39 protein-coding genes, 3 other RNA genes and 1 pseudogene are annotated in these 57,671 nt (G+C 65.5%); 21 read left to right on the forward strand and 22 right to left on the reverse strand.

Annotated features, from left to right (window positions below; genetic code table 11):
* The first annotated feature begins 496 nt into the window (after nucleotides 1-496).
* Entirely contained in the window at nucleotides 497-1,504 is a 1,008-nt protein-coding gene (locus tag XdyCFBP7245_RS13405) for a sensor histidine kinase (protein WP_104616097.1), read from the forward strand.
* Nucleotides 1,501-1,851, forward strand: a complete 351-nt coding sequence (locus XdyCFBP7245_RS13410) for a response regulator (RefSeq protein ID WP_104616098.1) — start codon at nucleotides 1,501-1,503, stop codon at nucleotides 1,849-1,851. The genes XdyCFBP7245_RS13405 and XdyCFBP7245_RS13410 overlap by 4 nt, the downstream gene beginning before the upstream one ends.
* Here XdyCFBP7245_RS13410 and XdyCFBP7245_RS13415 read toward each other — a convergent pair.
* The 3 genes from XdyCFBP7245_RS13415 to XdyCFBP7245_RS13425 form a co-directional block, all read right to left on the reverse strand.
* Nucleotides 1,803-2,288, reverse strand: coding sequence for a hypothetical protein (locus tag XdyCFBP7245_RS13415; RefSeq protein WP_146091674.1), 486 nt, complete (start codon nucleotides 2,286-2,288; stop codon nucleotides 1,803-1,805). The genes XdyCFBP7245_RS13410 and XdyCFBP7245_RS13415 overlap by 49 nt on opposite strands.
* 350 nt (nucleotides 2,289-2,638) lie before the next feature.
* The gene (locus XdyCFBP7245_RS13420; RefSeq protein WP_104616100.1) at nucleotides 2,639-4,807 is read right to left on the reverse strand and encodes a methyl-accepting chemotaxis protein; all 2,169 of its coding nucleotides are present in this window, start codon (nucleotides 4,805-4,807) and stop codon (nucleotides 2,639-2,641) included.
* A gap of 623 nt (nucleotides 4,808-5,430) precedes the next feature.
* A complete protein-coding gene (locus XdyCFBP7245_RS13425; protein WP_170068645.1) occupies nucleotides 5,431-5,637 on the reverse strand; it encodes a hypothetical protein in 207 nt (68 codons plus the stop codon).
* Nucleotides 5,638-5,860: 223 nt separating this feature from the next.
* Between XdyCFBP7245_RS13425 and XdyCFBP7245_RS13430 the strand changes: the two genes are divergently transcribed.
* Nucleotides 5,861-6,571, forward strand: coding sequence for an rRNA pseudouridine synthase (locus XdyCFBP7245_RS13430; protein WP_104616102.1), 711 nt, complete (start codon nucleotides 5,861-5,863; stop codon nucleotides 6,569-6,571).
* A gap of 1,190 nt (nucleotides 6,572-7,761) precedes the next feature.
* Here the strand turns inward: XdyCFBP7245_RS13430 and XdyCFBP7245_RS13440 are convergent.
* The 5 genes from XdyCFBP7245_RS13440 to XdyCFBP7245_RS13460 all read right to left on the reverse strand — a co-directional run bounded on the left by XdyCFBP7245_RS13440 (nucleotide 7,762) and on the right by XdyCFBP7245_RS13460 (nucleotide 12,559).
* On the reverse strand, nucleotides 7,762-8,355 hold the full coding sequence (locus tag XdyCFBP7245_RS13440; protein ID WP_104616149.1) for a hypothetical protein: 594 nt from the start codon (nucleotides 8,353-8,355) through the stop codon (nucleotides 7,762-7,764).
* 322 nt (nucleotides 8,356-8,677) lie between these two features.
* Nucleotides 8,678-9,082: a response regulator gene (locus tag XdyCFBP7245_RS13445; protein ID WP_104616104.1), complete on the reverse strand. Its 405-nt coding sequence runs from the start codon at nucleotides 9,080-9,082 to the stop codon at nucleotides 8,678-8,680.
* A 78-nt stretch (nucleotides 9,083-9,160) separates the two neighbouring features.
* Nucleotides 9,161-9,643, reverse strand: coding sequence for a hypothetical protein (locus XdyCFBP7245_RS13450; protein WP_104616105.1), 483 nt, complete (start codon nucleotides 9,641-9,643; stop codon nucleotides 9,161-9,163).
* A 136-nt stretch (nucleotides 9,644-9,779) separates the two neighbouring features.
* A complete protein-coding gene (recQ, locus tag XdyCFBP7245_RS13455; protein ID WP_104616106.1) occupies nucleotides 9,780-11,576 on the reverse strand; it encodes a DNA helicase RecQ in 1,797 nt (598 codons plus the stop codon).
* 434 nt (nucleotides 11,577-12,010) lie between these two features.
* Nucleotides 12,011-12,559: a Dps family protein gene (locus XdyCFBP7245_RS13460; protein ID WP_104616107.1), complete on the reverse strand. Its 549-nt coding sequence runs from the start codon at nucleotides 12,557-12,559 to the stop codon at nucleotides 12,011-12,013.
* Between the two features lie 105 nt (nucleotides 12,560-12,664).
* On the opposite strand from XdyCFBP7245_RS13460, the gene hrpA reads away from it, so the two are divergent.
* Nucleotides 12,665-16,780, forward strand: a complete 4,116-nt coding sequence (gene hrpA, locus XdyCFBP7245_RS13465; protein ID WP_104616108.1) for an ATP-dependent RNA helicase HrpA — start codon at nucleotides 12,665-12,667, stop codon at nucleotides 16,778-16,780.
* 277 nt (nucleotides 16,781-17,057) lie between these two features.
* Here the strand turns inward: hrpA and XdyCFBP7245_RS13470 are convergent.
* Nucleotides 17,058-19,695 (reverse strand): annotated as a pseudogene (locus tag XdyCFBP7245_RS13470) (TonB-dependent receptor).
* A 127-nt stretch (nucleotides 19,696-19,822) separates the two neighbouring features.
* Between XdyCFBP7245_RS13470 and XdyCFBP7245_RS13475 the strand changes: the two are divergent.
* Nucleotides 19,823-19,899: non-coding RNA, sX9 sRNA (locus XdyCFBP7245_RS13475), on the forward strand.
* A gap of 43 nt (nucleotides 19,900-19,942) precedes the next feature.
* On the opposite strand, the gene XdyCFBP7245_RS13480 is transcribed toward XdyCFBP7245_RS13475, so the two are convergent.
* From XdyCFBP7245_RS13480 to pqqA, 9 genes are all read right to left on the reverse strand, one after another.
* A complete protein-coding gene (locus XdyCFBP7245_RS13480; protein WP_104616109.1) occupies nucleotides 19,943-20,962 on the reverse strand; it encodes a glucokinase family protein in 1,020 nt (339 codons plus the stop codon).
* A gap of 499 nt (nucleotides 20,963-21,461) precedes the next feature.
* A complete protein-coding gene (locus XdyCFBP7245_RS13485; protein WP_104616150.1) occupies nucleotides 21,462-22,952 on the reverse strand; it encodes a PhoPQ-activated pathogenicity-related family protein in 1,491 nt (496 codons plus the stop codon).
* A 316-nt stretch (nucleotides 22,953-23,268) separates the two neighbouring features.
* A non-coding RNA gene (locus tag XdyCFBP7245_RS13490) (sX9 sRNA) lies at nucleotides 23,269-23,344 on the reverse strand.
* Nucleotides 23,345-23,405: 61 nt separating this feature from the next.
* A complete protein-coding gene (locus XdyCFBP7245_RS13495; RefSeq protein WP_104616110.1) occupies nucleotides 23,406-23,918 on the reverse strand; it encodes a hypothetical protein in 513 nt (170 codons plus the stop codon).
* 68 nt (nucleotides 23,919-23,986) lie between these two features.
* Complete coding sequence (gene pqqE, locus XdyCFBP7245_RS13500; RefSeq protein ID WP_211287700.1) at nucleotides 23,987-25,114, reverse strand: pyrroloquinoline quinone biosynthesis protein PqqE; 1,128 nt, start codon at nucleotides 25,112-25,114, stop codon at nucleotides 23,987-23,989.
* The gene (gene pqqD, locus XdyCFBP7245_RS24270; protein WP_115562643.1) at nucleotides 25,111-25,389 is read right to left on the reverse strand and encodes a pyrroloquinoline quinone biosynthesis peptide chaperone PqqD; all 279 of its coding nucleotides are present in this window, start codon (nucleotides 25,387-25,389) and stop codon (nucleotides 25,111-25,113) included. Before pqqD ends, pqqE begins: the two co-directional genes overlap by 4 nt.
* Nucleotides 25,386-26,138 carry a pyrroloquinoline-quinone synthase PqqC gene (gene pqqC, locus XdyCFBP7245_RS13505; RefSeq protein WP_104616112.1) on the reverse strand — a complete coding sequence of 251 codons (753 nt, stop codon included), beginning with the start codon at nucleotides 26,136-26,138 and terminating at the stop codon, nucleotides 25,386-25,388. The genes pqqD and pqqC overlap by 4 nt, the downstream gene beginning before the upstream one ends.
* Entirely contained in the window at nucleotides 26,135-27,034 is a 900-nt protein-coding gene (gene pqqB / locus XdyCFBP7245_RS13510) for a pyrroloquinoline quinone biosynthesis protein PqqB (RefSeq protein ID WP_104616113.1), read from the reverse strand. The genes pqqC and pqqB overlap by 4 nt, the downstream gene beginning before the upstream one ends.
* Nucleotides 27,035-27,115: 81 nt before the next feature.
* Entirely contained in the window at nucleotides 27,116-27,196 is an 81-nt protein-coding gene (gene pqqA, locus XdyCFBP7245_RS13515; protein ID WP_002812057.1) for a pyrroloquinoline quinone precursor peptide PqqA, read from the reverse strand.
* Between the two features lie 304 nt (nucleotides 27,197-27,500).
* Here pqqA and XdyCFBP7245_RS13520 point away from each other — a divergent pair, with 304 nt between their 5' ends.
* Nucleotides 27,501-29,672 carry a RelA/SpoT family protein gene (locus tag XdyCFBP7245_RS13520; RefSeq protein ID WP_342352092.1) on the forward strand — a complete coding sequence of 724 codons (2,172 nt, stop codon included), beginning with the start codon at nucleotides 27,501-27,503 and terminating at the stop codon, nucleotides 29,670-29,672.
* Nucleotides 29,673-30,046: 374 nt separating this feature from the next.
* On the forward strand, nucleotides 30,047-31,561 hold the full coding sequence (locus XdyCFBP7245_RS24175) for a hypothetical protein (RefSeq protein ID WP_170068646.1): 1,515 nt from the start codon (nucleotides 30,047-30,049) through the stop codon (nucleotides 31,559-31,561).
* 403 nt (nucleotides 31,562-31,964) lie between these two features.
* Here the strand turns inward: XdyCFBP7245_RS24175 and XdyCFBP7245_RS13535 are convergent, their stop codons facing one another.
* Nucleotides 31,965-34,070 carry a glycosyltransferase gene (locus tag XdyCFBP7245_RS13535; RefSeq protein WP_104616116.1) on the reverse strand — a complete coding sequence of 702 codons (2,106 nt, stop codon included), beginning with the start codon at nucleotides 34,068-34,070 and terminating at the stop codon, nucleotides 31,965-31,967.
* A gap of 237 nt (nucleotides 34,071-34,307) precedes the next feature.
* On the opposite strand from XdyCFBP7245_RS13535, the gene mrcB reads away from it, so the two are divergent.
* From mrcB to XdyCFBP7245_RS13560, 5 genes are all read left to right on the forward strand, one after another.
* Entirely contained in the window at nucleotides 34,308-36,752 is a 2,445-nt protein-coding gene (gene mrcB / locus XdyCFBP7245_RS13540) for a penicillin-binding protein 1B (protein WP_104616117.1), read from the forward strand.
* 13 nt (nucleotides 36,753-36,765) lie between these two features.
* Nucleotides 36,766-37,290: a tetratricopeptide repeat protein gene (locus tag XdyCFBP7245_RS13545; protein WP_104616118.1), complete on the forward strand. Its 525-nt coding sequence runs from the start codon at nucleotides 36,766-36,768 to the stop codon at nucleotides 37,288-37,290.
* A 609-nt stretch (nucleotides 37,291-37,899) separates the two neighbouring features.
* The gene (gene yoaA, locus XdyCFBP7245_RS13550; protein WP_104616119.1) at nucleotides 37,900-39,909 is read left to right on the forward strand and encodes a DNA repair helicase YoaA; all 2,010 of its coding nucleotides are present in this window, start codon (nucleotides 37,900-37,902) and stop codon (nucleotides 39,907-39,909) included.
* Between the two features lie 32 nt (nucleotides 39,910-39,941).
* The gene (gene tsaB, locus XdyCFBP7245_RS13555; protein ID WP_104616120.1) at nucleotides 39,942-40,661 is read left to right on the forward strand and encodes a tRNA (adenosine(37)-N6)-threonylcarbamoyltransferase complex dimerization subunit type 1 TsaB; all 720 of its coding nucleotides are present in this window, start codon (nucleotides 39,942-39,944) and stop codon (nucleotides 40,659-40,661) included.
* Complete coding sequence (locus XdyCFBP7245_RS13560; protein WP_104616121.1) at nucleotides 40,658-41,575, forward strand: ADP-ribosylglycohydrolase family protein; 918 nt, start codon at nucleotides 40,658-40,660, stop codon at nucleotides 41,573-41,575. The genes tsaB and XdyCFBP7245_RS13560 overlap by 4 nt, the downstream gene beginning before the upstream one ends.
* 205 nt (nucleotides 41,576-41,780) lie before the next feature.
* Here the strand turns inward: XdyCFBP7245_RS13560 and XdyCFBP7245_RS13565 are convergent, their stop codons facing one another.
* Complete coding sequence (locus XdyCFBP7245_RS13565; protein WP_104616122.1) at nucleotides 41,781-42,656, reverse strand: energy transducer TonB family protein; 876 nt, start codon at nucleotides 42,654-42,656, stop codon at nucleotides 41,781-41,783.
* Nucleotides 42,653-43,603, reverse strand: coding sequence for a glutathione synthase (gshB, locus tag XdyCFBP7245_RS13570; protein WP_104616123.1), 951 nt, complete (start codon nucleotides 43,601-43,603; stop codon nucleotides 42,653-42,655). The genes XdyCFBP7245_RS13565 and gshB overlap by 4 nt, the downstream gene beginning before the upstream one ends.
* A gap of 236 nt (nucleotides 43,604-43,839) precedes the next feature.
* Between gshB and pilG the strand changes: the two genes are divergently transcribed.
* From pilG to XdyCFBP7245_RS13615, 9 genes are all read left to right on the forward strand, one after another.
* Nucleotides 43,840-44,241 (forward strand): twitching motility response regulator PilG, encoded by a 402-nt coding sequence (gene pilG / locus XdyCFBP7245_RS13575; RefSeq protein WP_005913706.1) that lies wholly within the window; start codon nucleotides 43,840-43,842, stop codon nucleotides 44,239-44,241.
* 17 nt (nucleotides 44,242-44,258) lie between these two features.
* Nucleotides 44,259-44,621 (forward strand): response regulator, encoded by a 363-nt coding sequence (locus tag XdyCFBP7245_RS13580; RefSeq protein WP_006450735.1) that lies wholly within the window; start codon nucleotides 44,259-44,261, stop codon nucleotides 44,619-44,621.
* Nucleotides 44,621-45,151, forward strand: coding sequence for a chemotaxis protein CheW (locus XdyCFBP7245_RS13585; RefSeq protein WP_046962985.1), 531 nt, complete (start codon nucleotides 44,621-44,623; stop codon nucleotides 45,149-45,151). Before XdyCFBP7245_RS13580 ends, XdyCFBP7245_RS13585 begins: the two co-directional genes overlap by 1 nt.
* A 39-nt stretch (nucleotides 45,152-45,190) precedes the next feature.
* Nucleotides 45,191-47,227: a methyl-accepting chemotaxis protein gene (locus XdyCFBP7245_RS13590; protein WP_104616124.1), complete on the forward strand. Its 2,037-nt coding sequence runs from the start codon at nucleotides 45,191-45,193 to the stop codon at nucleotides 47,225-47,227.
* A gap of 113 nt (nucleotides 47,228-47,340) precedes the next feature.
* Complete coding sequence (locus tag XdyCFBP7245_RS13595) at nucleotides 47,341-54,225, forward strand: Hpt domain-containing protein (RefSeq protein WP_104616125.1); 6,885 nt, start codon at nucleotides 47,341-47,343, stop codon at nucleotides 54,223-54,225.
* Between the two features lie 7 nt (nucleotides 54,226-54,232).
* Nucleotides 54,233-55,420 carry a chemotaxis protein CheB gene (locus XdyCFBP7245_RS13600; protein ID WP_104616126.1) on the forward strand — a complete coding sequence of 396 codons (1,188 nt, stop codon included), beginning with the start codon at nucleotides 54,233-54,235 and terminating at the stop codon, nucleotides 55,418-55,420.
* A gap of 34 nt (nucleotides 55,421-55,454) precedes the next feature.
* Entirely contained in the window at nucleotides 55,455-55,934 is a 480-nt protein-coding gene (locus tag XdyCFBP7245_RS13605) for a chemotaxis protein CheW (protein ID WP_104616127.1), read from the forward strand.
* Nucleotides 55,935-56,231: 297 nt separating this feature from the next.
* Nucleotides 56,232-56,804, forward strand: coding sequence for a GNAT family N-acetyltransferase (locus XdyCFBP7245_RS13610; RefSeq protein WP_104616128.1), 573 nt, complete (start codon nucleotides 56,232-56,234; stop codon nucleotides 56,802-56,804).
* An 80-nt stretch (nucleotides 56,805-56,884) separates the two neighbouring features.
* Nucleotides 56,885-56,960, forward strand: a non-coding RNA gene (locus XdyCFBP7245_RS13615) — sX9 sRNA.
* A gap of 4 nt (nucleotides 56,961-56,964) precedes the next feature.
* On the opposite strand, the gene XdyCFBP7245_RS13620 is transcribed toward XdyCFBP7245_RS13615, so the two are convergent.
* On the reverse strand, nucleotides 56,965-57,597 hold the full coding sequence (locus XdyCFBP7245_RS13620; protein WP_104616129.1) for a hypothetical protein: 633 nt from the start codon (nucleotides 57,595-57,597) through the stop codon (nucleotides 56,965-56,967).
* Nucleotides 57,598-57,671: the final 74 nt, after the last annotated feature.

Raw genomic sequence — 57,671 nt, forward strand, 5'->3', positions numbered from 1 at the left:
GTCTCACGCTGGCTAGAACGCTTGCGCACCCTGCCCGACGCAGTGCGCGAGCAGATGAGCCTGGTACCTTAAAAACGTGGGGATACCTAAGGTGTTGGTCACTTTCGGCGGGAGGCTACGGTGCGCATAAGACGCCGAGGTGACCGTGGGCTTGCGAATCGAATGGGTTATTCCGGCGTTCATCGCCGGGTGGCGATCGCAGCGAAGCGCGTGTCCAAGCGCTGATCCGTCAGGCCTTTCGCGGACCTGGATCGCGGGTGAAGGTAATGCGGCGGTCTTGCGTCACCATCAGTGCATGCAACACCTGTCGCAGCAGCGCCGGTGCACGCGTTATGGCGAGACCGCTTCGCGATGACCGACGTATCTGCCTGATTTGCCAGGTATGAGGCAAGAGGGGGGTATTCCGGTTTGGGTGGCCCGGATCCGGATGTCGGCATGATCGCGCGTTCACGGCAATCGCTTTATTGTGCGGTCCAACCTCAGGACCATGACGGGAATGGCCGAGTATCAGGAGGACGCCGCAAAGTCGCGGATTTACGAGGCTTTGTTACAGGCCACGCCGGACCTTTTATACGTGTTCGATACCCAGCATCGCTTCGTCTACGCCAACCAGGCGCTATTGACGATGTGGGGCATGCGCTGGGAAGACGCGTGCGGCAAGACGTGCCTGGAGCTGGGCTACGAGCCGTGGCATGCCGCGATGCATGACGAGGAGATCGAGCGCGTCATTGCCACGCGTCAGCCGATTCGGGGCGAGGTGCCGTTTCCGCATACGGTCAAGGGATTGCGGGTCTACGATTACATCTTTACGCCGGTGTTCGGGCCGGATGGCAACGTCGAGGCAATCGTCGGCGCCACGCGCGACATCACCGAGCACAAACAGCACGAGCAGCATCTGCAGTTGTTGATCAACGAGCTCAACCATCGGGTCAAGAATTCGTTGGTGATGGTGCAGTCGTTGGCGCGTCAGTCGTTCAACAATGCCGATAGCCTTGCCGATGCGCAGGAAAAAATCGACGCGCGCCTGCTCGCGCTGTCGCGTGCGCACGACACGTTGACCCGCGAGAACTGGGTCAGTGCAGATATTCTGGAGCTGACCCGCGATGCGGCGGCGCTGCACGCACTGCGCGACAGTCAGCGCTTTACGCTGCTGGGCGATTCCTGCCGTCTCGATCCGCGACGCGCGTTGGCGCTCTCGATGGCGCTGCATGAGCTGTGCACCAATGCCCTCAAATATGGCGCGCTGTCGTCGTCCGAGGGCTCCGTGCAAATTGCATGGGAACGCCAGATGCGAGACGACCAACAGATACTCGAGCTGACATGGCAGGAGTCCGGTGGCCCGGCCGTGGAGCCGCCCACGCGCAAGGGCTTCGGGTCGCGCATGCTGGAGCGTGGGTTGAAGCACGATCTCAAGGGCGACGTGGAGCTTGCGTTCGAGCCTACCGGCGTGCGGTTTCGGGTATCCATTCCGTTGCCGGTCGAGCTTGCCGAGGTGCGGCTGTGACCGTGCGCGTGTTGTTGGTCGAGGACGAATCGCTGGTCGCGATGCTGCTGGAAGATTGTCTGGCCGAGCTGGGCTATGAAGTTGCGGCGACGGTGGGCGATGTCGATGCCGCGCTTGAGGTGGTACGGCAGGGCAAGCTGGATCTGGCGGTATTGGACGTCAATCTGGGTGGAACGCTGTCGTTTCCGATTGCGGAAGAACTGGATGCGCGTGGCGTGCCTTACATCTTCGTGACTGGCTATGCGCAAGGCGGAATTCCGGAGAAGTTCCGGCATCGGCACGGGCTGCAGAAGCCCTTTCAGTTTCGCGACCTGAAGGCTGCGCTGGCGCAGCTGCTGCCGGAGTAAGCAATCAAGACCGACATCCCGCGGCTGCCTGCGGGGTGGTGACATGGCGCAGACGCGCGTATTGGCAACGGTCGGCAGCTACGGTCCAGCAGCTGCTGACGCACTGCCACGACGCAGCTTTCCTCGACTGCCAGATGCACGAAGGCGCTGGCGTATTCCCGCTTGCCGGTGCCCAGATCGAGCGTTGTCAGCTGGGTGCTGCCATTGCGCTTGAACGTGTCGATCGCCCTGGTGACGTTCTTGAACGGCACGCTCGCATCGTTGGATGAGCGGCACAGCGAGATGCGGTTGCGCGGGCGCCAAGCGAGCAGTTCGTTGCGTTGCAGGTCTAGTTGCAATGGGTCGAACGGATTGTTTGCGACGTCCTGAAGAAAGGCCGCGGTGAAGTAGTCCTTGATCTTGCCGACCGGCGGCAACGTGGTGACGAGATCGCTCACGCTGCGCGTTCCGGGGAATAACGCTTCCAACTGTGCGGCCCACGGGGCTTGATACGTTTGCGCGGGCGCCAGGTAGATGTTGTGGTGAGTGCGCTGCATGGAGGTGATCGCGTAGCTCAAAAGACCAAGGCAAAGCTGCTTTCTGCCACGGTGTTACGCCCGGTCAGATCGTCAATGCCGATTCGCTCGGCGCATGCTGCGCCATTCTCGCTCGCGCATCCGCGTTACACGCAAGCGCTTGCCGATGGCGTAATGGGTGAATACCCAAAGCAAGAGAGCGCCGGTTGGCGCTCTCTTGCTGACATGCCGCAGTCTTGTGGTGTAACGGCAACCTTGCAGCCGTAGATGGATCAGGCGTTGGCGACTTTGTGGAGTAGCCGTGCGACCGGAGCGGCTGAGCGCATGTTGGTTTCTTGCACTTGGCGCGCATCGATTCTGAAGATGGCCACCGCGTCGGTTAGCTGCACTGCCTGCTCTTCCATCGAGCGTGCGGCGGCAGTGGCTTCTTCCACCAGCGCGGCATTTTGTTGAGTGGTTTCGTCCATGTGGGTGATGGTCTGGTTGACCTGTTCGATGCCGGCCGATTGCTCCTGCGATGCCGCAGAGATCTCGCCCATGATGTCGGTGACGCGTTGCACGCTGGCAACCACCTCGTCCATGGTCTTGCCGGCGCTACGCACCAACGCCGAGCCATCGGCCACACGCTGCACCGAGTCGTCGATGAGGTCCTTGATCTGCTTGGCCGCACCGGACGAGCGCTGCGCGAGCGTGCGGACTTCGGAGGCGACCACTGCGAAGCCACGGCCCTGTTCGCCGGCACGTGCCGCTTCCACCGCCGCGTTCAGCGCCAGGATGTTGGTCTGGAACGCAATGCCGTCGATGACGCTGATGATGTCGGCGATCTTCTTCGAGGAGGCTTCGATACCGCTCATGGTCTCGACAACCTTGCTCACAACGTCGCCGCCTTGCGAAGCAACACGCGCGGCACCGATCGCCAGTTGATTGGCCTGGCGTGCACCCTCGGCATTCTGTTTGACGGTGGATGTCAGTTCTTCCATCGACGCTGCGGTCTCTTCGAGATTGGCCGCCTGTTGTTCGGTACGTTGCGACAGATCCTGGTTGCCGGCCGCGATCTCGCTGGCAGCCGCGTTGATCGAGACGGCCGATTGCTGGATGTTGCCGACGATCTGCGCCAGCTGGCTGGCGGTGGCATTGGCATCGTCGCGCATCTGCGCAAATACGCCGCGGAAGTCGCCACTCATGCGTGCAGTCAGATCCCCGGCGGCGATGGACTGCAGCAGCGACGACAACGACTGCAGGTTGCCGTCGGCGGTGGACATCAAATGATTGAGGCTTTCGACCATGATGCGGAAGTCGAACTGAAAACGCTCGACATCGCCGCGCGCGCTGAAGTCGCCGTTGGCGGCCGACTGCGCCAGATGCTTGATCTGGTGATTCATCGCCGACAGGTTGAGCTTGACCTGCGACATGGTGTTGCTGAACACCGCTTTTTCACCGGGCAACGGCTGCATGTCCTCGGACAGTTCGCCAACGGCATAGCGGCCCATGATGCGTGCCAGATCGGTCTGCACGACCACGTGCGAGGCCACCAGCAGATTGGTGTCGTTGGCCATGCGGCCGTAGTCGCCCGGGAATGCCGAAGCATCGATACGGAAGCTGATCGTGCCGGCGTCGTGATGCCTGGCCATGTCGGTCTGTGCAGCGATCAGGTTGCGTAACTGCAGCTGCATCTTGTCCATGGCCTGCAGCAGACGACCGGTTTCATCGTTGGCGGTGGTGTGGACATCGTTATGCAGATTGCCGGCGGCGATGGCTTCGGCGGTGCGCGTGGCCTGGCTCAGTGGCTTGGTCAGGCTGCGCGTGATCAACCACGCCAGCAAGGTGCTGATGACCAGCGCCGCAATGCCGCCACTTGCCAGGATGGCCTTGCCGCGATGCATGGAGGCCACTGCTGCGGCATAGGCCTCCTTGCTGAGGCGCCGCTCCAACGCGGCGTTGTCGCGAATGGCGGCCTGCTGCTCATTCATTGCAGTGGCTGCGGCACCTTGCAACAAGGCCTGCGCCTCCTGATTCTGGTCGTGAATACCGTAGTCGAGAATCTGGTTGTTGAATTTGACCGAGATGTCGCGCTTTTCCTGCACCAGCTTGAGCGCAGCCTTTTCGACGTCGCTGCTGGGCATGGCCGCCAGTGCAGCCTGAGATTCCTTGTAACGCGCGCGGTTGTTTTTGACCATCTCCATTGCGCGGCGGTTTGCTGCATCGCCCGATACCATCACGATGTCGCGCAGGCCGATCGCCACGTTGGTATTGGCGTCGAGCATGTCGTTCGACAGCCGGATGCGCTCCATGTTGTTGTTGACGATGGTATCCAGCTCATAGCGGGCGTTGGACATGGTGATCAGGCCGGTCGCTACAAGCAGACCCGACAAGAGAATCAAAATGCCGAAAGCCGTGCCCAAGCGACGACCGACATTGAAGCGTTGCAAATAATCGTTCATAACCGCATCCAGTTAGCGCAGCTGAAGGGCCCAGTGGATGCGGGGTGCATCCACTCAAGCGTCTTGCCCAGCTAGCGGCTGGAGACGGGCGTGCTAAAGCCTTCCGTTCTGTAACAGTTACAGCGGATTCATTGCGCGGAAGAGATTCCCCGACAGCTGTCCATCGGCGCCTGACATCTTGATCGCGTCAGAGGCATGGAGCGCAGCTAACGTCGCTTTTGTGTGCACGTTAAATAGATGTTGCCGATGCTGAAAATAATCGCGCAATAAGCATGTTGTCGCTTCGTGTGTGCAGAAATCCGCATCGATGCCTGATGGCGTGCGCCATTTGTCAGTCGCGCTTGTAACACTTGGCTGGATCGATGCGTGTCGCCTGCAGAACGCTCGTTCTGCCGCGCGTGAGGCGCTGGTACGCGCGCCAGATCGCGTCTTGCTTGGACTTGCGCGGATTCGCTGGAGCGACAGCGAGAGATGCGATCACGCGGCGTAGGTCGACGTTGCGCCCGTGCCCCGCAGTGCAGGGCGATGCGGGCCAGCGTGAAGCAGTCTCGGCCGCGCGCATTGCATCTGGTGATGAGGAGAACTTCAGCAGCAGGGTACGCGCGCGGCGCTGCGCACGGGCATCAGCCTTCCAGCGCAGCCAGCATGTCGGCGTGCAGCTGTTGTGCATCGGACTCGCTGTTGAACCGCGCAAAGACTTCTTCGCCGGAGAGCAGGCCGACCCGCACGGAGTGGCAGTACGAGCCGAAGCTTTCGCCGGCGTTGAACGGATCGCTGATAACCGAGATATGGGCGAGGCGGACCCGGGTGGTGCCGAACTTGATGAACATCTGCGAGCTCCTGTGTGAGTGCTGAGTTTCCCACTTTGTGGTGCAGGGCAGAAGCATGCATGGATGAAAGCGCGTCGGTGAGGTGACGCCAGGCAGTGCCGCAGGGTTCTTGCGGTTTTCGTGGCGTGACCCGCCCGTGGAGCGCGCGACTGGAGAGGCGTGCGCCTCGCGCATTCGGCAAGCCAGCACGTACACTGCCGTGCCCTGATGCTGAGCTTGCCCGATGTCCGATCCCATTCGTCTCGACAAATGCGTTGCCGCGCAGTTCGGCTGCTCGCGTGGCGAGGCGCAGCAGTACATCGAGGGCGGCTGGGTCAGCGTGGACGGGGTGGTTGTCGAAGAGCCGCAGGCCCTGGCAACCGCTGCGCAGGTGACGCTCGCACCGGATGCCGTGCTTGAACCCGCCGAGCCGGCGACCTTGCTGTTGCACAAGCCGGCAGGAATGACCGCCGACGCCGCAGTGGCACTGGCCAACCCGGCAAGCCGGAGCGAGCTGGATAACGCCGAGTTGCGCGTGCTCAAGCGGCATTTTCTGCGTCTCAATGCGCCGTTGCCACTGGAAGACGACGCCAGCGGCCTGCTGGTGTTGAGCCAGGACGGCCGGGTATTACGCAGGCTGACAGCCGATGCCAGCTCGATCGAGCAGGAATTTCTGGTGGAAGTGCGTGGCGAACTGCGTCCGTACGGCATGGCGCGTCTGGCGCACGGTCTGGTGTATCAGCAGCGCAGCCTGCCGCCGTGCAAGGTGAGCTGGCAAAACGAAGAGCGGCTGCGCTTTGCGATCAAGCATGTGCAGCCAGGCCAACTGCGCTACATGTGCGGCGAGGTGGGGCTGGACGTGGTGAGCATCCGTCGGCTGCGCGTGGGTCGCGTGTCGCTGGGCAAGCTGGCCATCGGCCAGTGGCGGTATCTGCCGACAGGCGAGCGCTTTTAAGCCGCACCTTGATGCGTGTGCGTGCAGCTTCTGCAAGCAGCGCGCTTGACTGTAGCTGCCATATCGGCCAAATCGTGCGCTTGGAAAAACGAGAGTTGCTTCAAGCGGCTGGTTGCTCTTTCCGAAGCTCTGCGCCGTCGCAACTCGAAAGCATGAATCCTGTTTCAAGATTCTTGTATCAAGCAAGGCCGACGCAAGTCGACCGACGCCTGAGCGGCTGCATCGCACGCAGTCGCGTGCAACGCGTGCTTCGTTGCGGGCGATCGCCCGGCCGCTTACTTCTTGTTGCGCCTTTTCTTGGCGCGGGTCACCAGCCAGAACACCACGGCGATGATCCCGATGACCAAGATGGCGAAGGCCGGTGTCAGAAACGCGTTGTCGCCCATGGAAATCTCCTGAAAGTCATCTGCAGCCAAGCGCTGCGCTGACGTTAGCCTAGCGAGCGGCTTGCTTGATCGCGTGAAATGCGCTGCGTTGTTGCGCCAACGTGCGTTTGCTTCGCCTGAAGGCCAGCAGCGCTGTCGTGCAGCTCGGGGGGCATTGATGAAGTACACGCCAGATGTTGAGTGTGGATACGACGGGTGCGATGCATGCAGTCAGCGCGGTGACGTCATGAGCTTGGGTTCGATGTGTGGCAACTGCTGCGGTGTTACGACCAGCGACGATCAAACAGCGCGACGCATGCGAACAGGACACGTACTGAGCCACAGCGTGGATCGATGAGATCGGCGGGCAGAAGAGATCGATTGGATCGGCAAGCAGATCAGCGATGGTCGCCACATGCACAGATTGCCACAGGGATACGGCTCCCATCGTCAGGCGAACTTCGCTACATCCGGTCGAAGTGCACCTCTCGATCAGCAGGTGCAACTGATTTCGCACGGAAAAAACACGTGCAGGCAATCGGATCAAACCTAATCGAGCGCAGTCATCGCGTTGCAGTGGTCTGACGAATCCAACGCCTTGCGCAAATAGCACGGCGCCGTGCAGGTCTGCATCGGCAGTGTTCCGGCAGGGGCGTGCTCAGCGCCCCGCGAGTTGAGCGACCCAACAGGCCTCGCGTCCGGTGGCTGCAGTTTAAATGACCCATGCACCAGGTAAATCGGGGGCGCGCCGACAGGCTGTGGGGGCGGTTCCGACAGTCGCGCCGCCCAGGACTGCGCCCGGTCTTCGAGCGCAGTCGAGGCAGATCACTGAAAGCTGGACGTGCAGCGGAAGCCGGCACAGTCGATCTGCACCGTGCTGCCGCTCTGGCAGGTGGCAGTGAAGCGGGTGGGGCCAGTCGCCTGCACCGGGCCGCAATTCAAACCGCTGCTGATGCTTTGGGCGCGTGCCATCGACGATTCGCTCGACATCGCCGGGCCTGCAGGCTTGGTCGGCGCCATCGCGGCGGCGGACGATGTCGCAACGTTGCCAGGCGCGGCGGTGGGAGCATCGGCCGCCAGCGGCGTTGTGACCGCTTCGTTGTGCGTGCGGCCGCTTGCCGCCACGCCACCGCCTTGCGCGGTTTCGCCCTGCAGTGGCTGCCCGCGTTCCTCACGATGGCGGTCGAAGCTCAGCGTCTGCCCGAACACCAGCTGGATCCAGCTCGGGTAGGTGTACCCGGTGCCCTTGTTGTGGTCGACGATGGCGCCGATGGCGCCGCCGATCAGGATGTTGCCCCAGATGCCCATGTTGGCGCGCGAGATGGAGCGGCCCGCCGCATCGCGCTGACCGGGCAGCACACAGCTGACCTGCAGATCGTGCGCGGACCGGCGCACCTGTGCGGTCTGGCCGGACTTCAGGGTGACGCGCCCCTTGTCGTTGCTGATGGCGCAATCTGCGCCGGTGATGGTTTGGCCGTCGGCGGTCTTGGTATCGACGCGAATCGGCTGGGTCGCGTCGTTCATCACCGTTGCGCACCCACTCAACGCAGCCATGGCAATGGCTGCGGTCACTAGCTGTTTCATGTTGTCCCCTGGCGTAAAGCACAGCGGCACCAGGCGGGCATTGCGCCGCGGCCTGGGGACAGCTGTGTCGTGATCAATCCCCGTTGCCGCCGCATCGCGCGACGGCTGGCATTTCATACCGGGATTGTGGGCCGCCGTCCAGTTGCGGCCGTGCGCGTCAGACGCCCGGGGTGGCGAGCACGCGGCGTTTGGCCATCACGCTGCGGATGGCAGTGAGCAGTTGTTCGGGGGTGTAGGGCTTTTCCAGGAAGGCCACGCCATCGGGCAGGATCTCTTCCACGTATTCCACCGCCAGGCCGGAGGTCAGCAGCACGGGCAGGTTGTATGGCGCATGCGCGGTTTTCAGCGCAAGGTCCACGCCGGTCAGGCCGCCGGGGAAATGGATATCGGAAAACAGCACATCCACGCGCGGGTCGCTGTCGATCAGGGCGAGCGCTTCTTCGACCGATCCGGCGCTGCGGCAGGTAAAGCCGTAACTTTCCAGGACAAGGCAGCTGAGTTGTCGGGTGCCGTCTCCGTCTTCGACGACGAATACAACTGGCCGTTCCTTGTTCTGTGACATGAGCACGTCTCGTAAGGCAAGCCACATTCTCGGCGATGCGGCAGTGAACCCCCCGTCAACGCAGACGCAGCCGTATGGTTACCAGCCGAACGGGCCCGGACCATAGCCGCCAGGTGCGTAGCGGGGGCCAAAGACCGGGCCTTCGCCGCGGCCGACGCTGATGCTGACGCCGATCTGATGCGCCTTGCCGTCGTCGTCGTAATAGGTCTTGCAGGAGTTCAAATTGACTGCCTGCCAGTTGCTGTTTCCGCCACGGTTGGAATAGCCCATGCCGGTCTCGACCGCACCATGCAGCTTGCCCTGGCATTGCTCGGCACGTTCGGCGGCGATCGAGGCAGCGCTGGGGCGTGTGAGGGCCGGACGGGGGCCGCTCTTGTCGCCGTAAAACGTGCCCGGCGGGTCGGTGCTGTATTCCGGGTCGGAGCGGTACTGCAGTGGCGCCTGCGGGACGCTCAGGTCCAGCGAACGCGCGCTGGCTGGCTCGGCGCTGACATCGCCGGTCTGGGCGAGCGCGCCACCGGCGGCAAATAGAGTGGCCAGGAGAAGCAGGCTGCGTTTCATCGGTTCAACTCTAAGAGGGACTGGCAGCGCGTGCCAGCTCGCCTTGTGAAACTAGCAATGGCTGATTGAATGCGCGCTGTCGATTCCCGCCGATTGTTGTGTCGAAGCAGGCATGGCGCTGGCACACGCTGTTGCATCAGCCCTGCTCGCGCACGATGTCGATCAGCTGCGCGCCATAGCGTGCCAGTTTGCCCCCACCGATGCCGCCGACCCGGGATAACGCATCGATGCTGGTCGGCCGCTGCTCGGCGATATTGCGCAATGTGCTGTCATGGAAGATCACGAACGCCGGCACGTTCTGTTCCTTGGCCAGCTCCGCGCGCAGCCCGCGCAAGGCGTTGAACAACACCAGGTCCTGCGGCTGCACCGGCAAGCCGGTGCGCTGCGCGCCGCGCTCCCGTCCGGCGGCCGGATTCTCGCGTCGCATCATTACCTGACGCTCGCCCTTGAGGACCTGGCGGCTGGCGTCGGTCAGGCGCAGGCCGCCGTGGCCCTCGCTGTCGACTTCCAGCAGGCTGGCGGCCACCAGCTGGCGGAACACGCCGCGCCAGGTGCGCTCGTCCAGGTCGCGTCCGATGCCGTAGGTGCTCAGTTGATCGTGGCCGAGCTGTTTGATGCGCTCGTTCTCGCTGCCGCGCAGGATGTCGATCAGATGACCAACACCGAAGCGCTGGCCGCTGCGGTACACGCAGCTCAGCGCTTTCTGCGAGGCCACCGTGGCATCCCACGCCGCCGCCGGGGTCAGGCAGTTGTCGCAGTTGCCACAGGGTTTGGGATAGGTCTCGCCGAAGCCGGCCAGCAGTACCTGGCGGCGGCACTGCATGGATTCGCAGTAACCGAGCAGGTGATCAAGCTTGGCGCGTTCCAGGCGCTTGCGCTCTTCGGCCGCTTCGCCCTGTTCGATCATCTGCTTGAGCAGCACCACATCGCCCAGGCCGTAGCAGAGCCAGGCTTCGGCCGGGTCGCCATCGCGGCCGGCGCGGCCGGTTTCCTGGTAGTAGCCTTCCAGCGATTTGGGCAGGTCAACATGCGCGACGAAGCGCACGTCCGGCTTGTCGATACCCATGCCGAAGGCGATGGTGGCGGCCATGATGATGCCGTCCTCGCGCAGGAAGCGACGCTGGTTTTCTGCGCGCACCTCGGCCGGCAGGCCGGCGTGATAGGGCAGGGCATTGAAGCCTTGCGCACACAGCTGCTGGGCGGTTTCTTCGACCTTGCGCCGCGACATCGCATAGACGATGCCGGCGCAGCCGCGATAACGGGTGAGGAACTCCTGCAGCTGCTTGCGCGCGTTGTCCTTCTGCACCACGGTGTAACGGATGTTGGGGCGGTCGAACGAGCTGACGAAGTGGCGTGCGTCCACCAGATCCAGACGCTCGGCGATCTCGCGCTGGGTGGGCGGGTCGGCGGTGGCGGTCAAGGCCATGCGCGGGATGTGCGGCCAGCGCTCGTGCAGCACGGTGAGCTGACGGTATTCCGGGCGGAAGTCGTGGCCCCATTGGGAGACGCAATGCGCTTCGTCGATGGCGAACAGCGCGATGCGGCTGCGCTCCAGCAAGGACAGGAAGCGCTGGGTGAGCAGGCGCTCCGGTGCGACGTAGAGCAGATCCAGATCGCCTGACAGCAGGGCGCGTTCGACCCGTTGCGCGTTTTCTGCATCCAGCGTGGAATTGAGGAATTCGGCGCGCACGCCGAGCTGGCGCAGGGCTTCGACCTGGTCCTGCATCAGCGCGATCAATGGCGACACCACGATGCCGATGCCATCGCGCAACAGCGCTGGCACCTGGTAGCACAGCGACTTGCCGCCGCCGGTGGGCATCAGTACCAGGGCGTCGTTGCCGGCAGCGACGTGTTCGACAATGGCTTGTTGCGGGCCGCGGAAGTCGTCGTAACCGAAGACGCGGCTGAGCAGTTCGTGGGCGGGGGAAGACATCCACCTAGGATACCGTGCGGGTCAAGCCCTGGTCGGTGTCATGCCTGCACCATTGCGTGCCGACTGGTCGGGGAACGCCGTGATGTGAGGGCGTTGGATCAGCCGTGTGTGAGGTCTTGTGAGGTTGAGCTGGATGAGGCTTCGCACCGTACCCTCACCCAACCCCTCTCCCGCAGGAGAGGGGCTCAACAACCGACAGCACACAGCCCCCTGAGTCAGGGGGCGCGCCGAAGGCGGGGGGTGTGGGGATGCGTAGTGGGGCCCGACGTTTGCAGAGCAAACGTTGGGGGACCTGTCCGCGAAGCGGAGATGGCCGCAGCCCCCTGAGTCAGGGGGCGCGCCGAAGGCGCAGGGTGTGGCAGGCAGTGAGCAGGCGCCCAAGGCTTCGACGCAGCGAAACCTTGGACAAACCCGCAGGGGCGAAGCCCAACGGGTTACTGCAGCAGCGAGCGCAGCATCCAGGCGTACTTTTCGTGGGTCTGCAGGCGCTGGGTCAGCAGGTCCACGGTCGGGTCGTCGCCGGCGTCGTCGGCCGTGCCCAGTACCTTGCGGGCGGTGCGGCACACCGCCTCGTTGCCGCTGACCAGCTGACGCACCATCTCCCGCCAGTCGGCGCTGTCGCTCAGGCCCGGCTCTTCCGGGATCGAGGTCAGGGCGACGAACTCGCGGTACGAGCCCGGTGCGTTGTAGCCCAGGGCGCGGATGCGCTCGGCCACTTCGTCCAGCGCGGCCCACTGCTCGGTGTATTGGGTTTCGAACATGGTGTGCAGCGAGTTGAACATCGACCCGGTGACGTTCCAATGGAAGTTATGGGTCTTCAGATACAACGTGAAGGCGTCAGCCATGTAGCGGGCCAGACCGTCGGAGATCTTCTTGCGATCGCCGTCCTTGATCCCGATATCGATATGCGGCGCCGACGCGGCAGCGACCGGCAGGGCATCGTTGATGACGACGGGCTTGTTGGCGTTCTTTTTCTTGGACATGGGATGGCCCTTCTGAGGAAGTGGATGTCTGATGGAACAGATATGGCGTCACAATAGACAGGCTAAAGGATCAAACGTCATTCAATCTTTCACATTTCTCGATCAATGAGCGCTATCGACACCGACCTTGCCACGCTGCTGCGTGAGCGCCGCAACGCCGTGGATGGCGCAATGAGCCGAGACCGGGGCCGTTTGCTTGGCCTATGGTCGCGCTGGCAGGGCAAACCCGGCAACCCGCAGCTGCGCGAGGCGTTCGAGCAGGCGTTGGCAGCGTCGCTGGCGCAGCGCCAGGCGCGTGCCGAGCAGCAGCCGGCGATCACGCTGGACACGCACCTGCCGATCGCACGCGAAGCCGAGCGCATCATCGGGTTGATCCGCGATCATCAGGTGGTGGTCATCGCTGGCGAAACCGGCTCCGGCAAGACCACCCAGCTGCCCAAGTTGTGTCTGGCCGCCGGGCGCGGCGCCGCGGGCATGATCGGTTGCACCCAGCCGCGCCGGATTGCCGCGCGTGCGGTGGCCGCGCGGGTGGCCGACGAGCTGAAGACGCCGTTGGGCACCGTGGTGGGCTTCCAGGTGCGCTTCACCGACCGGGTGAGCGAGCAGTCGCGCATCAAGTTCATGACCGACGGCATCCTGTTGGCGGAGATCGCCAGCGACCGCTGGTTGTCGGCCTACGACACCATCATCGTGGACGAGGCGCACGAGCGCAGCCTCAACATCGACTTCCTGCTCGGCTACCTCAAGCAGCTGCTGAAAAAACGCCCCGATCTCAAGTTGATCGTGACCTCGGCCACCATCGATACCGAGCGCTTTGCGCAGCATTTCGACAATGCGCCGGTGATCAATGTGGAAGGGCGAACTTTCCCGGTCGAAGTGCGCTACCGCCCGCTCGAAGGCGAAAGCGGCGGCGACGATGCGCAGGATGCCGGCCGCGACGGCGAGCGCAGCGTCAACGATGCGATCGTGGCGGCAATCGACGAGATTACCCGCATCGACCCGCGCGGCGATGTGCTGATGTTCCTGCCGGGCGAGCGCGAGATCCGCGATGCGCATCATTCGCTGGAACGGCGCAAATACCGCGAGACCGAAGTGGTGCCGCTGTATGCGCGGCTGTCGGCGGCCGACCAGGACCGCGTGTTCAACCCTGGCCCGCGCCGGCGTCTGGTGCTGGCCACCAACGTGGCCGAAACCTCGTTGACGGTGCCGCGCATCCGCTATGTGGTGGACCCGGGCTTTGCGCGCGTCAAGCGCTACAGCCCGCGGCAGAAGCTGGACCGCCTGCATATCGAGCCGATCTCGCAGGCCAGCGCCAATCAGCGCATGGGCCGTTGCGGGCGGATCGCCGAAGGGATTTGCTACCGGCTGTATGCCGAAGCGGACTTCGCCGCGCGGCCGGCGTTTACCGACCCGGAAATCCGGCGCGCGTCGTTGTCGGGCGTGATCCTGCGCATGCTGCAACTGGGGCTGGGGCGGATCGAAGACTTCCCGTTTCTGGAAGCGCCCGACGAGCGCGCGGTGGCCAATGGGTGGCAGCAGCTGCTGGAGCTGGGCGCGATCGACGCCGAGCGCCGTCTGACCGCCATCGGTCGGCAGATGGCGCGCCTGCCGGTGGACGTCAAGCTGGCGCGCATGCTGGTGGCCGCGCAGCAGCACGGCTGCCTGCGCGAGATGATCGTCATCGCCGCGTTCCTGGGCATCCAGGACCCGCGCGAACGCCCGCCGGAAGCGCGCGAGGCGGCCGACAATGCGCATGCAGTGTTTGCCGATGCGCGCTCGGAATTCGTCGGCATCCTGCGCCTATGGGATGCGTACCGGCAGGTGCACGAAGACCTCACCCAGTCCAAGTTGCGCGACTGGTGCAACCGGCATTTTCTGGGCTTTTTGCGCATGCGCGAATGGCGCGAGCTGCATCGGCAGTTGCGCCTGTTGTGCGAAGAACTCGGCTGGAGCGAAGAGCCGGCCAACGTGATGCTGGCGCCGCTGCTGGCGGGCGCCAGTGCGCCTGCGCGCGAGGATGGCCATAACGCCAACCGGCCGACGCGCGGGCAGCTGCATCGCGCCGCGCGTCTTGCGCGCGAAGGCAAACCCGATCCGACTGCGCCACCGACGCAATCCGCTGCGGCGGCGTCGAACAAACAGGCCGAGACCGCGGAAGGCTCGGCGCGTGCGAGCGAGCGCGAACGCGCTGCCGCGTACCAATCGCTGCATCGCGCACTGTTGGCGGGCCTGCCCACGCAGATCGGCCATCGCACCGAAAAGGGCGACTTCCTGGCGGCGCGGCAACGCCGGTTCGTGCCGTTCCCGGGTTCGGCATTGGCGCGCAAGCCACCGCCGTGGATGCTTGCGGCGACCTTGCTGGACACGCAAAAAGTGTGGGGCATGACCAACGCCGCGATCGAGCCGGATTGGGCCATCGCCGAGTTGCCGCACCTGCTGGCACGCAAGCATTTCGACCCGCATTGGTCGCGCGCCCAAGGGCAGGTGGTGGCCTCGGAGCAGATCAGCCTGTTCGGGCTGGTGCTGGCGCCGAAGAAGCCGGTGCATTTCGGCAAGATCGACCCGGCCGCCGCGCACGATCTGTTCGTGCGGCAAGCCCTGGTGACCGGCGAAATCAATACGCGTGCGGCGTTTGTGGCCGATAACCTCAAGGTGCTGGAACAGGCGCGCGAGGAAGAGGCCAAGCTGCGCCGTGCCGGTATCGTGGCCGACGAAGGCTGGCAGGCGCGCTGGTATCTGGACCGCATTCCGGCCGAGCTGCATTCGGCCAGCGGGCTGGATGCGTGGTGGAAAACCTTGCCGCCGGACAAACGCCGCAGCCTGCACTGGACCTTGAACGATCTGCTGCCCGGCGAAGGCAGCGAAGCCGATCGTTTCCCGAAGTATTTCCCGCTTGGCGATGCGCGGCTGCCGTTGCAGTACCGCTTCGAGCCGGGTGCGATCGATGACGGCGTCACCCTGGACGTGCCGCTGCACCTGCTCAATGCGCTGGACCCTGCGCGCCTGTCATGGCTGGCGCCCGGCTTTGTCGCCGACAAGGCATCGGCGCTGATCCGCAGCCTGCCCAAGGTGCAGCGGCGCAATTTTGTGCCGGCGCCGGATTTCGGGCGTGCGTTCTACGAGGCCTACAGCCTGCCGTCGGCCGACGATATCCGTGGCGAGCTGGCGCGCTTTCTGTCCAAGGCCACCGGGGTGCAGGTCGCCGCGCTGGATTTCGATGAAGAATCGCTGGACACGCATCTGCTGATGAACCTGCGTCTGCGCGACGACGACGGCAAGGTGCTGGCCGAATCGCGCGATCTGGACGGGCTGCGTGCGCACTTTGGCGAACGCGCCGGGCAGGCGTTTGCTGCGCGTGCCGGGCGCGCACTGGCTGCAGAAGGACTGCGCGATTTCCCCGCCACGCCGATTCCCGAACAGGTCGCCGGCGAGGCCGGTGTGCCGGCGTACCCGGCCCTGGTAGATCAGGGCGAGGATGCTGCCTTGCGCATCTTTGCCGACCGCAACGACGCCGCGCAGGCGCATCCGCGCGGCGTGCGTCGCCTGCTGGAAATCGCGCTGGCCGACAAGATCAAACACGCGCGCAAACAGTTGCCGGTCTCTCCCAAAACCGGTCTGCTGTATGCGGCGATCGAATCGCAGGAGCGCCTGCGTGGCGATCTGGTCGATGCCGCGCTCAATGCGGTGCTGGCCGATGGGCTGGGCGCGATCCGCGACCCGGGTGCGTTTGCGCAACGTCGCGACGATGCGACCAAGCGCCTGTTCGGCGAAGCGATGGAGCGGCTCAAATTGGCCGAGAGCATCCTGGGCGCCGTGGCCGAGCTCAAACCGTTGCTGGAAGCGCCACTGATGGGCTGGGCACGCGGCAATCTGGACGATATGGAGCAGCAGTTGCGCGCGCTGGTGCATGCGGGCTTTCTGCGCGAGACACCTGCCGAGGCGCTGGCCAATTATCCGCGCTATCTCAAGGCGATGATCCTGCGGACCGAGCGTGCCAAGCGCGACCCGGCGCGCGATCAGTCGCGCATGCTTGAGCTCAAGCCGTTTGTGGATGCGTTGGGCGATGCGGCTGCGCGTGGCTTGCAGCAGCGTGCCGACTGGCAGGCGCTGCGCTGGGATCTGGAAGAGTTGCGGGTTTCGGTGTTCGCGCAGGAGCTCGGTGCCAGGTCCGGCGTGTCGGCAAAGAAATTGTCGCAGCGGGTGGCGGCGTTGCGCGGCTGAGTTGTCGGCGGATTGCCTGCGGCTGCTTGCAGCCCGCTGTAGCGTGAGCCGTTCGCGCTTACCTGCCGACGAGTGATGGGCCATGCGCTTGGCCGCCGCAATGGCATGTCGGTCGCCTGCCGTGCCTAGATCATGTTGCATGGATGGGCGATGCGTGGCGTACGCCGACGCATCGCCAAGCACTACTGGCCGACGCAGGTTCCCAACGCGCCCCGCGCGTGCGGCCACATGGCAGTGACCGCACCCACGAAGACGCCAGCGTCAGAACGTCGCAGCCTCAGAACTTCACGTGCAGGCTCGCCATATAGCGCCGCCCGCTTTTGTAGCGGCCAGCCAGATGATCCTTGTCGCCCAGATACTGCAGATACTCTTCATCCAGCAGGTTCTGCCCATCGATCTGCAGCGACCAGTTCGGGCTGAATGCATAGCCGATGCTGGCGCCGAGTTCGGCGTAGTCGTCCACGCTGGCCGGCGCCGCACCGGCCACATAGCCGCCGGCGAGATAGCTGTCGCGCCAGTTGTAGGTCAGTCGCGCGTTGAGCGGGCCTTTCTCAAAGTACGGGCTGAAGGCCACGCTGTTGCGTGACTGATACGGCAGCGCATCGCCGGTGTTGTTTTCGCCGTTGGCGTATGTGTAGTTGGCGGTCAGGCCAAAGCCGCTGTCGCCGAAGGGTTGCTGGAACGAGAGGTTGAAGCCCTTGACCTTGCCGTCGCCGGCGTTGCGCGGCCGCTGCACGCTGTAGTCGCAGTAGCCGTCGGCGGTACAACCGTTGCTGCCGAGCAACTGCGCCCAGCTCTGCGGTGCGGTGTCGCGCAGCGCGTTGTACTGACGCTCAACGCTGGCGCTGGTGTCGATGTAGTTGTCTATCTTTTTGTAGAACACCGACCATGCCACCACCGATTGCTGCGCGAAGTAATACTCGGCCGAGAGATTGAAATTCCAAGATTCATACGGCGACAACTCGGCGTTGCCGCCGCTGCCGGTCAGCGTGGTGTCGTTGAGGAAGGTGTTGTTGACCATCTGGTTGTAGGGCGCCCAGGCGATCACCTTGGCCGCGGCAAAGCGAAACACCCAGTCCTCGCTGGTGTCGTAGGACACGGTCAGCGACGGCAGCAGAAGGTCCTCTTTGCGGGTGCGCGTCTGCCACAGGCTGTCGGCGTTGGCCAGCGACGGTGTGCCGCTATAGACAAAGACGCTGCCTTCGGTCTTGGAGTCCACGTAGCGCACGCCCAGATTGCCGCGCAGACCGCCTGCGGAGAAATTCAACTGCGCGTAGGCCGCGTTATTGGTCTGCTCCAGCGCCCAGCTGTTGTTGAGATAACTGGCTGGATCCGGCGCGTTGTAATCGACCGGGCTATTGCGGATCCAGTTCAGCACATTGTTGCGCCCGGCCTGCACGTGCTGGCCGTGGTCGGGATAGAAATCCTGCAGGTCGGTCAGACCGATCGTGCCAACATCGGCCAATGTGCCAGGGGTCACTCCGCCGTAGACGTTGAGCTCGAAACGTTCCTCATGGTTGCCATGACGCACGCCCAGCAGTAACTGGTTGAACACGCCATCGAACTGCACATCCAGATCCAGTTGGCCGTAGGTGTCCTTGCTCTCGGTGGAGAAGATGCCGTTGTTGCCGAACCAGCCGCCGGCCGAGCCCCAATTGACTGGGTCGCGTGCGCGCGCAAGGTCGTCGAACTGGATGCCGCGGCGCGTGTCCCAACGGAAGCCGCCGTTGTAGAACGGCTCGATGAAGTATTGCGACAGATCCTTGTTTTTCGGATTTGCTCTGGCCCACTTGGCCCTTCACACCCCAGCCATCGCCGCGGAACGCGCCGCGCAGATCCAGGCCTTTGGTGGTGACTTCCGATTCGCGCACGTTGTTGTCGTAGATCACCGTGCCGCCAAGCGGATCGGCGTTGGCGCTGGAATGGCCGCTTGTCACTACGCCGTTGCGCACATCGCCGAGCTCGTCCACCGCGGCCACCGTGCCGGCATTCCAGGTCAAAAAGCTGTACATCGACTGGTTGTAGTTGTCGAACTTCTCGTTGATGTACACACCGCTCAGATTGAATTCCAACGCGTCGCTGGGCTTGATTTGCAGGTTGACCACTGCGCTGTCGCGCTCGCGGTCCTGCTGAAACCACGCAGCGTTGATCGAGTTGGGTACGTCTGCATCGGCCGGTACCGTGCCTGCGGCGTTGGCGAAGGTGCTGGCAGGCGCGTAGCCGAATACTTCCATGCCGCGGCGGTCCACGCGTTCTTCGTAGTGCTGCGCGGACACGGCAATGCCGAAGGTGTCTGCGGGATTTTTCCAGCTATAGAGCAGGGCCGCATTGGGGTTGCCCTTGCTGGCCTGATCGCTGTAGCTGTAGCCGATGGAGCCGGCGATCTCGTTGGCTTTCAGATCCAGCGGTTGGCGTGTGTGCATCAGTACCGTGCCGCCGAGGCTGCCTTCGGTCAACCGCGCTTCGGAAGACTTGAGGATCTCCACGCGGCCCAGGATCTGCGGCGCCAGCAAGGTGTAATCGAATCCGCGGCTGGGCTGCTCGCCGTACAACCAGATCGCCTGCGCCACCGGGTGGCCATCCAGGAACGACAGATTCAAGCTGGGGTCGGTGCCGTCGATGCTGACGCGCTCGCCCTGGCCGAAGCGTCGGTCCAGGGTGACGCCGGGAATCTGCGACAGCGCTTCGGCCACATTGGTGCTGGGAAACTTGCCGATGTCCTCGGCAGTGATCGCTTCGGAAATGCCGGTGTTGTTACGTTTGGTATCCAGCGATTTTTCCAGGCTGGCACGGATGCCGACCACCTGGACGGCGTCCAGCTCGGTGGCTTGCTGGCCAGGGCTGTCCTGGGCTTGCGCGGTGACCGCCAACGACAACGCAATCGCACTGCACAGCAGGGTGGTGCTGTATTTCATGATGTCTCTCCTCATCACGCACAGGGATGGATGGCGGGCCGTGGCTCGCCGGATGCGGGGACTGAAAGTAGCTAACAAAACGACTGTGCTCACCGCCAGGCGGGCGCGGCCGGTGCTCGGAATCGGCATGTACCCCTCGTACACTCCGGTTCTGAGCGCGCCGTCCACACCCACCTGACGACTGCTCGCTACGTTTTGTTAGCCACTTTTAGTAACCGCACGTTCGGGAAAACGCGCGGTGCAACGCTTACGACACGTCAGCGTGGTGTTGCAGATACCAATTGGCTGCACCGAGCACACCCAACTGCCCGTGCTCGACCAGCTTGACCGGGATGCGTTCGAGCACCGCGCGCATGTTGCCCTTGTCCAGAAAACGCGCGCCGAACGTGCTGGACGCCAGAAAGTGTCCGATCATCGGCAGAATGCCGCCGGCCAGATAGATGCCGCCGGCAGCGCCGTAGGCCAGCGCCATGTCGCCGACGGCGTGGCCGAGCAGGGCGCAGAACACGTGCAGGGTTTCGCGCGCCAGTGCGTCGTCTTCATGCAATGCCGCATGCGTGATTGCCGCAGGCTGCTGATGACGTTGCGGCGAACCGTGCAGCGCACACACCGCGGCATACAGCCGCAACAGTCCAGGGCCGGACAGCACGTGCTCGAGCGGCAGATAGTGTTGGTCGCGCAGCAGGATGCGCAGCAACTGCTGTTCGTGCGCGTGCGTGCTGGCCAATGCGACCTGGCCTGCTTCGGTCGCCAGCACGATGGGGCGCGGCTTGGCATCGATCCACACCGCCGCGCCCAATCCGGTGCCGGGGCCGACCACCAGCATCGGCCCGGCGCTGCGTGCATGCCGCGGCGTGGGGCCGCTCAGTTGCAGCACCGCACGCGGTTCCATCTGCGGCGCCGCATAGGCGACCGCTTCGAAGTCGTTGACCAGATGCACGTTGCGCAGTTCCAACGCGGCGCGCAGGCGGTTGGGCGAGATGCTCCATGGCAGGTTGTTGCTGATGAAGCTGCCATCGTCCAGCGCAACGCCGGCGCTGGCGATGACGACCGTCTCGACATGGCTCACCTGCGGCAGGAAGTCGGCCAGGATGGCGTAGTCGCCGCAGCGATAGGTGCGGTAATGGGCAACCGCGATGGCGTTATCTGTCTGCACCACGTGGCCAAGACGCACATGCGTGCCGCCGACATCGGCCGCGATAAACCCGGCGGCGACAGGAACAGCGGGCATGGCAGAAACGTGAGCAGAACGCGAAGTCGCAGCCACATGCAGTCCTTTGGTCCGTCTGATCGGCCGATGCCATCAGCGTGTAGCGGCCTGTTTAGGAGTTGGTGACAACGATGTCAATGGTCCAGTCGGGTTGGATCGATCTTGGCGGCAGGCTCAAGTGCAAAAGCCGCCCTCTGGACCGGTTCTATGCGGACTTCATTGCGCAAAGTGGACAAGACGGTACAGTTGCGAGTTTGCAGTTGGCGCGGTGAAGGTGTGCAGGCGTGCTCAGCTGGCGCGGATGCATGCGGTGGCCGTGAGGTACTAGTCCACCGACCACCTTTCTTTATTTGGGAGCGCTACACGACATCGCGAACTACTGCCTCGTAAAGCCGAAGCCATTGGCATGCCCAGCGTCACGCAGCATCACTGCCGTGTGCGGATCAAGGTTGGCTATGGAAGATGCCGAACGGCGCGCCGCGCGATGCGTTGTCCGCGCTCATTGCAACAGCAATCACCGTGCGTTGTCCGCCCTCATTGCAACAGCAATCACCGTTCAACCCGCAGCAGCGCGACTCGCAATGCCGGGCAACGTGCTGCACGCGGCATTGTCGGTGGGCGGTGCTGTAGAGGGATATTGCTGCTTGCCAAGCACATAGGTCTGGCTGGTAGCGACGAATCCATCGGCATAGGTGGCTTCGACGAAATAGGCGCTCCAACCAGTATCTGGAGTCTGCACCGGCACCGAGACGCTGTTGCCGCGTGCAAGCGCAACCGGGGTGGCGTGGTAGCGGATGCCGCAGGCATAGCGGAAGTCGCGCGCCTGCGGATTGGTGGCCGCCCATAGCCGCACTTGCGTCGGTCGCTCCGACGAGCGGAAGCGAATGTGCGGTGCGTCGCCTGCGCGCAACGTGTCGCTCACATTGGGGAGCGAGCGCTGCTGCTGCAGCCGCGTGATAAACGGCACCAAGCCGTCGACGATCGATGCGCGGATGCCGTTGTGCGCGCTGTTGGGCACCATGCGCAAGGCCTTGCTGCCAGGCAACGCGTCATAGAAAAACTGCGTATTGTCCGGCAGGAAAAAATCATCGCCGCTGGCGTTGACGATGTACTTGGGAACCCTCACGCGATTGCGGTAGGGCGTGCGCAGATAACTCAGCGGGTCCTGCAGTTGCACCAGTTGCGCGAACGCCGGGGTCTGCAATTGCGCGGTGATTCCCTGCTTCGCATAGGCGTTGAATGCAATCGGCCAGTTGCCGCCGTACGCCCGATACATGTGGTCCAGCACGGCCGGCATATTGAGGATGTCGATCACGAACGGCACCACAGCGTCCACGCGTGGGTCGGCGATGGTGGCGTGCCAGCTGGCCCAACCGCGCTTGGATGCACCGGCAAGAATGAAGCGATGGATCTGCAGCGGTGCCAGCTCGCGCTCGGCCAGAGTCATGGTGCGCGCGATCGCCGCGGCCATCGGTACATGCAGTGGCATGGTCTTGCGCTGCTGCGGCGCTTGCAGAAACAGCGACCAGCTGTAGGCGACGCTGTCGTCCTCGCGGCGCGGGGCGGCATCGCCCTGATACTGCAGCGCCTGATTGGGGATATCGCTCAGCGCGATGACCACGGTGCGGCTGCGTTGCGCCAGCGCCGCCAGCGCTTCCGGCGGCAACTCGCTGGCCGGCTGCGCCGCACTGCCTGCGATCGGATGACGCGTGCCATTGGTGGAGATCAATAAGGCGCGCGTTGGCAGCGCATTGGCGGGTACATACATCGCAACGTCATGCTGCCAGGTGGCCGGGGTGACGAGCCCTTCAGGCGACCACGTCTGCGAGGTCAACAGATACTCGCGCCGCTCGACACCGGCGATGCGGCTGGTGGCGCCTCGCGTGTAGACCAGCGGCTGTTGTTCCACCGCATCGCGATAGCAGACCAGGGCCTGATCAAACCCGACCTCGGGCGCGGTGGCGCAGCGTTCGGCAGCGGTGGATGCCAGTGCAGGCCCTGCGATCAAGCCCAGCAGTGCAATCCCGCAGCGTGTCGTCAGGCGCATCGGCATTCTCCGTCAGCGGCGCTGGGAGCCAGCGCGATCAAGGGCCCGGCCCGCGCCAGACGCGCAGATCAAGCCCGTTGTCGGTGGCAAGTCTGGCACGTAGGGCGCATCCATCCTTTGCAGTGCCCACACCAGATGCCGGCGAAAACGAAGTCGGGGTTGTCGGCGAACAGAGGCCGCTGCATTGACTTGCTAGCTTCCCGCAGAAGCGCGCTTGCATGGCACATCCGCGCGCGCCGACGAGGAGGCTGCGCTTCTCTGCTTCTGCAGCAGCTTTCCGCCATCCGCACTACTTGTACGGGCTAACACTTGGAAGGGCTAAAAAACGCAGCGAGCGGTCGTCAGGGATGCATTGACGGCGTACTCAGCACCGAAGCGTACGACTGGCCCATGCCGCACCGAGCACCTGCTACGCCAGCCTGACGGCGAGCGCAGTCGTTTTGTTGGGTGCTGTTACTTGATCCGCCGCACCTTGGCCGGGGTGTTGTAACCCTCGATCTGCAGATACCACACGCCGACCAGGCCGGGCTTGATCTTGACCTTGGGAGCGTCCTTGCGCACGCCGGAGAGGCTGGCCACATCGGTCTGTTCCCATTCCTGACCATTGGCCATCGTATAGACGCGGCCCTTGGAGAAGCCCTTGAACTCGCCGACGATGTTGCTCTCGATCGGCTCCTTGCTACCGAAGTCGAAGAAACCACGGTTCTTGACGATGATTTCCTGGCGGCCGGCTTCCTTGGCCTGTTCGACCACGACGGCGGCTTCTTTGGCGACCTTGCCCTGCAGCCAGTCGTTGAGCGCGGCCAGTTCGCTGGCATCGAGCTTGTCCAGGCCGGCGGCCTTGAACTGTTCGGCGCTCATCTGCGACTGCAGATCGCCGTGGACTGCGCGCTGCGCCAGGGCCGGGGTGGCGGTCAATGCAAGAGACAGGCAGACCAGCAGGGGAATGCGGCGCACGAGCGACATGGAAGCCATCCGACAGGAAAGAGGTAGCTAGTGTAGACGCTGTGCTGTGCCGTGCCAGCCGACGCCGGTCAGTCCACGCGGTCGGCAGTGGCCGATGGCGCCTGCGCGGAGCGGGCGGGGCGGCGATAGATGAATTCCGGCGCCGACGCAGCCGCCTCGGTGTCGGCAATCGCGCGCACCTGCGCATGGTCGGGCGAGCGTTCGCAGACCGGGTCCAGCGTGGCCGCATCGCCGCTGAGCGCCAGCGCCTGGCAGCGGCAACCGCCCCAGTCGATCTCGCGTTTGGGACACTCCTGGCAGACCTCGGGCATCCAGGCGGTGCCGCGAAACCGCACGAACGCCTCGCCGTTGTTCCAGATATCGGCCAGCGAGCGCTCGCGCAGGTTGTCGAAGCGCATGCCGTCGATGGTTTCGGCCGCGTGGCAGGGCAGTACGTCGCCGCGCGGAGAAATATTGACGAAGCGCTGGCCCCAGCCACCCATGCAGGGCTTTGGCAGGCGCGCGTAATAGTCGGGGGTGACGAAGTCGATCGCCAGACGGTCGCCGAGCTCGCGCCGCGCGGTTTCCACCGCGGTAATGGTGGCCATCAGTTGCTCGCGGCTGGGCATCAGCGCCGCACGATTGCGCAGGCCCCAGCCGTAGTACTGGGTGTGCGCCACTTCGATGCGCTCTGCCTGCCATTCCAGCGCCAGCGCAATCATGCCGGGCACGCGCTCGGCGTTGTGCCGGTGCAGCACCGCGTTGATCGTTAATGGCAGGCCGCGTGCGCGTACGGCGGCGGCAAAATCGCGCTTCTTCGACAGGCTATTGCGATACCCGGCGATGCGGTCGGCGCCGGCCGGGTCGACGTCCTGCACGCTCAGCTGCACATGCTCCAGTCCGGCGGCTTGCAGTTGGTCCAGCATCGGTTCGCCGCCGGCCACACCGGAGGTGATCAGGTTGCTGTACAGCCCGAGCTCACGCGCATGCGCCACCAGCTCGGGCAGATCCTTGCGCAACATCGGTTCGCCGCCGGAAAAATGCGCCTGCAGCACCCCCATGTCGGCGGCCTGCTGCAGCAGCGAGCGCCAGCCGGCGGTGTCCATTTCTTCGCGCAGCGCCGCCAGTGCAATCGGGTTGGAGCAATACGGGCATGCCAGCGGGCAGCGATGGGTCAGCTCCAGCAACACCGACAGCGGCGGCGGTGCAGTGTTCATAGCCGCAACAGACGTTTCTGGTGCAGGGTGGTGGTCAGTTCGATCACATCCACTTCGATCTCGGCGGCGTCGGCATCGAACTCTGCAGCCAATTCCTGCGCAATCTGCGCCAGCGAACGCGCGCCATCGAAGCGCTGCGCCACCACCTGAGCGATCTCGTCGAGTTCGACCACGCGTTCGGGCGCAAGCAGCACCCACTGGTCGCGTGTGCGGTCGTGCTGCAGACGCACGCCTGCGCGCAGTGCCGGCTGACTCTCGCGGGTAATGTCGCTCACGCAGCGGCCCGGCGGGCGTCGCGCTCGGGCACGAACGCGTCCGGCCACACGATGCCCGGCGTGACGTAGGCCACGTGCAAGGCATCCAGCTGCGCCCACAACACCGAACATTTGAAATGCAGTGCGGCCTTGACCAGCTGCTGTTTTTCGACCGTATCGGCGTGCTGCTTGACGTAATCGAGCGCGAAATCCGAATCGCGCGGCGCCTCGGTCAGGCGATGCTCGAAGTACGCCAGCGCCTCGGACGAGACGAAGTCGTAGTGCTTGAGCATGCCCGCCACGCGCTGGCCGATGATATTGGGAGCGAACAGTTCGGTGAGCGAGGAGGCAATCGCCTCGAGCAGGCTTTTTTCGCGGACGAAGTGCAGATAGGCCTGCACCGCAAACCGCGTACCGGGCAGCAAGGCGCGCCCGGATTCGACCAGGTCGCGATCCAGGCCCAGCGCGTCGGTCAGATGCAGCCAACGTGCGATGCCGCCATCGGTGGCGCTATTGCCATCGTGGTCGAGGATGCGCTGGCGCCAGATCCGCCGCAGCGCCGGGTCTTCCATGCGCGCCAGAATCGCCGCATCTTTCAGCGGAATGCAGCGCTGGTATTCGAAGCGATTCAGCGCCCAGGCCTGCACCTGGCCGCGATCGAGCTTGCCGTCGTGCAGTAGCGCATGAAACGGGTGCTGATCGTGATACAGACGTGCGCCGATCGCGCGCAGATCCGCTTCCAGTTGGTCGGTGGTGAGCAGGGCGGTCACAGCGTGATCTCCAGGCCGTCGTGTGCAACGTCCCAGCCGCTGGTACGCGCACTGGCGTATTGCGGCGAGTGGATGTCGAGCACGGGATTGGTGGTGTTGAGATGGATGAAAATCTTGCGCGCTACATTCAACGGGGCGAACGCAGCGATGGTGCCGTCGGGTCCGTCGATGCTCATGTGGCCCATGCGTTGGCCGGTTTTCTGGCTGACGCCGAGCGTCACCATCTCGTCGTCGCTCCACAGCGTGCCATCGAAGAACACCAGCTCGGCTCCTTGCAGGCGCGCGCGCAGTGCGTCGGTCATCGCCGCGCAGCCGGGGATGTAATGCACGCGGTGTTGGCCATCGTCGATGGTGAGCCCGAGGGTTTCTTCGTTGGAGCCGGCCAGATTGCCTCCACTACGCGATTCCATGAACAGCGGCACCTTGCCCGGTACCGAGAAGGGCGTCAGTTGCAGGCCGAGCAGCGACACCGGCGTGTCCAGCGCAAATGGCTGGCGCGTCACGTAGTTTGGATTCACCGCGTCGAAGATGGGGTTTTGCGCCAGCAGGTCTAGCACGCGACTGCTGGCATGCAGCGAGAAGGCCTGGCTTTCGCGCATCGACAACAATCCGGCGATATGGTCGATCTCGCCGCTGGTCAGCAGCACCGCTTCAATCGGCGAATGGCGCAGGCCGTGCTGCGGCCATAACGCCGGTGTGGCGAGAATCTGCTGACGGAAATCGGGGGACGCGTTGATCAGAACCCAACGCTCGCCATCGGCGCTGACCGCGATGCTGGCCTGGGTACGACGTTGGGCACCGTCTGCTTGTTGCCAGGCCCGCTGACTTGCGGGCGTATGGCAGTTCCACTGCGGGTGCCCACCGCCGGCCGCCGATCCCAGAACAATGATGCGCATGCAAACTGTTACCTACTCTGCCGGCAGTTGCCGGTCATGCATCAAAAGGAAGGGCGGCTGGTGCGATTGAGACGTGCCGGATCAAAACTCGCCAGAGACGTAGCAGTTGATTTCGGCGCCACAGTTGACTTCACGAACGACAGGCTTCTTCCAGGTCTTCATCGGCTATCTCCTAGTGGGTGGAAAAACGCCGCCGCCGCGCAATGCAACGATGACGTGGCCCGAGCATAGGGAGCCGGTTTACTCCAATTGTAAAGGACTTGTAAAAAGTCGTCGTTGCATCGCAATTCTTACTCCGCGCTGACGCGGATCCATCGCAGAGCGGTTGCGAATCAAGACCTTGGCTGGTGAACCGACCATAAGCACAGGCATGCAACCGGCAGGCGTTTACGCCGAGATTGCGCGTTGTGGAGAGGGTGACGCGCACGTTACCGTAGCTGTCAGACCCCAATGATCGTCGGCCGCCGTGTCCTCCGTTGTGACCAGTTCCTCAGTTGAACGCCTGTACGTCTTGCTGCAGCGCCCGGCCGTTGCGTCGATCGCACCGGCATTACGCGATGCATTGGCGCAGGCCTGGCAGGAGGCGCCGCCTGCGCAGGCCGACAGCGTGCCGTGGGCGCTGCTGGCCGACACGTTAGACGTGCTGGCATCGCTGGCAGCCGATGAGGCGACGTTGATTGCGGCCTTGCTGTTCGACCTGCCGGCCTTGCGCGGCGCGGTGGCCGGCTTGCCGTGGCAACCGGCGGAGCGGCGGGTGGCGGTAGAAGGGCTGCTGGATGGCCTGGATGCGGCCGATCAGGTCTGGGCGCTGCATGCCGGGCGCGAGGCCGGGCGCAACAGCGAGGGCTTGCGGCGGCTGCTGTTGTCGATCATCCACGACCTGCGCGTGGTGCCGATCCTGCTGGCGCGGCAGCTGGCGCGCATGCGCGTGGCCGACCGCCTCAGCGAGGAGCAGCGCCGCGCGCTGGCGCAGCTCACCCGCGACATCCATGCGCCGCTGGCCAACCGTCTGGGCATCTGGCAGGTGAAATGGGAGCTGGAAGACCTGGCGTTCCGGCACCTGGAACCGGATACCTATCGCCGCATCGCGCGCGAAGTGGACGAAACCCGGGTGGCGCGCGAGCGTTATATCGAGGCGGTCAAGCGCACCTTGTCGAGCGCATTGGCAGGGCAGGGCCTGCGCGCAGAGGTGAGCGGGCGGCCGAAGCACATCTACAGCATCTGGCGGAAGATGCAGAAAAAGCGGCTGTCGTTCGACCAGCTCTACGACGTGCGCGCGGTGCGCGTCATGGTCGACGACGTGGCGGCCTGCTATGCGGCGTTGGGCGCGGTGCATTCGCTGTGGGCACCGGTGCCCAGCGAGTTCGACGATTACATCGCCAGGCCCAAGGCCAACGACTACCGTTCGCTGCATACCGCGGTGGTCGGTCCGGAGGGGCGCACGATCGAAATCCAGATCCGCACCCACGAGATGCATGCCCAGGCCGAGCTCGGCGTGGCCGCGCACTGGAAGTACAAGGAAGGCGGCAAGGGCGCCGAAAAAGCCTTCGACCGTAAGATCCTGTGGATGCGCCAATTGCTGGAACAGGTGCAGGAAGGCGACCACGGCGAGTTGGCCGGTGCGCTGGATGCCGAGCTGATCGAAGACCGCGTGTATGCGCTGACGCCCAAGGGCGAGGTCATCGATCTGCCGCAGGGCGCCACCCCGCTGGATTTTGCGTACCACGTGCACACCATGGTCGGCCACCGCTGCCGTGGCGCGCGCGTCAACGACCGCATCGTGCCGCTCACCTACCGGCTGCGCAGCGGCGACCGCGTGGAGATCATGACCGCCAAGGAAGCCGACCCGCGTCGCGACTGGCTGCTGGCGTCCAACGGCTTTCTGGCCAGCGGGCGTTCGCGCGACAAGGTGCGCGCCTGGTTCCACAAGCTCGACCGCGCGCGCAATGTGCAGGCGGGCAAGGAGTTGCTCGATCGCGAGCTCAAGCGTCTGGGCCTGCAGCATGCCGATCTGAGCGTGGCGACGCGCAAATTCCACGCCGAAAACGTCGACGATCTGTATATTCAGGTGGCGCTGGGCGATACCGGACCAAACCAGGTGAGCCGTGCGCTGCTGGAAGCCGAGCGCACGGCCTCGCAACCTGCGGTGCCGGCGCCACCGCGGCCCACCGCGCGCCGCGAGGGCCTGGGGAAATCCAAATTCACCGTGCAGGGCGTGGGCAATTTGCTGGTGCAACTGGCGCGGTGTTGCCAGCCGGTGGCCGGCGAACCGATTGCCGGTTACCTCACCCGCGGCCGCGGCATCACCGTGCACCGCACCGACTGCGCGGCATTGGCACGGCTGGCGGCCACCCACCCGCAACGCGTGTTGCCGGTGGAGTGGGGCAAGGCCGGCAGCGGGTACGAAGTGGATGTGCAGGTGCGTGCGGTGGACCGCCGCTGGCTGCTCAAGGACATCACCAACCTGATCGCGCAGGAAGATGCCCACGTGCTGGAAATCAACAGCGACAACGTGCGCGACACCGGCAGGGCGCAGCTGCGACTGCGGCTCAAGGTCAGCGACTACGACCAGCTGTCCGCGCTGCTCGGCAAGCTGGATGCCTTGCCCGGCGTGAACGAGGTGCGGCGGCTGGGCTGAGCGCAATCAACCGGCGTCGCGTGCTTTTGCGAGCGCTGCCGCTGGTTGGGATGGCGCAGATCATCTTGGTATGGCGCAGATGATCGGCGGACGTTCGGTGTGCTGCGCTTCGGGGGTGGCTTGCGCGGTCGCTGTGCTGCGGCACCCACGTGTCAGCCACCCCAGGCGTCGTGCAACTGCCACGACGATGCATCGATTCACCAGACCAGTCCGGACAGCGCGCCAGCACCTGCAGCGCTTGCCTTGACCAATCCCGACTCCCGACACCCCATTCCACTAAATCCGCTCGCCCACACCGTCTTCGCCACCCAGCCGGCTACCATATGCATGTGAACGCGTCCCCGTCAGGTCGCGCCAAGGATGGACGCGACCGCATGTTTTCCCTGCCGCGCTGGGTCAGGTCGCCGCGCCTCTGGGCGCCGTTGCGTAGCCGTGCGCTGTGGCGCGTGGTGCTGGTGCTGGCCGCCTGTCTGCTGTTGAGCGTCATCGCGCTGCGCAAGCCGCTGGGCGATGTGGTGTGGCCGGATACCCGCATTCAGCAACTGCTGCAACGTGGCGATGCGGCGCTGTCGCGCGGCAAGCTCAGTGCCGCCGACGGCAGCGGTGCCCGCGAACTGTTCACCGCAGCGCTTGCGTTGGATAACGATCGCAGCGAGGCGCGGGTCGGGTTGGCGCGCACCGGCGTGGTCGCGGTGGTGCAGGCGCGTGCCGCTATCGCGGCCGGCGATGCAGCCGCTGCGCAGCGCACGCTGGCACTGGCAACCGCACTGGAGGTGCCGCAGGCGCAGATCGCGCCGGTCGCGCTGCGGCTGCGTCAATTGCAGGCGCGCCGCGTCGGACTGGATGCCTTGCTGGTGCAAGCTATTGCCGCCCAGCAGCAAGGTCGCCTGGATGGCACGCCCGACAGCGCGCTGCCGCTGTATCAGCGCATTTTGACCCTGGCGCCCGACCGCACCGACGCGCTGGAAGGGCGCGAGGACGCCCTGACCGATCTCTTGGCGCAGGCGCGTCATGCGTTGGCGCGCGACGCACTCGGCGAGGCGGCACGCCTGCTGGCCGCGGCCAAACGCTACGATGCCGGGCATGCCGATGTGCCGTCGACCGAAGGGCACTATCACCGCGTGCTGGATCAGCGCCGGCAACGTGCCGAGGCATTGTTGCGGCGCGGTCGGTTGGCCCCGGCTGCACGCGATTTCAACGCGGTGCTGGCGGCCGAGCCGGCCGATGTCGGGGCGCAGCGCGGGCTGGAACGGGTGGCCAGCGAATATGCCGCGCAGGCGGGCCGGCAGGCTGCGGACTTCCAGTTCGACGCGGCGATGCAGTCGCTGCAACAGGCGCGGTTGTTGGTACCGGGCGCCGCATCGATCGCCCAGGCCGGGCAGGCCATCGCCCGCGCCCGCGACGCCCAGCGCAGCCCGGAAACCGGTCTGTCGCGCGGCGTGCGCGAGCGCCGTTTGCGGCTGCTGTTGCAACGCGTCGCCGACGCCGAAGCGCGACAGCAATGGATGACGCCGCCCGGTGCCAGCGCCTACGACGCGGTGCGTGCGGCACAGGCGCTGGCGCCGCGCGATCCACGCGTGCTGCAGGCCGCTGCGCGTGTGGTGCCGGCCAGCCAGCGCTGTTTCGAAGACGAGCTGCGCAACAACCGGCTGCGTGCTGCGCGCGGCTGCCTGGATGCCTGGCAGGCGCTGACCCCGAATGGCGATGCGTTGGCCGGCGCGCGTCGACGTCTTGCGCAGCGCTGGGTCGCGGTCGGCAGCGAGCGCCTGGGCCAGGAGGATGCGGCGTTCGCGCGCCGTGCGCAGGAACAAGCGCACCAACTGGACCCCAGCTTGCCGGAGCTGGCCGAATTCACGCGCCGGGTCAGGGCGGTGGCCGAACAGCGCTGAGGCGTGCGCTGTTTTTGTCGGCGTTTGGCCTGTGCATGCCGGTAGTGGATGTTGATCAGACCGGAGACATCCAGGAGCGCCTCGACGTCATCTTCGCTGCAGGCAATGGCCGACCGGCCGAGTACCGGACGCGCTCGCTCGGCGCAGCAAAGTAGTTTTGTTAGTTGCTCGCAGTCCGCACCGGTTGTTGCTCCCTTCTCCCACTGGGAGAAGGTGCCCGAAGGGCGGATGAGGGTACGCGCGAAGCGTCGCAATCTATGTGCGTGTTGGTCGTCGCAGTGAGCGAACTCTGCGAAGTCTCGCGTCCTGCGCGCCAAGACATCGATGCAGCCCGCAATGATCTGCGTGGTACGACGACAACTGCTCGATCCGCAACGCACCCGTGAGTCACCAACGGCACCACTCACCCCGCGATAAACAGCTCGCGGACCGTCGCGCGCGCTGCGTCCAGCGAGAAGTGCTCGGCCACGTTGCGCAGCCCGTTGTCGGCCAGCTTCTGCCATAGCGCCGCATCCTGATACAGCCGCACGATGGCGCTGGCAAAGGCATCGGCTTCGTCGGCCACGCAGACATCGTCGCCATCGCGCAGATGCATGCCTTCCACCGCGCAAGTGGTGCCGACCACCGGTTGACCATGCGCCATGCTCAGATTGATCTTGCCTTTGACGCCGGCGCCGAAGCGCAGCGGGGCGACCGCAATGCGGGCGCTGTCCATGAACGGCACCAGATCCGGCACATGGCCGTGCAGTTGCACGCCGGGGCATTGGTCTGCAAGCAGCTTCAGCGCCTCCGGCAGATCCGCACCGATGCAATGAAATTCCACATCCGGCAGTTGCGCGCGCACCTGCGGGAAGATCGCGCTGATGAACCACTGCACCGCATCCACATTGGGCGGATGGCGGAAGCCGCCCACGAACACCAGGTCGCGGCGTTGCACGAAGCTATGGCCGCTGCCGGCGACCTCGTGCAGATTGGAGAGCAAGGCAGTGCGGATCTGCGGCGCGTCCGTGCGTAATTGCGCCTGTTCGGCCGCAGACACCAGCAGGGTGACGTCGGTGGCCGCCATGATCTCCAGCTCGCGTACCCGGGTGCGTTCGGCGCTGCGCAGCAGATTGGCATCGCCGGCGAGCTCGGCGCCGCGGCGCTCGCGCAGGTAATGCAGGTCGACGGTGTCGAACAGGGTGCGTGCCTGCGGCGCGTACTGTTTCAACAGCGGCAGGCAGGCGTGGGCAACGTGATGGCGCACCAGCAGCACCACCGCAAAACGCGGGCCGTGCGTGCGCAGCCAGCTGCCGATGCCGTCCAGGAACGGCGCGTACCAGACCTCCACCCCCAGTTGCTGCAGCGCCTGGGTGTGGCGTCCGGCATGTTCGCGCCGGGTCGGCACGAACACCACATGGGCGCCTTCTTCGCGCAATAGCCGGATCAGATTGAATTGCCGCAACGAGCCGGAATCGCGATCCGGTTGCGGCACGCATTCGTCCAGGATCAGCACCTGGCGTTGCCCGCGATGCAGTTGCGCCGGGCCAGGCACCGTGCCGACCGGCAACTGCGTTGCCAGCGCCTGCTGCCATTTCTCCGCGAAAACGGCCTGATTGCGCACCTGATAGGCCTTCACTCCGGTGCGCGTGTCGGTGCCGTTGCTGGTGCCTTCGTCGTGCACCACCACGCTGGCCGGCTGCACCAGGACCTGATGCCCGGCGGCGCGCACCGCAAAGGCCAGGTCGGTGTCTTCGTAATAGGCCGGCATGTAGCGGCGATCCAGCCCCCCCAAGGTCCGCAGCAACAGCGCTCGCGGCAGCGCGATCGCTGCACCCGAGCAATAGTCCATCGCGCGGACATAGGCATAGCGTGGGTCATCGGCCGACTCGAAGCGGCCGTAGCTCCAGGCGCTGCCGTCGGCGAAGACCACGCCACCGGATTCCTGCAGGCGCCCGTCCGGGTACACCAATTGCGCGCCGACCAGGCCGGCGTTCGGATGCGCGGTGAAGGTGTCGATCAGTCGATCCAGCCAGCCGGGCTGCGGGATGGTGTCGTTGTTGAGCAACACCACGTACGCGCCACGCGCCAGCGCGATCCCGTCGTTGCAGGCAGCGATGAAGCCGCCGTTGCTGGCGCGCAGGTGGTACTGCAGGCCGGCAATCTGCGGCAGCTGCACGGCGGTGGCATCGCTGCTGCCGTCGTCCACCACGACGATCTCCACCTCAAGCGTTGGTGGATGCGCAGCCAGCGCACGCAGACAGGCCAGCGTATGGGCGATGTGGTTGTAGACCGGGATCACCACCGTCACGCGCGGCGCGGCGCTGTGCGGCACCGCAAATGCGGCAAATGGCGCGGCATCGGGCAGCCATAGCGATGTGCCGAGCGCCACCGGTGGTGCCTGCGTGTGTACGCGAATGCGCTGCCAGGTGGCCCGCCACCCGCGTGTGCGCATGCTGGCCACGCTGCGGTGGATCAGGCCGAGCACGCGATTGAACAGATAGCGCGCGTCGGCCAGGGACATCGACATTGCGTTGAAACTCCAGCGGAGAGACAGGTGAATGGAGTCAGCAGGGAGTGCGATGGCGCAGCCGGCAGACAACCGCCGCCAGTGTACCGAGGAGCACTGTCCGCGCCGAGCACAGGCCGCAGCGGCGCGGCGGTGAGCGCGTGCGTTTGTTAGCCGCGCTTAAGCCGGCGGGGCCGGCGCGCCGCAACCATGACAGCGCTGCGCTAGACTCGCCCGACTCTACATTCTCGCATTCCCGTGCCCCGACGCTACGACCACGACGATTCCGACGACTTTCAGGACGACTCAAACGCGCAAGGCTCCCGCTGGCAACGCAGGCTGATTGTCTGGGGATTTGCTGCGATCGCGCTGGCGCTCGGTTTCCTGATCCCCTATACGGTGTATCTGAACAAGCAGGTCACGCAACGCTTTGGCGAGCTGCGTTGGCAGATCCCGACCCGCGTGTACGGGCGCCCGCTGGTGCTGGTGCCCGGCAATGCGCTGGATGCGGCCACGCTGAAGACCGAACTGGATGCGGCGTCCTACCGCGACGACGGCCAGGCCAAGCTGGCCGGCACCTATCAGCAGGATGGCAGCCGCTTCACCATCGCCAGCCGCGGCTATAACGATGTGGACGGGCGCGTGCCTGCCCGACGTATCGAGGTCAGCCTGACCGGTGGCCGTGTGGCGAGCCTGCGCGATGCGGCCGACCGCAAGACGCTCAAGAGCGCGCGGCTGGACCCGGCGCGTATCGCCACGCTGTATGGGCAGAAGCAGGAAGAGCGCCGCCTGGTGCGCATGGAAGAAGTGCCGGAACTGCTGGTCACCGGCTTGCAGGCGGTGGAAGACCGCGACTTCAACAGTCACCACGGCATCGATCTGAGCGGCATGGTGCGTGCGGCCTGGATCATGGTGCGCTCCGGCGGCCAGGTCCGTCAGGGCGCCAGCACCTTGACCCAGCAGCTGGCGCGCAGCGGGCTGCTCGGCATCGGCAAGGAACAGACGGTCACGCGCAAATTCAACGAGATTCTGTACGCGGTGATCATGGAGGCGCGCTACGACAAGCGCACCATCCTGGAGGCCTATCTCAACCAGGTCTATCTGGGTCAGCGCGGCGGGCAGGCCATCCACGGCGTGTCATCGGGTGCGGAACTGTGGTTCGGCCGCGAGCTCACTTCGATGACCACCGAGCAGATCGCACTGCTGATCGGGCTGGTGAAGGGTCCGTCTTATTACGATCCGCGGCGCAATCCGGAGCGCGCGCTGGATCGGCGTAACTTCGTGCTGGGCAAGCTGCGCGACAACCAACTGATCGACGATGCCGAATACAAGCGCGCGCTGGCTGCGCCGCTGGGCGTGCCTACCGAACCAGGCCTGGTCGCTGCCAACCGCTTCCCGGCCTATGTGGATCTGGTGCGCCGGCAGCTGGCCCACGATTACCCCGAAGGCGTGCTGCAAGGCGCCGGCATGAGCGTGCTCACCGGCATGTCGCCGTCAGCGCAGGCCTATGCCGAAGGCGCGGTGACCGGCACCATCAAGCGGCTGGACAACAAGAAGCGCCCGCCGCTGCAGGCTGGCCTGGTGATGACCGACGTGCATAACGGCGATGTGCTGGCGGTGGTCGGCAGCCGCGATGTGGCCAAGCCGGGCTTCAATCGCGCGGTGGAGGCGCAGCGGCAGGTGGGCTCGTTGCTCAAGCCGTTCGTCTACTTGCTGGCGCTGGCCTCGCCGGACCGTTGGGCGTTGTCCAGTTGGGTCGACGATTCACCGGTGACGGTGCAGCTCAGCCGGGGCAAGACCTGGTCGCCGGGCAATTCCGACAACCGCAGCCACGGCACGGTGCGGCTGGTCGATGCGCTGGCGCATTCCTATAACCAGGCCACGGTGCGGGTGGGCATGCAGGTCGGCGCGGACCGTGTCGCGCAATTGATCCAGGTGCTGGCCGGCATCAAGGCCGATCCCAACCCCTCGTTGATCCTGGGCGCCACCGATCAGAGCCCGTACGGTATGGCGCAGCTGTACCAGTTCCTGGCCGCCGGTGGCGAGATTCAGCCGCTGCACGCGGTGCGTGGCGTGCTCGACCCGCAGGGCAAGTTGCTCAAGCGCTACGACAAGACCCCGGCACCGGCGCAGGAAGGCGATTCTGTGGCGGCCAACCTGATCAGCGTCGCCCTGCAGCAGGTGGTCAGTGGCGGGACCGCGCGGCAGCTGCTGGGCGATGGCCTCGGGCGGCTGTCGCCGGCCGGCAAGACCGGCACCTCCAACGACGGCCGCGACAGCTGGTACGCCGGCTACACCGGCGACCATTTGGCGGTGATCTGGATGGGCAACGACCAGAACGAAGAGACCGGCCTGTACGGCGCCACCGGCGCGATGCGGGTGTGGTCGAGCATCTTCGCGCGTCTGCCCAGCGCACCGTTGAAGGTGAACGGCAAGGGCCTGGATTGGCAGTGGGTAGATGCAGCCGGCACCGGCGTCACCGATGCCGGCTGCCCGGGCGCGCGCCAGTTCCCGTTCGTGGTCGGCTTCACGCCGGCCTATGCGCCGTGTGCCGGTAATGCGCCCTCCATCGAAGGCGTGCCGGACGATGGATCCGCACCCGCCGAGCAATCCAGCGGTGGCGGCTGGCGGCGTTTCTTCGGGTTGGAAAAGAAGCCGGAAGCACCCGCACCGGCGCCTGCGTCGGCGCCCCCTGCACATTGAGTGGAGTGACCCCATGATCCGATTGCATCGTCTTGTTGCCCTGATCGGCGTGCTCGCCGCAGTCACTGCCTGCGTCAGTGCGCCGCCCGCGCCGCCGCCGACCCCGGTGGACCCGACCACGCCCACCCAACGGCTGTTGTTGATCGAACGAGAAGCCGGCGTCGACGACACCGAGTTGTCGGTGCAGCCGCTGCGCGACCCGCAGGTGGACGACCTGCGCGAGAGCGCCAAGGCCAAGCGCCAGGCCGGCGACCTGCCCGGTGCGGCGGCGGCGCTGGATCAGGCGCTGGGGCTGGTGTCCGGCGACCCGGCGATCCTGCAGGAACGTGCCGAAGTGGCCGTGTTGCAAGCCGATTGGCCGGCGGCCGAACGCTTTGCCAACCAGGCGGTGGAACTGGGCTCCAAGACCGGCCCGCTGTGCCGGCGCCATTGGGCCACCATCGAGCAATCGCGGCTGGCGCGTGGCGAAAAGGACAACGCCGCCTCGGCCAAGGCGCAGATCGCCGGCTGCACCGTGCCGGGCGTGAAACGGTACTGAGTGCGTGCCATACCGGTTGCGCTGCCAGCAGCGCGGCCGGTTCGGCTGGCTGTGTCATGCGCGATTGGGCGAGTAGTTTCGTAAGTGGGCCTCTTATAGGTCACTCGATAACAGCACCCTCCGCCTCGTCCGCAGCAGGTCTGGTGTTCGAGTGGTATGCGTTCGTGGTTGCGAGCCTTAGGCCGCTTCTGGATGATGTGTGACCACGCGCGTGGCATGGGCAATCTGCCTTGTTGTCTGCAAGTCGCCGATGCATGCCAACCAAGCCACTGGGTGACGAAGTTTGTATCGCCGATCGGGATGCAATCTGTGTCCGGATGGAGCAAGGCATCTGTAGCGACAAGAACGCAACAGCGCGTTGGACCGCACGGATGACGCAGCGATTACCGCGCGCCAACTGCATCCAAGGCGCCTGGGCCTCGCTGGCAATCGGCATCAGTCACGGATGGCACAGCGCAGCCGTAAAATCGATGCATCACCCTCTCACGTCCGCCGCAGTCGCCTTACCGCGATGAAGTGATTGCTGACTGCCGCAGACCCGATCCAGGCAGCATGACCGCGCACGCGCTAGGCTGTCGAGCTTCTTCTTCTTCGGCATCCGTCGGTCTCATGTCCCAACTTGCCACTGCCAGCATCGAGGCGCTCAGCGAGGGCGGGGCGCTTGCGCGTCAGCTCGATGCGTTTGCGCCGCGCGATGCGCAGTTGCGCCTGACCGGCGCCATCGCCGAGGCGTTCGAGCAGCGCGACGTGCTGCTGGCCGAGGCCGGCACCGGCACCGGCAAGACCTATGCGTATCTGGTGCCGGCATTGTTGTCCGGGCTCAAGACCATCGTCTCGACCGGCACACGCGCGCTGCAGGATCAGCTATTCCACCGCGATTTGCCGCGCGTGCGCGCCGCGCTAGGTGTCGGGCTGCGCAGTGCGCTGTTGAAAGGTCGCGCCAATTACCTGTGCAAATACCGCACCCAACAGGCGCGCGGCGAGCCGCGCTTCGCCACACCCGAACAGGTGTCGCAATTCCAGCGCATCGTGGCCTGGAGCGGACGCACCCAGTACGGCGACATGGCCGAGATGGACGCCTTGCCGGACGATTCGCCGCTGTTGCCGATGGTGACTTCCACCGTCGACAACTGCCTGGGCACCGAGTGCCCGTTCTACAGCGAGTGCTTTGTGGTGCAGGCACGCCAGCGTGCGCAGGCCGCCGATCTGGTGGTGGTCAATCACCATCTGCTGTTGGCCGACCTGGCGCTCAAGCAGGAAGGCTTCGGCGAGATCCTTCCAGGCGCGCAGGCCTTTGTCATCGACGAAGCGCACCAGCTGCCGGAGCTGGCAGCCAATTTCTTCGGCGAAAGTTTCGGCATGCGGCCGTGGCAGGAGCTGGCGCGCGATTGCATGGTCGAAGCGCGTCTGGTCGCCGGTGCGCAGGCCAGTCTGCAAGAGCCGATCCTCGCCCTGGACGAAGCCTTGCGCGGCTTGCGTGCCGGCATGGAAGGCCTGCCGCCGCGCGGCACGCAATGGCGTGCGCTGGCCAAACCGCAGGTGCGCGAAGGGTTCGATGCGGTGCTGTCGGCGCTGGCGCGGTTGGGCGAATCGCTGCTGCCGTTGCGCGAGGCCTCACCGGGATTCGATGGCTGCACCGCACGTGCGCAGGAAGCGCTGAACCGCTTGTCGCGCTGGCTGGGCGAAGACGTGCCGGTGGCGGATTTTGCCGAGGATATGCCGGAACAGGGCATCGACAACGATGTGCTCTGGTATGAGCTCAGCCCGCGCGGATTCCGCTGCCAGCGCACGCCGCTGGACGTGTCCGGGCCGCTGCGCGAGCACCGCGAAAAATCGCAGGCGGCCTGGGTATTCACCTCGGCCACGCTGGCGGTGGGCGGCGAGTTCGACCATATCGCGCTGCGATTGGGCTTGAACGACCCGGTGACCTTGCTGCAGCCCAGTCCCTTCGACTGGGAACGTCAGGCGTTGTGCTACCTGCCACCCAATCTGCCCGATCCGGCCGCGCGCGGTTTCGGTACCGCCTTGATCGCGGCGTTGACCCCGGTGCTGGACGCCTCCAACGGCCGCGCGTTCTTGTTGTTCGCCTCGCACCGCGCGCTGCGCGAAGCGGCCGACGCACTGCGTGGTGCGCCATGGCCGTTGTTCGTACAGGGCGAAGCGCCGCGCGCCACGCTGCTGCAGCGCTTTCGCGATTCCGGCAATGGCGTGCTGCTGGGGTCGGCCAGTTTCCGCGAGGGCGTGGACGTGGTCGGCGATGCATTGAGCGTGGTGGTGATCGACAAATTGCCGTTTGCCGCGCCCGACGACCCGGTGTTCGAAGCGCGCCTGGATGCGATCCGCCGCGAGGGCGGCAACCCGTTCCGCGACGAGCAGTTGCCGCAGGCGGTCATCGCGCTCAAGCAGGGCGTGGGACGGCTGATTCGCAGCGAGACCGACCGTGGCGTGCTGGTGCTGTGCGACCCGCGCTTGGTCAACAAGAGCTACGGACGCACTTTCATGAAGTCGCTGCCTCCGTTTGCACGCACGCGCGAGATTGCCGATGTGCGGGCGTTTTTTGGCGTCGCCGCGCCGCTGGGCGACAATGGCGTGCCGACGTTGCCGTTCGGCGACGGCTGATCTTTCTCCTTACTTTCTGTCGCGGTCCTGCCATGAACGTTCTCGCATTCGAAACCTCCACCGAAGCCTGTTCCGTCGCGCTGTCCGTGGACGGGCGCGTCATCGAGCGTTTCGAACTGGCGCCACGTCGCCATGCGGAACTGGCGTTGCCCTGGGCCGAGCAGTTGCTGGCCGAAGCCGGCATCACGCGGCGTCAGCTCGATGCGATTGCGGTCAGCCGTGGGCCCGGCGCGTTTACCGGCGTGCGCCTGGCCATCGGCATCGCGCAGGGCATTGCATTGGGTCTGGATCGACCGGTGCTGGCGGTCTCCACGCTGCAGGTACTGGCGCTGCGTGCGCCTGCCGATACCACGCATGTGCTGGCCTGCATCGATGCGCGCATGGGCGAGGTGTATGCCGGCGTCTTCGCGCGTCATGGCAATGGGTTTTTGGAACTGGCGCCGGAAGTGGTATGCACGCCCGATACGCTGGTCGTGCCCGAAACACTGCACCGCTTCGCCGGGGTGGGCACCGGGTTCGCTGCCGCCGATGGTCTGCTGCAGCGGCGTTTCGCAACGCAGTTGAGCAGCGTCGATGCCAGCGCCTTGCCGCACGCCGCCGACCTGCTCACGCTGGCGGTACCGGCGTTGCAGCGTGGCGAAGGCGTGGCGCCGGAACGCGTGGAACCGGCCTACCTGCGCGATAACGTCGCACTGACGCTGGTCGAGCAACAGGCCGCACGCGCAGCCAAGGCGGCTGCAGCCGCGCCATGACCCAAGGCGATCTCGAGCGCGCGCGGTTTCGCGGCTGTCTGCTGGGTCTGGCGGTTGGCGATGCGCTTGGCACCACACTGGAATTCTGCGCGCCCGGCAGCTTTACCCCGATCGACGACATGCGTGGCGGTGGCCCGTTCGCGCTGCGTGCCGGGCAATGGACCGACGACACCTCGATGGCCTTGTGCCTGGCGCACAGCCTGCTGTATCGGCACGGATTCGATGCCGCCGATCAGATGAATCGCTATTGCAATTGGTACCTGCACGGCTACCTCAGCAGCACCGGCAGCTGTTTCGACATCGGCGCCACCGTGCGGCAGGCGCTGGAGCGCTATCTCGATGGCGGCCCGGCCTTCAGCGGCAGCGAGGACCCGCGCACGGCCGGTAACGGCGCGTTGATGCGGCTGGCGCCGGTGGCGATGTATTACGCGCATCGCCTCGATGAATTGTGCGCGCGTGCTGCGGACAGTTCGCGCACCACGCATGCCGCCGCCGAAGCGCTGGATGCCTGCCAGCTGTTTGCGCTGCAATTACGCGCTGCGCTGCTCGGTGGCGATCGTAAGACCGTGCTGCAAACGCAGTGCGAGAGTTTGGTCACGCCGGCAGTGCGCGCATTGGTCACGCGCGACCACGCGGCGGTGCCCGCGGCGCAGATCCGCGGCACCGGCTATGTGGTCGATTCGCTGTCGGCCGCGCTTTGGTGTTTTGCCAGCACCGGGACGTTCGCCGATGCGGTGCTGCGCGCGGCCAACCTGGGCGACGATGCCGATACGACCGCAGCAATCTGCGGTCAGCTCGCGGGTGCGTTTTATGGCGTCGATGGCATCCCCGCCGCCTGGCGCGAGCGGGTGCAGGACGCGGACGAGATACTGGCATTGGCCGATCGCTTGCACGCCGCAGCGCAGCTTGCCTGATTCACGCCTTGGTGGGATGGGCTGACAGCTGCGGCAGACCGCGACCGGTTTGAAGGTTGAATGCGCGCGGCTCAGTCGACGCCGGGCGAGGTAGGCTTGCCGGCCTGCAGGCCGTGCAAGCGCGAAGAAGCAACACACCGGCATCGCGCCCGAATTGCAAACCATCGAATGACCCGGCACAGCTCGGTCGCGCCCCACCGCACCCTCAGCGATCGTCGTGCAGCTCGCCGCCGGGCAGGAACAGCCAGGTGCGGGTGACTTCCAGAATGTCCACGTCGTCCTTGGTCCTGGGCAGGGGCGGGAACGGCTGGGCCAACTGCACCACGCGCAGCGCGGCATCGTCCAGCGCCGGCACGCCGCTGGAGATCAGCACGCGGCTGCTTTCCACGCTGCCGTCGCGGCGTACGCCCACGCTGATGACCACCTTGCCGCCCAGCCGGCGCCGACGCGCCTCGTCCGGATAATTCAGGTTGCCCACGCGCTCGGCCCGATCCACCCAGGCGCGCAGATAGTTGGCGTAGGCGTATTCGCGGGTGCTGGCAGAGACGAACTTGCGGTTGGGACGCTTGGCGTATTGCTCCGAGCGCAGATGCACCTCGGCCGCAAGCCGGGCCATTTCCGCGTCGCGCTGCACGCGTTGCGCATCGGCCGGGGTGAGCGGGTCGGTCTGCGGATTGGGTTGCGGCGTCGGCACCGCCTGCTCGCCACGACGGCTGCTCACCACGCGGGTCTGGGTCGGCTCCGGGGCCTGCACACTGGTTGCGCGCTGGGCCTGCGGGGCGAGCCCGGTGCGGTCCTGAGGCACCACGCCGGGCTGGCTGTCGCGCGGGCGCTGGGCGGTGTCGTGGTTGCCGCCACCCTGCTGATTGGCCTGGGCCAGGAAGTCGGCCTGCTTGGGCGTCAACGGCGTGCTGGTCTGGCTGAAGATCACGTCCAGCGTCGGCACCAGCGGTGCGTCTTCACTGACCGTGAAGCCCACGCCCAGGATCAGCGCGGCGTGCAGCAACAACGAAATCACCAGCATCGCGCTCATGCGCTGGCGTTCGTCCATCGCTGCAGGCTGCGCCGCGGCCGTGCTCATTGCGCAGCGCCGGCCTCGATCGCGTCGAACAGCAGCCCGGCGATGTTCAGGCCGAACTGCGCATCCAGCTCGCGCACGCAGGTGGGGCTGGTGACGTTGACCTCGGTCAGGTAATCGCCGATCACGTCCAGGCCGACAAAGCGCATGCCGCGCCGGCGCATTTCCGGGCCCACCTGCGCAGCGATCCAGCGGTCGCGCTCGGACAGGGGCCGGCCTTCGCCCCGCCCGCCGGCGGCCAGGTTGCCGCGGAATTCATCGCCCTGCGGAATCCGCGCCAGGCAGTAGTCCACCGGCTCGCCATCCACCAGCAGGATGCGCTTGTCGCCGGCGGTGATGTCGGGGATGAAGCGCTGCGCCAGGGTCAGCTTGCGGTTGCCGTCGGTCAGCGTCTCCAGGATCACGTTGAGATTGGGGTCGCCGGTGCCGCTGCGGAAGATCGAACGCCCGCCCATGCCATCCAGCGGCTTGAGCACCGCCTGACCGTGTTCCAGCACGAAGGCCTTCAGCGCGGCCGCATCGCGGCTGACCAGGGTCGGCGGGCAGCACTGCGGGAACAGCAGCGCCGCCAGTTTCTCGTTGTAGTCGCGCAGACCCTGCGGGTCGTTGACGATCTGCGCGCCGGCGCGCTGCGCCACGCTCAACACCTGGGTGTCGTAGACGAACTCGGCATCCACCGGCGGGTCCTTGCGCATCAGCACCACCTGGCCGGGCCCGAACGTCAGTTCGGCGAACTCGCCCAGGGTGAACCAGCCGGCCTTGTCCTCACGCACGCTCAGTGGCGCGACCTGCGCCACCGCGCGGCCTTCGCGCAGGCTGAGCCCGCCCGGACGTACATAATGCAAACGATGACCACGGCGCTGGGCTTCCAGCAGCATGGCGAAGGTGGTGTCTTTGGCGATCTTGATGGAGGCGATGGGATCCATCACCACAACGACGTCGAGTGACATGGGGCTAAACCTTTCGAACAAGCTGCCGATGGTAACTTCAAGCGGTGGGCGATGGCGTGCCCGGCGGGTCGTAGTGCGCGACTTGCCGGTCCGGAGGCACCCAGACGCGGTCGGAACGTCCGCCTGGCGGGGCCCCGGCAATGCGCCCTTGACAGTCAATGCGGGTCTTGGGATATACATGCAGTTTCGTAGCGACGTCGGAAGGGATGAAGCGTTGCGCGTCCGGGGATATTTGCATGAGTGAAAACATTGCTGCGGGTGGGGAACTCGCAGGACTGAAGGTGATGGTGATCGATGATTCGAAGACCATTCGCCGCACCGCCGAAACGCTGCTGAAGCGGGAAGGTTGTGAAGTAGTGACAGCGACGGATGGTTTCGAGGCACTGGCCAAAATTGCGGACCAGCAACCTCAGATCATTTTTGTCGACATCATGATGCCGCGCCTGGATGGGTACCAGACGTGTGCGTTGATCAAGGGCAACCAGCTCTTCAAGTCGACGCCGGTGATCATGTTGTCTTCCAAGGATGGCCTGTTCGACAAGGCACGCGGCCGCATCGTCGGCTCCGAGCAATATCTGACCAAGCCATTCACCCGTGAAGAACTACTGAGCGCGATCCGCACGTACGTCCACGCCTGACCAGGGGGAAAGGCAACATGGCTCGAATTATATTGATCGAGGACTCGCCCACCGATCGGGCAGTCTTCAGTCAATGGCTGGAAAAAGCTGGCCATACGGTCGTCGCCACCGACAACGCCGAAGCGGGACTTGAGCTGATTCGCAGCCAGGCGCCCGATCTGGTGCTGATGGATGTGGTGCTGCCAGGTATGAGCGGCTTCCAGGCAACGCGTGCACTTGCACGCGACCAGGCCACCAAGGACATCCCCGTGCTGCTGGTCAGCACCAAGGGCATGGAAACCGACAAGGCATGGGGTTTGCGACAAGGTGCCAGCGACTACATCGTCAAGCCACCGCGCGAAGACGATCTGATCGCTCGCATCAAACAACTGGTGCGTTGATGCGCTCTCCATTCGATATTCTTGAAGACTACGAGCGTCGTAGTCTTGCGCACGCCACGCCGCTGCCGGAACGTCAGTTCTCGGTCGATATCTGGCGTGGCGTCGGTTATCGCGTCGGTACCCGGCGACTGGTGTCGGATTTCCGCGAGGTGGCGGAAATCGTGCCGATGCCGCCGGTGACGCCGGTGCCCGGCGGGCAGCCCTGGTTGCTGGGTGTGGGCAACCTGCGTGGCAACCTGTTTCCGGTGATCGACCTGAAGCAGTTCCTGGAGGGCCGTCGCACGGTGCTGCAGGAAGGCCAGCGTGTGCTGATCATGCGTCAGAGCGGCGGCGACGTCGCGCTGACCATCGATGAGCTGTACGGCCAGCGCAGCTTCGAACAGTCCCAGGCGGTCGAACCCGGCGAGTTGGCCCAGGGCCGCTACGCGCACTTCATCGATCGTGCCTTCCGCAACGAGACGCAGGACTGGGGTGTGTTCTCCCTGGCGTTGCTGTCGCGCACTCCTGAATTCCGGCAGGCCGCGGCCTAAGCCGCGACCCCGCCACGTCATACAGATCGAGGTCGAACCATGAGTACCGCCCCGGACGCCCGCAAGACCAACAAGCTCGGCAGCGTCAGCACCAGCTTCTGGCTTGGCTTGCTGGTGTTGTCGATGATCGTGTTTGGCGCCAATACCGGCGTCGCGACCTGGCAAGGCAGTCGTCTTGCCGGTGCCGGCACCGGCGCGGCCGACTTGCAGGTGCTCTCGCAGCAGCTGGCCAACTACGGCCGCGAAGCGGTGTCCGGCGATGCCAAGGCGTTTGCGGCCTTCAAGGAAACCAAGGGCCGCATCGACAGCACGGTGAGCGAACTGGATGGCCGCTACGGCCAGGAAGGCTCGGTAGCCAGTTCGATGGCGCAGCTCAAGGCGACCTGGGTGCCGCTCAGCAAGAACGCCGACCAGGTCATCGCCAGCGAACCGGCGGTGCTCGGTCTGGCCGGCAACGCCGAACGCTTTTCCGGCAGCGTGCCGCAGCTGCAGGCGCAGTTGAATGAGGTGGTGCGTGCGATGACGGTCAGCGGCGCACCCGCATCGCAGATCTACAACACGCTGCAGCAGGTCGTGGTTGCCGGCACCATGGCGCGCCGGGTCACTGAAATGCGCGCCGGTGGCGCCAATGCCGCTGCCTCGGGCGACGCGCTGGCGCGCGACTCGGTGGTGTTCACGCAGATGCTGGAAGGCCTGCGCGCAGGTAACGACGAACTCGGCATCGCCGCGGTGCGCAACCCGGCCGCGCTGTCGGCGCTGGAGCAATCGCAGGCGCAGTGGACGACGATGAAGAAGGACGTCGACGCCATCCTCGCCAGCTCGCGCAACCTGTTCGCTGCGCAGTCGTCGGCCGCGGCGCTGACCGCCGGCTCCAACAAGATGCTCGACGACAGCAAGAAGCTGTTCGATGCGTTTTCCGCGTTCGGTTCGGTGCGCGATACGCGCCTGTTTCCGAACTTCTGGCTCGGCGTGGTCTCCGGCCTGATCGCGTTGCTGGCCATCATCGGTTTCGTGTGGAGCTCGGTGCGCGTGCGGACCCGCGAGCAGGACGTGCGCTACCAGGCACAGGTGGAATTCAACAGCCGTAACCAGCAGGCGATTATGCGGTTGCTGGACGAAATCAGCTCGCTCGGTGAAGGCGATCTGACCGTCAAGGCCTCGGTGACCGAAGACATGACCGGCGCCATCGCAGACGCCATCAACTACGCCGTGGACGAGCTGCGCCACCTGGTGACCACCATCAACGACACCTCGGCCAAGGTGGCCGTGTCGACCCAGGAAACCCAGGCCACTGCGATGCAGCTGGCCGAAGCCGCCGGCCAGCAGGCCAACCAGATCACCACCGCGTCCGAGCGCATCAGCGAAATCGCTGCCAGCATCGAACAGGTGTCGCGCAACTCCACCGAGTCGGCCGAAGTGGCGCAGCGCTCGGTGGTCATCGCCGCCGAAGGTGCCGGGGTGGTGCGCGAGACGATTCAGGGCATGGACCAGATTCGCGACCAGATCCAGGAAACCTCCAAGCGCATCAAGCGCCTGGGCGAATCGACCCAGGAAATCGGCTCGATCGTGGAACTGATCAACGACATTTCCGAGCAGACCAACATCCTGGCGCTCAACGCCGCGGTGCAGGCAGCCTCGGCAGGCGAAGCCGGTCGCGGTTTCGCCGTGGTGGCCGACGAAGTGCAACGCCTGGCCGAACGCACCTCCGGTGCGACGCGCCGGATCGAAGCTCTGGTGCAGACCATTCAGGCCGATACCAACGAGGCGGTCAGTTCGATGGAGCAGACCACCTCCGAAGTGGTGTCCGGTGCACGCCTGGCCGAAGATGCCGGCACCGCGCTGACCGAAATCGAGCGCGTGTCCAACGCACTGAACAACTTGATTAAGAACATCTCCATCGCCGCACACCAGCAGTCGGCGGCGGCGACGGATATCACACAGACCATGGGCGTGATCCGTCAGATCACCAGCCAGACATCGCAGGGTGCGGAACAGACGGCCGAGTCGATCGGCAACCTGGCTCAGCTCGCTGCCGATCTGCGCCGTTCGGTCGCCGACTTCAAGCTGCCGGCGTGACCACGACGCGGAACGGGAAAGGATCAGCAGATGGCGCGTAGTCGCATTACGTCGATGCAGGAAGTGACCGGTGACCGCGCAAGCGGTGAGCCGGCCGTTGTCAGGGGGCTGCAATGAGTGCGCTTCGCGATGCGATGAGCCACGCCGCGCTGGGCTGGGTCAAGCCGGAGTTGGACGAAACGTTGCGCCAGGCGCGCAACGAGATCGAATACTTTGCCGAAGAACCGTCCGACACCAGTCGGATGCGTTTCTGCGCCGGTTACCTGCACCAGGTGCAGGGCACCTTGCGCATGGTCGAGCTGTACGCGCCGGCGATGGTGGCCGAAGAACTGGAGTTGCTCGCCAACGCGGTGCAGGCCGGTGAGGTCAGCGACCGCGACGAAGCCTGCGCCATGCTGATGCGCGGCACCGTGCTGCTGCCCGACTATCTGGAGCGTCTGCAGAACGGCCATCGCGATATTCCGATCGTGCTGCTGCCGTTGCTCAATGAAATCCGCGCCACCCGTGGCCAGCCGGGTCTCAACGAGAGCGTGCTGTTCGCGTTCGACCCGCAGGCCGGTGTTGCCACCGAAGCCGAGCTGGATCACGCACGCGGCAGCCTGTCCGGCCGCAACCGCGAACTGCTCGACACGGTCGGCAGTGCGGTCAAGGAAGAATTGCTGCGCGTGAAAGACGCGCTGGACCTGCACCTGCGCACCGGCGGCGACATCGCCGAGCTGCAGACCCAGGTCAAGGACCTCGGCAGTGTTGCCGACACCCTGGGCATGATGGGGCTGGGCGTGGCACGCAACGTCGTCGTGCAGCAGCGCGATGCGCTGGCGCGCGTGGTCGATGGCCAGGTGCAGATGGACGAAGGCGTGCTGCTGGATATCGCCGGCGCGCTGTTGTACGTGGATGCATCGCTGGACGATCAGGTCGCCAGCCTGGGCGCCGACATCGGCGACGGCAACGAGGCCGGCAACAGCGCCACCTCGGCGGAAGTGCGTCGCACGGTGGATGTGCTGGCGCAGGAAGCGATCGCCAACTTCGGTGCGGCGCGCGAACACTTCGTCGCCTTCATCGAAACCAATTGGGATCACGCGCGCCTGGCCGATGTACCGCATCTGCTGGGCGAAGTCGGCGGTGCCTTGCGCATCCTCGAACTGCCGCAGGCCGCCGATTACCTGGAAGGCGTGCGCCGTTATGTCGATCTGGAACTGATCGGCAAGCAGCGCGTGCCCAGCGGCCGCCAGCTGGATACGCTGGCCGACGCGATGGCCAGCCTGGAGTACTACCTGGAAGCTCTGCGCGAGCGCCGTCCCGGCCGCGAAGAGATTCTGGACATCACCCGCAACAGCCTGGAAACGCTGCGCTATTGGCCGCTGCCGTCGGGCCAGCCGTCCGAATTGCCGGTCGGTGCCGACCAGCCGGGCAGCGTGGCCGAGTCGCAGCCGGTCGCCGTGTCGCTTACCCAGCACGCCGGCACGCCGGAAGCGGCGGCCAACGATGCGGCGCCTGTCGCGTCGCTGGAATGGGCCAACGAAACCGTGGTCGAAACGCCGTTCGCGGCCAGCGTGGTGCACGACACCGGCGCTGCGGCCACCGATACGGTGTTCTCGTTCGACCCGGTGGCGGCGGAAGAAACCCTCTCCGGACAGGCGCACGTGCCGTTTACGGTTGCGCCGCTGGAGTTGTCCGACGACGGTGCGCAGGCGCCCGGCGATTGGCAGCTGCAAACCACCGAACAGGCCACACCAATCGCCGGCTCCGCGTTCGACCCGGTGTCGGCCGAGCAGGACAGCCATGCGCCGAGCGAGGCCGCAAAGGTCAGCTACACCGTAGATCTGAGCGCGCTGGAACAGGAGCAGGCCGCTGCGCCTGCAGTGGCCGAGACGACGCCGCTGCACATCGAGCAGATCGATCTGCCGGGCGATGCGGATCAGGTCGACGCGCCGCTGGACTTCATTGCAGAGAACGAAGCGCGCCGCGCGCAGGTCAGCATCGACGATGCGTTCTCGCCGCCGCCTGCTCCGCCGCAGGAACTGGACGATCCGTTCGTCGAGTCCGCGCCCGATGACGCACAGGATGCGCCGACCGACGCCACTGCCGAGCAGACCGCTGCGCGTGTGCAGCAGGCCACGGTCAGCGAGTTCGAACTGGACGATGCATCGGCTGCGTTCCTGGCACAGCTCGACGCGGCCGCGGCGCAATTCGATGTGGCGCATCCGCAGGATGCGTCGGCAGCGAGCGATGCAGCATCCGAGACCACGCCGGTGCAGGCAGCGAGCGAACCGGCGCCGGTCGTTGCCGCCGATGCCGGCATTTTTGGCGGCTTTGGCGACAGCGATATCGATGACGACATCCGCGATGTCTTCCTCGAAGAATTCGACGAAGAACTGGTCAACCTCGGGCAGTTGTTGCCAGCCTGGCGCGCCGCGCCCAATAGCCCGGACCATCTGCGCCCGATCCGCCGCGTCTTCCACACCCTGAAGGGCAGTGGGCGTCTGGTCGGTGCCCACGTGCTCGGCGAGTTCAGCTGGAAGATTGAGAGCATGCTCAACCGCGTGCTCGACAGTTCGCGCCCGGCCAGCCCCGCGGTCGTGGCGATGGTCGAGCTGGCCTACGAGGTGCTGCCGCAATTCAACGCAGCACTGCGCGACCAGGGCCGCATCAGTGCCGATCTGCCGGAAATCCAGGCAGTTGCCGAGCGGGTTGCCGCCGGCGAAGAGATCTATTACGTGCCCGCACCGGCAACACCGGTGGCAGTCGAAACTCCTGCGATTCCTGCGGTTGCCGGGGCGCTTGTCGCCGGTGGTGGCACGCCGGCATCGGTGGATAGCGTGCTGCGAGAGATCCTGGAGGCCGAGGTCGCCACGCATCTGGAAACGGTCAACGCCTGGTTGCAGGCCACCCAGGTCGAGCCGCAACTGGCAACCGAAGAGTTGTTGCGCGCTGTGCACACCATGAGTGGCGCGTTCGCGATGACCGATGTGCCGGAAATCACCTTGGTGACCACCCCGGCCGAGAGCTATGTCAAGCGTCTGCTGGCGGCGTCGCAAACGCCGTCGCAGGAAGGCATCGATGCGATCACCGCCACGGCCGCAGCGATCGCTATCACGGTCACCGCGCTACGCGCCGATGCGCCGCTGATTCCGTCGTTTGCGCCGTTGACCGAGCGCTTGCGCGCCTTGGTGGACACCCTTCCCGAAGCGCAGTGGCCGCCGCAGGCGTTCCTGGATGAGCTGGACGACCTCGACGCTGCCAGCGATGACGTTGCCGGCAGCGAAGCGGTCGAACTCACCGGCGTGGAAGATCTGTCGCAGTACCTGGACTCCAGCGCACTGCCGGCCGATACCGCCGCACCGACGCATCCGGTCGACCAGCCGCAAGACGCCGACGCGCACGCCGAAGCACCGCGTGCGGTGGACGAGCTGGCCGAGGCCGAAGAGTCGCTGCATGCGCCTGCCGCGACCGACGCGCACGACAGCTCGGTCGATGAGCCGGCGGTCGAAGCCGACGCCTGGGATGCCACCGAGCTGCAACACGCCGAGACAGCGGAAGCCGCGTCGCAGCCTGCAGACCACGCCGAAGCTGCAGCAACGGAAGCACACCTCGCATCCGATGCATCGCCGTCTGCGCACGACGCTGCAGACCAAGGCACGCACGCAGACGACAACGTTGCGGTAGATGAGCTGGCCGAGGCAGAAGCCACGCTGGGCGAAACGCAGACGCTTGCACCCGCGGCCGATACCGATACCGTCGCAGACGAAGCGACTGTCGAAACCATCGATGCATTGGAAGCAGTGCACGCCGATGCGCCGGTCGCCGACGAGGCGCCTGCCGCGATCGCCGAAGACTGGACGCCGGAAACTGCGGCGCTGGACAGCGTCTCGACCGATCAGGAGGGTCAGTACGTCGATCAGGGCCACGTCGACCACGTCGCTGCGTCGTCCGAACACGACACTGGCGCGCAGGATCAGCTCGCCGAGCACGGGGCCGACCAGGCCGCGGAGCACGCCGAGTCGGTGCAGGCGCACGACGCCGATGCACAGGCGAGCGAACAGGAACAGCACGCCGCGCACGCGGACGAGCACGCAGGGTCGCAAGACCATGCGGACGCCGAGCAGCTGGTGCATTCCGAAGTGCAGGCAGCGGACGACGCGCCGTCGCAGTCGCACGCGCAGGGCGAATCGAGCGAGCAGTTGGACGCGACCGAACCAGCGCAGCCTTACGAGCAATCGCACGACGACGCGGCGAATGCCGAGACTGCCGACGAAGCCGCGCAGGCGGATGTCGAACACGCTGAGGCAGCACAGGCAGAGGCCGAGCATGCCGAGACGCCGCACGCCGATGAGGCAGTGTCGGAGCAGACCATCGAGTCGGTGCAGGCGTTCGAAATGGCGCATGCGGCCGATCAGGTCGAAGAATCGGGCGATCCGCAGTCCGAGACCGCGCCCGAGTTGCAGGATCCGATCGCGACGACCGACGCCGATGCGCAGCATCACGATGCGACTGCAACGCACGATCGGCTTGAGCAGGCAGAGCACACCGACGCCGCTGAACTCGCGGCCGCCGAGCACGCAGCGACCGAGCACGAAGCTGCCGCAGCCGCGGCCTTCAGTGCACCGGTGGAAGACGCCGCGCCGGTCGAAACTGCAACCAACGAGGTAGGCGCCGCGTTCGATATCGGCCCGCTCAACTTCGATCAGCTCGATGGCGAACTGGTCGATATCTTTGTCGAAGAAGGCCGCGACCTGCTGGATCATTGCGATGGTCTGATCGCCCGCATGCGCGAAGTGCCGGAAGACCGCGATGTCCTCAACGGACTGCAGCGCGACCTGCACACGCTCAAGGGCGGCGCGCGCATGGCCGGCATCAACGCCATCGGCGACCTTGGCCATGCGATCGAATCGCTGCTCGAAGCGGTGGCGGCCAACCGCACCGACATCGACCGCGATGACGTGCGCTTGTTCGAGCGCGGCTTCGACCGCTTGCATCAGTTGCTGACCCGCACCGGCATGCACCGCGCGGTGTCGATGCCGACCGACCTGGTGGAAGCTTTCGAAACCCGTACCCGCGGCCGCAATGCCGCTCCGCCCAGCGACGCCGATGTCCGCGCGATCGCCAAGGCGTCGGTGGAACCGGCACCGTTGTCGGCGCCGATCCCGGTCGAAGGCCAGGTCGAAGAAGAACTGATGCCGCGCGCACAGCAGGAACAGGTGCGCGTGCGTGCCGACCTGCTGGACCGCCTGGTCAATCACGCCGGCGAAGTGGCGATTTACCGCTCGCGTCTGGAACAGCAGATGGGCGCCTTCCGCGGCGCCATGGGCGAACTGGACCGCACCAACGCCCGTTTGCGCGACCAGCTGCGGCGTCTGGACCTGGAAACCGAAGCGCAGATCGTGGCGCGTTATCAGCGCGAACAGGACCAGGGCGATCGCACCTTCGATCCGCTGGAACTGGACCGCTTCTCCACCCTGCAGCAGCTCAGCCGCGCGTTGAACGAATCGGCGGCCGACTTGGGCGGTTTGCAGGGCGTTCTGGAAGATCTCTCGCGTCAGTACGACGGCCTGCTGCAACAGCAGTCGCGCGTCAGCTCCGAACTGCAGGACGGTCTGATGCGTGCGCGCATGGTGCCGTTCGACGGTCTGGTGCCGCGTCTGCGCCGTGTGGTGCGCCAGGCGGCCACCGATACCGGCAAGCAGGTGCATCTGGTGCTGGAAGGCACCCAGGGCGAACTGGATCGCAACGTGCTCGATCGCATGGTCGCGCCGTTGGAACACATGCTGCGCAACTCGGTCGCGCATGGACTGGAAACGCCGGAACAGCGCCGCGACGCTGGCAAGCCGGAAGAAGGCAGCATCGCGATCCGGCTGCGCCGCGAAGGCTCGGAAATCGTGCTGGAAGTGGCCGACGACGGCGCCGGGCTGGACCGCGAGGCGATCCGTCGCCGCGGCGAGCAGCGCGGCCTGATCGAACCGGGCCAGGAGCTCAGCGAGGCCGAACTGGATGGCCTGATCTTCGCCTCCGGCTTCAGCACCTCCGAACAGGTCAGCCAGCTGTCCGGCCGTGGTGTGGGCATGGACGTGGTGCGCAACGAAGTGCGTCAGCTCGGCGGCTCGGTGGACATCCACTCGGTGCGCGGGCAGGGCGCCACCTTCACCCTGCGCCTGCCGCAGACGCTGGCGGTCACCCAGGCGGTGTTCGTGCGCATCGGCGAGACGACGTTCGCGGTGCCGGTGGGTTCGGTCAGCGGTATCGGCCGCATCTCGCGCACCCGTTACGAGTCGGGCGAGGGCGGTTACCACTACGCCGGCGAAGAGTACGTGCTGCACGATCTGGGCTCGCTGGTCGGCCAGCCGGTTGCGCGTGCCGATGGTCAGGCGCAGGTGCCGTTGCTGCTGGTGCGTGCGGGCGACCTGCGCGCGGCAGTGGCGATCGATCAGGTGCTGGGCAACCGCGAAATCGTGGTCAAGCCGGTGGGTCTGCAGATCGCGTCGGTGCCGGGTATCTACGGCGCCACCATCACCGGCGATGGCCGCGTGGTGGTGATCCTGGACGTGGCCCCGCTGGTCCGTCGTTACCTCAGCCAGCCGGCGCGTCCGACGCTGGAAACCCCGGCCGAAGCGCAGCGCCAGGTGCCGTTGGTGATGGTGGTCGACGACTCGCTGACCATGCGCAAGGTCACCAGCCGCGTGCTGGAACGCCACAACCTGGACGTCACCACCGCCCGCGACGGCGTCGAGGCTCTGGAACTGCTCGAAGAGCGCGTGCCCGACCTGATGTTGCTGGATATCGAAATGCCGCGCATGGACGGTTACGAGCTGGCCACCGCGATGCGTGCCGACCCACGCTTCAAGGCGGTGCCGATCGTGATGATCACCTCGCGCAGCGGCGAGAAGCATCGCCAGCGCGCCTTCGAGATCGGCGTGCAGCGCTACCTGGGCAAGCCTTACCAAGAGTTGGATCTGATGCGCAACGTGTATGACCTGCTGGGGATCGCTCGTGTCCGAGACTAATGGCGCAATGGGAACTCCGGTCGCCCTGCTGGGCCGGCCGGGTGAGGCGCGCGAGCGTCTGCGCGAAGCACTCGGCCTGGCCGGTGCGCAGGTCGTGCTGGAAGACGAACCGTCGGCGGTAGACGTGCAGATGTTGCGCGACGCCGAGCTGGTGGCGGTGCTGGTCGCGCTGGAACCGTCGATCGAAGACGCGCTGGAAGCGTTGGAGCCGGCCTTCAACATGCCTGGCGTGACGGTAATCTTCGACGAAGCCGAACTCACGGTGCGCCGCGAGGGCTGGGAAGCGCAGCGTTGGGTACGCCATCTGGCCGCCAAGCTGCACGGCCATGCCGATGTGTTGCCGCCGGGCACCGAAAGCGAACCCTCGCTGCAACCCGAGCCGGGCCTGACGCTCGCACCGCGCCAGCATTCGGACCTGCAACTCGATCAACATCTGGAAGCGGCCGCGCATGCCTTCGAAAGCATGCCGGGCGATGCCATGTTTATGCGCGCTGTCGATCACGCGCAGACGCCTGCCGCTGCCGATAAGCCGAGTACGACGCTGGGCGATTCCAGTACCTGGGGTCTGGTCGACGAGGTTGCCGTGGTGGTGCGCCCGCGTACCGAAGTGGACGTGGCAGCGCTGTCGACCGGCGGTTTGTCGCTGGTGGATCTGGAACACAGCGGCGAGGTGACCGGTGCGGTGCTGGTGATGGCCGGCATCGGTGGGCCGGATGCGATCCGCCGGCTGCTGGCGGCGCTGCCGCCTAACTTCCCGCGTGCGGTACTGGTGCGCATGACCCTCGATGGCGGCCAGTACGGCAACCTGGTGCGGCAGATGGGGCGCGTGTCTGCGTTGCCGGTCGAACTGGGCGAGCCGGGACAGGTCGTTTCGCCGGGCAAGGTCTACGTGTTGTCCGATGAAATTGGCGTGCAGCAACACGCAGGTGCGCTGGCCTTCGTGGCGCACAGCGATCCTGCGGCGCTGATCGCGGCGCTGCCGGCCACCGACAGTGCGGTGCTGATGCTCAGCGGCGCCAACGAGACGCTGGTGGATGCATCGCTGGCACTGGCCGAGCAGGGTGGCTGGTTGGCCGGTCAGTCTGCCGACGGCTGCTACGACCCGGCCGCTGCGGCGCGCCTGGCCCGACAAGGCATTTTGACCGGCGATCCCGCGCAATTGGCGCAGGCGTTGGCACAGCGTTGGCCGGCGTAAGCCGGGCGCTCCCTCTCAGATTCGGAATGGTGCGATGAGCTACGCCAACAATGACGAAATCCGCGGCGTCCTGATTCAGGCCGGCACCGAGCGTGTGCTGCTGCCGAACGCCACGGTGGCCGAGGTGATGTCGCGCGTGGCAGTCGAAGCGCTGCCGGACATGCCGCGCTGGGTGGTTGGGCGCATCGACTGGTACGGCTGGAAGGTGCCGTTGCTGTCGTTCGCACGCCTCAGCGGCTTGGGCGACGAACCTACGGCCGTCAACAACAAGGTGATCGTGTTGAAGGCGCTGGGCGGCAATCCCGCACTGCCGTACTTCGCCTTGCTCACTGCCTCGTTCCCGCAACTGATCTCGGTGCCGCGCGACGGCCTGCTGGCCGACGCCTCGGAAGACGCGCTGCCGGACGGCGTGCACATGCGCGTGTTGCTCGGTGAGCAGAGCGCGCTGCTGCCGAATCTGGATGCCATCGAGTCGCAGGTAGCGCAGGCGCTTGCCTCCGCTGCTGCCGCCTAGCGCAGCCGGCACAGCGACACCGCAGCCGTCGGACCGGCGTGTGCGGTGCTCTCCTTCGGCAGGGCGTGCGCGCAGAGTGCAGTCCCCGTGTGATCTCCAGATCCAAGCGGGACATGCACGCAGCGTGTGGATCGCCGCGCTTGAAACGACTGGAATCCAGGCGATGCGTCTGCGGTCACGCGCATGCGTGAGCGCGGCGGGTGGACGGTTCGGCGTCAGCGTTGTGGCTTTCGCATCGCGCTGCGCAGCTGGCGCTGATCGATACGATGCGCGATATCGCGATTGTAGAGTGACGTCATGAGCCTGCCCGCCTTTAAGCCCGTGTGCCATGCGGACGCTGTGGTGTTGTCCGATCTGGCCAACGCCGACCCCGCCGCAGTGGCCGCCTATCACACGCGCAACCGCGGCCATCTGATCGAGGCGATGCCGCTGCGGCCGCCTGCGTTCTACACCGTCGAAGGCTGGCGCCGGTTGTGCATCGCCTACCGCGCGTCGGTGCCCGGTGAGCGCGAACTGCAACTGGTGCTGTGTGCCGGGCAAGACGTGATCGGCACGGTGGGCTTCACCCAGATTCAGCGCGGCGCGTTTCAGGGCTGTCATCTCGGCTACGGGCTGGATGCGTCCCATCAGGGGCGCGGGTTGATGCAGTGGGCCGCCACGCAGGGCATCGCGTTCGTGTTCGGGCCGCTCGGGTTGCATCGGGTCATGGCGCAATACGTGCCGGAGAATGTGCGCAGCGCGCAGGTGCTGGCGCGGCTGGGCTTCCAGATCGAGGGCCGCGCGCGACGCTATCTGCAGTTGAACGGCGTCTGGCGCGATCATGTGCTGACCAGCCTGTTGCGCGAGGATACGGAGTTTGGCGCGGAGTGAGGCGCGCCGCGTTCTGCTGGCGATAGCGGATGCTGGCGATAGTGCGGCATCGACCGGCGCGACCGGTGGTCGTAGTCGACATGGACCACCTTGACACTCCGATTCCTGTGCGCCGTCCATAGCCGCCTGACGTCTGTTCGCTACGTTTTGTTGGCTGCACTCACTTCGGTTGCGTTGGGCTCACCGTTTCGACGCGCACGCGGTCGGTTGGCAGGCGTGGGTCGCGGGCGATGTCCAGCTGCGCCGGTACATTGCGCTGGCTGTATGCCTTGCGCAGTCGATCTAGCCATTGCCGAAACGCGCCCGCCTCGGGATCTGCCACCCAGATGCGCAACTGCACCGGCCCCTGTTGTCCAGCAGGCAGAGCGTGGTCGAGCCACGCATCCGGTGAGGTCGTCAACGCAAGCAAGTGCACCGGCGTGGAGGATCTTGCGGCATCGTCTGCGGCGCTGGCTTGCGGAGCAGCCACTGTCGATACCGGCCCGGGAGCCTGCGCTGCGGTGTGTTGTTGCACGCGTTGTTGCGTGGCAGCGTCTTTCTGCAATGGTGCGCGTTTGATCGAGGCGCGCGACAGTTGCGCATCCTGAGGCGCCCGGGAGACCACTGCAGCGGCTGGCGTGGAGTGCGCAGGGTTCCCCGTGTCCAATTGCCCGAATGGCTGCATGTCGTTTGCCGGTGTCGCAGCGGCAAACGCAGGCGCAGCTGCCGGCTTCGGTTTGCTGCGTACGCTTGCCTGCGCGGCAATGGCGGTATCCGGCACAGTGGCGTTGCGATTTGCGGACGAAGACGGCATCTCGGCGACTGATGCGCTGACGGACGGCGCAACCGGTGCAGGTAGCGCCGGCAGCGCGAGGTCGGCGGCAGGTG

Origin of the sequence: Xanthomonas dyei (genome assembly GCF_002939865.1) — a bacterium.
Classification (GTDB): domain Bacteria; phylum Pseudomonadota; class Gammaproteobacteria; order Xanthomonadales; family Xanthomonadaceae; genus Xanthomonas; species Xanthomonas dyei.

Bases quoted from the DNA above. Each gene is read 5' to 3' on its own strand.
- XdyCFBP7245_RS13405 (WP_104616097.1), top strand. From the start codon at position 497: ATGGCCGAGTATCAGGAGGACGCCGCAAAGTCGCGGATTTACGAGGCT.
- XdyCFBP7245_RS13420 (WP_104616100.1), bottom strand. From the start codon at position 4,807: ATGAACGATTATTTGCAACGCTTCAATGTCGGTCGTCGCTTGGGCACG.
- XdyCFBP7245_RS13425 (WP_170068645.1), bottom strand. From the start codon at position 5,637: ATGTTCATCAAGTTCGGCACCACCCGGGTCCGCCTCGCCCATATCTCG.
- XdyCFBP7245_RS13430 (WP_104616102.1), top strand. From the start codon at position 5,861: ATGTCCGATCCCATTCGTCTCGACAAATGCGTTGCCGCGCAGTTCGGC.
- XdyCFBP7245_RS13445 (WP_104616104.1), bottom strand. From the start codon at position 9,082: ATGTCACAGAACAAGGAACGGCCAGTTGTATTCGTCGTCGAAGACGGA.
- XdyCFBP7245_RS13450 (WP_104616105.1), bottom strand. From the start codon at position 9,643: ATGAAACGCAGCCTGCTTCTCCTGGCCACTCTATTTGCCGCCGGTGGC.
- recQ (WP_104616106.1), bottom strand. From the start codon at position 11,576: ATGTCTTCCCCCGCCCACGAACTGCTCAGCCGCGTCTTCGGTTACGAC.
- XdyCFBP7245_RS13460 (WP_104616107.1), bottom strand. From the start codon at position 12,559: ATGTCCAAGAAAAAGAACGCCAACAAGCCCGTCGTCATCAACGATGCC.
- hrpA (WP_104616108.1), top strand. From the start codon at position 12,665: ATGAGCGCTATCGACACCGACCTTGCCACGCTGCTGCGTGAGCGCCGC.
- XdyCFBP7245_RS13485 (WP_104616150.1), bottom strand. From the start codon at position 22,952: ATGCGCCTGACGACACGCTGCGGGATTGCACTGCTGGGCTTGATCGCA.
- XdyCFBP7245_RS13495 (WP_104616110.1), bottom strand. From the start codon at position 23,918: ATGTCGCTCGTGCGCCGCATTCCCCTGCTGGTCTGCCTGTCTCTTGCA.
- pqqE (WP_211287700.1), bottom strand. From the start codon at position 25,114: ATGAACACTGCACCGCCGCCGCTGTCGGTGTTGCTGGAGCTGACCCAT.
- pqqB (WP_104616113.1), bottom strand. From the start codon at position 27,034: ATGCGCATCATTGTTCTGGGATCGGCGGCCGGCGGTGGGCACCCGCAG.
- pqqA (WP_002812057.1), bottom strand. From the start codon at position 27,196: ATGAAGACCTGGAAGAAGCCTGTCGTTCGTGAAGTCAACTGTGGCGCC.
- XdyCFBP7245_RS24175 (WP_170068646.1), top strand. From the start codon at position 30,047: ATGTTTTCCCTGCCGCGCTGGGTCAGGTCGCCGCGCCTCTGGGCGCCG.
- XdyCFBP7245_RS13535 (WP_104616116.1), bottom strand. From the start codon at position 34,070: ATGTCGATGTCCCTGGCCGACGCGCGCTATCTGTTCAATCGCGTGCTC.
- XdyCFBP7245_RS13545 (WP_104616118.1), top strand. From the start codon at position 36,766: ATGATCCGATTGCATCGTCTTGTTGCCCTGATCGGCGTGCTCGCCGCA.
- yoaA (WP_104616119.1), top strand. From the start codon at position 37,900: ATGTCCCAACTTGCCACTGCCAGCATCGAGGCGCTCAGCGAGGGCGGG.
- tsaB (WP_104616120.1), top strand. From the start codon at position 39,942: ATGAACGTTCTCGCATTCGAAACCTCCACCGAAGCCTGTTCCGTCGCG.
- XdyCFBP7245_RS13560 (WP_104616121.1), top strand. From the start codon at position 40,658: ATGACCCAAGGCGATCTCGAGCGCGCGCGGTTTCGCGGCTGTCTGCTG.
- XdyCFBP7245_RS13565 (WP_104616122.1), bottom strand. From the start codon at position 42,656: ATGAGCACGGCCGCGGCGCAGCCTGCAGCGATGGACGAACGCCAGCGC.
- gshB (WP_104616123.1), bottom strand. From the start codon at position 43,603: ATGTCACTCGACGTCGTTGTGGTGATGGATCCCATCGCCTCCATCAAG.
- pilG (WP_005913706.1), top strand. From the start codon at position 43,840: ATGAGTGAAAACATTGCTGCGGGTGGGGAACTCGCAGGACTGAAGGTG.
- XdyCFBP7245_RS13580 (WP_006450735.1), top strand. From the start codon at position 44,259: ATGGCTCGAATTATATTGATCGAGGACTCGCCCACCGATCGGGCAGTC.
- XdyCFBP7245_RS13585 (WP_046962985.1), top strand. From the start codon at position 44,621: ATGCGCTCTCCATTCGATATTCTTGAAGACTACGAGCGTCGTAGTCTT.
- XdyCFBP7245_RS13590 (WP_104616124.1), top strand. From the start codon at position 45,191: ATGAGTACCGCCCCGGACGCCCGCAAGACCAACAAGCTCGGCAGCGTC.
- XdyCFBP7245_RS13595 (WP_104616125.1), top strand. From the start codon at position 47,341: ATGAGTGCGCTTCGCGATGCGATGAGCCACGCCGCGCTGGGCTGGGTC.
- XdyCFBP7245_RS13600 (WP_104616126.1), top strand. From the start codon at position 54,233: ATGGGAACTCCGGTCGCCCTGCTGGGCCGGCCGGGTGAGGCGCGCGAG.
- XdyCFBP7245_RS13605 (WP_104616127.1), top strand. From the start codon at position 55,455: ATGAGCTACGCCAACAATGACGAAATCCGCGGCGTCCTGATTCAGGCC.
- XdyCFBP7245_RS13610 (WP_104616128.1), top strand. From the start codon at position 56,232: ATGAGCCTGCCCGCCTTTAAGCCCGTGTGCCATGCGGACGCTGTGGTG.
- XdyCFBP7245_RS13620 (WP_104616129.1), bottom strand. From the start codon at position 57,597: ATGCCGTCTTCGTCCGCAAATCGCAACGCCACTGTGCCGGATACCGCC.